Annotated in this window: 52 protein-coding genes (2 of these 52 only partly in view); 27 read left to right on the top strand and 25 right to left on the bottom strand. The window is 60.8% G+C overall.

The features are described 5' to 3' along the window. Positions 1–702 carry the 3' portion of an AraC family transcriptional regulator gene (locus NR126_RS06670; protein WP_027619780.1) on the top strand. 228 nt of this gene lie to the left of the window's left edge, so 702 of the gene's 930 nt are visible here — the last part of the coding sequence; its start codon lies beyond the left edge, outside the window; its stop codon occupies positions 700–702. Between the two features lie 146 nt (positions 703–848). Here NR126_RS06670 and NR126_RS06665 read toward each other — a convergent pair whose 3' ends face one another. The 6 genes from NR126_RS06665 to NR126_RS06640 form a co-directional block, all read right to left on the bottom strand. Continuing rightward, positions 849–1,904 (bottom strand): ABC transporter ATP-binding protein, encoded by a 1,056-nt coding sequence (locus NR126_RS06665; RefSeq protein ID WP_027619779.1) that lies wholly within the window; start codon positions 1,902–1,904, stop codon positions 849–851. Between the two features lie 17 nt (positions 1,905–1,921). Next, positions 1,922–2,770, bottom strand: a complete 849-nt coding sequence (locus NR126_RS06660) for an ABC transporter permease (protein WP_027619778.1) — start codon at positions 2,768–2,770, stop codon at positions 1,922–1,924. Then, the gene (locus NR126_RS06655) at positions 2,767–3,675 is read right to left on the bottom strand and encodes an ABC transporter permease (RefSeq protein ID WP_027619777.1); all 909 of its coding nucleotides are present in this window, start codon (positions 3,673–3,675) and stop codon (positions 2,767–2,769) included. The genes NR126_RS06660 and NR126_RS06655 overlap by 4 nt, the downstream gene beginning before the upstream one ends. Before the next feature lie 129 nt (positions 3,676–3,804). After that, a complete protein-coding gene (locus NR126_RS06650) occupies positions 3,805–4,908 on the bottom strand; it encodes an ABC transporter substrate-binding protein (RefSeq protein ID WP_256829924.1) in 1,104 nt (367 codons plus the stop codon). A 204-nt stretch (positions 4,909–5,112) separates the two neighbouring features. Beyond that, on the bottom strand, positions 5,113–6,561 hold the full coding sequence (locus NR126_RS06645) for an aldehyde dehydrogenase family protein (RefSeq protein ID WP_027619775.1): 1,449 nt from the start codon (positions 6,559–6,561) through the stop codon (positions 5,113–5,115). After that, positions 6,558–8,195, bottom strand: a complete 1,638-nt coding sequence (locus NR126_RS06640) for a 5-guanidino-2-oxopentanoate decarboxylase (RefSeq protein WP_256829923.1) — start codon at positions 8,193–8,195, stop codon at positions 6,558–6,560. Before NR126_RS06640 ends, NR126_RS06645 begins: the two co-directional genes overlap by 4 nt. Before the next feature lie 159 nt (positions 8,196–8,354). Here NR126_RS06640 and NR126_RS06635 point away from each other — a divergent pair, with 159 nt between their 5' ends. Next, the gene (locus NR126_RS06635) at positions 8,355–9,236 is read left to right on the top strand and encodes a LysR substrate-binding domain-containing protein (RefSeq protein WP_105753893.1); all 882 of its coding nucleotides are present in this window, start codon (positions 8,355–8,357) and stop codon (positions 9,234–9,236) included. Between the two features lie 6 nt (positions 9,237–9,242). Here NR126_RS06635 and NR126_RS06630 read toward each other — a convergent pair whose 3' ends face one another. Beyond that, positions 9,243–9,857, bottom strand: a complete 615-nt coding sequence (locus NR126_RS06630) for an NAD(P)-dependent oxidoreductase (RefSeq protein WP_256829922.1) — start codon at positions 9,855–9,857, stop codon at positions 9,243–9,245. A 37-nt stretch (positions 9,858–9,894) separates the two neighbouring features. Next, positions 9,895–10,776 (bottom strand): MBL fold metallo-hydrolase, encoded by an 882-nt coding sequence (locus tag NR126_RS06625; protein ID WP_256829921.1) that lies wholly within the window; start codon positions 10,774–10,776, stop codon positions 9,895–9,897. 115 nt (positions 10,777–10,891) lie between these two features. Here NR126_RS06625 and NR126_RS06620 point away from each other — a divergent pair, with 115 nt between their 5' ends. Further along, positions 10,892–11,797, top strand: a complete 906-nt coding sequence (locus NR126_RS06620) for a LysR family transcriptional regulator (protein ID WP_033866291.1) — start codon at positions 10,892–10,894, stop codon at positions 11,795–11,797. A 124-nt stretch (positions 11,798–11,921) separates the two neighbouring features. Beyond that, on the top strand, positions 11,922–12,098 hold the full coding sequence (locus NR126_RS06615; protein WP_177327260.1) for a hypothetical protein: 177 nt from the start codon (positions 11,922–11,924) through the stop codon (positions 12,096–12,098). A gap of 1 nt (position 12,099) precedes the next feature. Here NR126_RS06615 and NR126_RS06610 read toward each other — a convergent pair whose 3' ends face one another. Further along, complete coding sequence (locus NR126_RS06610; protein ID WP_027619769.1) at positions 12,100–12,996, bottom strand: helix-turn-helix domain-containing protein; 897 nt, start codon at positions 12,994–12,996, stop codon at positions 12,100–12,102. 177 nt (positions 12,997–13,173) lie between these two features. Here NR126_RS06610 and pobA point away from each other — a divergent pair, with 177 nt between their 5' ends. Both pobA and NR126_RS06600 read left to right on the top strand, forming a co-directional pair. After that, a complete protein-coding gene (gene pobA / locus NR126_RS06605) occupies positions 13,174–14,367 on the top strand; it encodes a 4-hydroxybenzoate 3-monooxygenase (RefSeq protein WP_027619768.1) in 1,194 nt (397 codons plus the stop codon). 78 nt (positions 14,368–14,445) lie between these two features. Continuing rightward, positions 14,446–15,963, top strand: a complete 1,518-nt coding sequence (locus NR126_RS06600) for an MDR family MFS transporter (protein ID WP_256829920.1) — start codon at positions 14,446–14,448, stop codon at positions 15,961–15,963. A gap of 13 nt (positions 15,964–15,976) precedes the next feature. Here NR126_RS06600 and NR126_RS06595 read toward each other — a convergent pair whose 3' ends face one another. The 4 genes from NR126_RS06595 to NR126_RS06580 all read right to left on the bottom strand — a co-directional run bounded on the left by NR126_RS06595 (position 15,977) and on the right by NR126_RS06580 (position 19,833). After that, complete coding sequence (locus NR126_RS06595; protein WP_256829919.1) at positions 15,977–16,828, bottom strand: cache domain-containing protein; 852 nt, start codon at positions 16,826–16,828, stop codon at positions 15,977–15,979. 68 nt (positions 16,829–16,896) lie between these two features. Then, the gene (locus NR126_RS06590) at positions 16,897–17,739 is read right to left on the bottom strand and encodes a hypothetical protein (protein ID WP_027619765.1); all 843 of its coding nucleotides are present in this window, start codon (positions 17,737–17,739) and stop codon (positions 16,897–16,899) included. 93 nt (positions 17,740–17,832) lie between these two features. Continuing rightward, positions 17,833–18,840: an NAD(P)-dependent oxidoreductase gene (locus tag NR126_RS06585; protein ID WP_027619764.1), complete on the bottom strand. Its 1,008-nt coding sequence runs from the start codon at positions 18,838–18,840 to the stop codon at positions 17,833–17,835. Between the two features lie 93 nt (positions 18,841–18,933). Beyond that, positions 18,934–19,833 (bottom strand): LysR family transcriptional regulator ArgP, encoded by a 900-nt coding sequence (locus NR126_RS06580; RefSeq protein WP_105753899.1) that lies wholly within the window; start codon positions 19,831–19,833, stop codon positions 18,934–18,936. A 95-nt stretch (positions 19,834–19,928) separates the two neighbouring features. Here NR126_RS06580 and NR126_RS06575 point away from each other — a divergent pair, with 95 nt between their 5' ends. From NR126_RS06575 to NR126_RS06555, 5 genes are all read left to right on the top strand, one after another. Then, a complete protein-coding gene (locus tag NR126_RS06575; RefSeq protein WP_256829918.1) occupies positions 19,929–20,330 on the top strand; it encodes an ACT domain-containing protein in 402 nt (133 codons plus the stop codon). Positions 20,331–20,335: 5 nt separating this feature from the next. Beyond that, positions 20,336–20,938, top strand: a complete 603-nt coding sequence (locus NR126_RS06570; RefSeq protein WP_105753901.1) for a LysE/ArgO family amino acid transporter — start codon at positions 20,336–20,338, stop codon at positions 20,936–20,938. Positions 20,939–21,124: 186 nt separating this feature from the next. Then, entirely contained in the window at positions 21,125–21,721 is a 597-nt protein-coding gene (locus tag NR126_RS06565; protein ID WP_027619760.1) for a superoxide dismutase, read from the top strand. A gap of 340 nt (positions 21,722–22,061) precedes the next feature. Beyond that, on the top strand, positions 22,062–24,113 hold the full coding sequence (locus NR126_RS06560; protein ID WP_027619759.1) for a bifunctional diguanylate cyclase/phosphodiesterase: 2,052 nt from the start codon (positions 22,062–22,064) through the stop codon (positions 24,111–24,113). Between the two features lie 151 nt (positions 24,114–24,264). Beyond that, entirely contained in the window at positions 24,265–25,608 is a 1,344-nt protein-coding gene (locus NR126_RS06555; protein ID WP_027619758.1) for an imelysin family protein, read from the top strand. Positions 25,609–25,677: 69 nt separating this feature from the next. On the opposite strand, the gene NR126_RS06550 is transcribed toward NR126_RS06555, so the two are convergent. Continuing rightward, positions 25,678–29,934 carry a dermonecrotic toxin domain-containing protein gene (locus tag NR126_RS06550; protein WP_256829917.1) on the bottom strand — a complete coding sequence of 1,419 codons (4,257 nt, stop codon included), beginning with the start codon at positions 29,932–29,934 and terminating at the stop codon, positions 25,678–25,680. Between the two features lie 198 nt (positions 29,935–30,132). On the opposite strand from NR126_RS06550, the gene NR126_RS06545 reads away from it, so the two are divergent. From NR126_RS06545 to NR126_RS06525, 5 genes are all read left to right on the top strand, one after another. Next, positions 30,133–31,560 (top strand): di-heme oxidoredictase family protein, encoded by a 1,428-nt coding sequence (locus NR126_RS06545; RefSeq protein ID WP_256829916.1) that lies wholly within the window; start codon positions 30,133–30,135, stop codon positions 31,558–31,560. A gap of 45 nt (positions 31,561–31,605) precedes the next feature. Continuing rightward, a complete protein-coding gene (locus NR126_RS06540; protein WP_027619755.1) occupies positions 31,606–32,670 on the top strand; it encodes an imelysin family protein in 1,065 nt (354 codons plus the stop codon). Between the two features lie 14 nt (positions 32,671–32,684). After that, the gene (locus NR126_RS06535) at positions 32,685–33,782 is read left to right on the top strand and encodes a DUF1513 domain-containing protein (protein WP_256829915.1); all 1,098 of its coding nucleotides are present in this window, start codon (positions 32,685–32,687) and stop codon (positions 33,780–33,782) included. Positions 33,783–33,883: 101 nt separating this feature from the next. Further along, complete coding sequence (locus tag NR126_RS06530; protein ID WP_027619753.1) at positions 33,884–35,035, top strand: efflux RND transporter periplasmic adaptor subunit; 1,152 nt, start codon at positions 33,884–33,886, stop codon at positions 35,033–35,035. A 13-nt stretch (positions 35,036–35,048) separates the two neighbouring features. Beyond that, a complete protein-coding gene (locus NR126_RS06525) occupies positions 35,049–38,075 on the top strand; it encodes a multidrug efflux RND transporter permease subunit (RefSeq protein WP_256829914.1) in 3,027 nt (1,008 codons plus the stop codon). Positions 38,076–38,151: 76 nt separating this feature from the next. Here NR126_RS06525 and NR126_RS06520 read toward each other — a convergent pair whose 3' ends face one another. The 5 genes from NR126_RS06520 to colR all read right to left on the bottom strand — a co-directional run bounded on the left by NR126_RS06520 (position 38,152) and on the right by colR (position 41,904). Continuing rightward, entirely contained in the window at positions 38,152–38,379 is a 228-nt protein-coding gene (locus NR126_RS06520) for a hypothetical protein (protein WP_033866290.1), read from the bottom strand. A gap of 2 nt (positions 38,380–38,381) precedes the next feature. Then, a complete protein-coding gene (locus tag NR126_RS06515) occupies positions 38,382–39,095 on the bottom strand; it encodes a lipopolysaccharide kinase InaA family protein (protein ID WP_027619751.1) in 714 nt (237 codons plus the stop codon). 4 nt (positions 39,096–39,099) lie between these two features. Further along, complete coding sequence (locus NR126_RS06510; protein WP_027619750.1) at positions 39,100–39,768, bottom strand: class I SAM-dependent methyltransferase; 669 nt, start codon at positions 39,766–39,768, stop codon at positions 39,100–39,102. A 182-nt stretch (positions 39,769–39,950) separates the two neighbouring features. Next, on the bottom strand, positions 39,951–41,231 hold the full coding sequence (locus tag NR126_RS06505) for a HAMP domain-containing sensor histidine kinase (RefSeq protein ID WP_027619749.1): 1,281 nt from the start codon (positions 41,229–41,231) through the stop codon (positions 39,951–39,953). Next, positions 41,221–41,904, bottom strand: a complete 684-nt coding sequence (gene colR, locus NR126_RS06500; protein WP_027619748.1) for a two-component system response regulator ColR — start codon at positions 41,902–41,904, stop codon at positions 41,221–41,223. The genes NR126_RS06505 and colR overlap by 11 nt, the downstream gene beginning before the upstream one ends. Before the next feature lie 220 nt (positions 41,905–42,124). Between colR and NR126_RS06495 the strand changes: the two genes are divergently transcribed. After that, positions 42,125–42,868 (top strand): phosphatase PAP2 family protein, encoded by a 744-nt coding sequence (locus NR126_RS06495; RefSeq protein ID WP_256829913.1) that lies wholly within the window; start codon positions 42,125–42,127, stop codon positions 42,866–42,868. A 73-nt stretch (positions 42,869–42,941) separates the two neighbouring features. Here NR126_RS06495 and groL read toward each other — a convergent pair whose 3' ends face one another. The 4 genes from groL to NR126_RS06475 form a co-directional block, all read right to left on the bottom strand. After that, positions 42,942–44,585, bottom strand: coding sequence for a chaperonin GroEL (groL, locus tag NR126_RS06490; RefSeq protein ID WP_027619746.1), 1,644 nt, complete (start codon positions 44,583–44,585; stop codon positions 42,942–42,944). Between the two features lie 51 nt (positions 44,586–44,636). Further along, the gene (locus NR126_RS06485; protein ID WP_027619745.1) at positions 44,637–44,930 is read right to left on the bottom strand and encodes a co-chaperone GroES; all 294 of its coding nucleotides are present in this window, start codon (positions 44,928–44,930) and stop codon (positions 44,637–44,639) included. A 247-nt stretch (positions 44,931–45,177) separates the two neighbouring features. Further along, positions 45,178–45,654 (bottom strand): FxsA family protein, encoded by a 477-nt coding sequence (locus tag NR126_RS06480; protein ID WP_027619744.1) that lies wholly within the window; start codon positions 45,652–45,654, stop codon positions 45,178–45,180. 66 nt (positions 45,655–45,720) lie between these two features. Beyond that, positions 45,721–46,452 carry a HugZ family protein gene (locus tag NR126_RS06475; RefSeq protein WP_105753905.1) on the bottom strand — a complete coding sequence of 244 codons (732 nt, stop codon included), beginning with the start codon at positions 46,450–46,452 and terminating at the stop codon, positions 45,721–45,723. A gap of 165 nt (positions 46,453–46,617) precedes the next feature. On the opposite strand from NR126_RS06475, the gene NR126_RS06470 reads away from it, so the two are divergent. Further along, a complete protein-coding gene (locus NR126_RS06470; protein ID WP_027619742.1) occupies positions 46,618–47,376 on the top strand; it encodes an SDR family oxidoreductase in 759 nt (252 codons plus the stop codon). A gap of 134 nt (positions 47,377–47,510) precedes the next feature. On the opposite strand, the gene apbC is transcribed toward NR126_RS06470, so the two are convergent. Continuing rightward, on the bottom strand, positions 47,511–48,605 hold the full coding sequence (gene apbC / locus NR126_RS06465) for an iron-sulfur cluster carrier protein ApbC (RefSeq protein WP_027619741.1): 1,095 nt from the start codon (positions 48,603–48,605) through the stop codon (positions 47,511–47,513). Between the two features lie 191 nt (positions 48,606–48,796). On the opposite strand from apbC, the gene metG reads away from it, so the two are divergent. From metG to NR126_RS06425, 8 genes are all read left to right on the top strand, one after another. After that, positions 48,797–50,848 carry a methionine--tRNA ligase gene (gene metG / locus NR126_RS06460; protein WP_256829912.1) on the top strand — a complete coding sequence of 684 codons (2,052 nt, stop codon included), beginning with the start codon at positions 48,797–48,799 and terminating at the stop codon, positions 50,846–50,848. Positions 50,849–50,966: 118 nt separating this feature from the next. Then, positions 50,967–51,554: an Rnf-Nqr domain containing protein gene (locus tag NR126_RS06455; protein WP_256829911.1), complete on the top strand. Its 588-nt coding sequence runs from the start codon at positions 50,967–50,969 to the stop codon at positions 51,552–51,554. Next, complete coding sequence (gene rsxB / locus NR126_RS06450) at positions 51,551–52,765, top strand: electron transport complex subunit RsxB (protein WP_256829910.1); 1,215 nt, start codon at positions 51,551–51,553, stop codon at positions 52,763–52,765. The genes NR126_RS06455 and rsxB overlap by 4 nt, the downstream gene beginning before the upstream one ends. Further along, a complete protein-coding gene (locus NR126_RS06445) occupies positions 52,752–53,750 on the top strand; it encodes an RnfABCDGE type electron transport complex subunit D (protein ID WP_256829909.1) in 999 nt (332 codons plus the stop codon). Before rsxB ends, NR126_RS06445 begins: the two co-directional genes overlap by 14 nt. Continuing rightward, on the top strand, positions 53,747–54,352 hold the full coding sequence (locus NR126_RS06440) for an RnfABCDGE type electron transport complex subunit G (RefSeq protein WP_256829908.1): 606 nt from the start codon (positions 53,747–53,749) through the stop codon (positions 54,350–54,352). Before NR126_RS06445 ends, NR126_RS06440 begins: the two co-directional genes overlap by 4 nt. Next, the gene (locus NR126_RS06435; protein WP_256829907.1) at positions 54,349–54,900 is read left to right on the top strand and encodes an Rnf-Nqr domain containing protein; all 552 of its coding nucleotides are present in this window, start codon (positions 54,349–54,351) and stop codon (positions 54,898–54,900) included. Before NR126_RS06440 ends, NR126_RS06435 begins: the two co-directional genes overlap by 4 nt. A 24-nt stretch (positions 54,901–54,924) precedes the next feature. Next, positions 54,925–55,563, top strand: coding sequence for an endonuclease III (gene nth / locus NR126_RS06430; RefSeq protein ID WP_027619734.1), 639 nt, complete (start codon positions 54,925–54,927; stop codon positions 55,561–55,563). A 107-nt stretch (positions 55,564–55,670) separates the two neighbouring features. Continuing rightward, on the top strand, positions 55,671–55,850 hold the full coding sequence (locus NR126_RS06425) for a PA3496 family putative envelope integrity protein (RefSeq protein WP_027619733.1): 180 nt from the start codon (positions 55,671–55,673) through the stop codon (positions 55,848–55,850). Positions 55,851–55,930: 80 nt separating this feature from the next. Here the strand turns inward: NR126_RS06425 and NR126_RS06420 are convergent, their stop codons facing one another. Then, a complete protein-coding gene (locus tag NR126_RS06420) occupies positions 55,931–56,557 on the bottom strand; it encodes a response regulator transcription factor (RefSeq protein ID WP_027619732.1) in 627 nt (208 codons plus the stop codon). A 414-nt stretch (positions 56,558–56,971) separates the two neighbouring features. Here NR126_RS06420 and NR126_RS06415 point away from each other — a divergent pair, with 414 nt between their 5' ends. Then, positions 56,972–57,671, top strand: the 5' portion of a protein-coding gene (locus NR126_RS06415; protein WP_256829906.1) for a hypothetical protein. Its footprint extends 65 nt past the window's final position; 700 of the gene's 765 nt are visible here — the first part of the coding sequence; it begins with the start codon at positions 56,972–56,974; the stop codon falls past the right edge of the window.

Genomic DNA, 57,671 nt, shown 5'->3' with positions numbered 1-57,671 from the left:
GACGAGGTGTTCGACTACGACCCGCTCAACTACCTGGTGGTCTCGGTGTCAATGCCCCTCAGCGGGCAGATTGTGGACGTTTCGCCCGAGGCGCCGATCCTCGCCGTACGCCTGGACATCGACCCGGCGGAAATCACCGCCTTGATCGCCGACGCGGGCCCCCTCGGCGTGCCCACCCGTCCCGCCGGGCGCGGCTTGTATGTCGAGCAGTTGGATCAGCCAATGCTCGACGCAGTGCTGCGCCTGGCGCGCCTGCTGGACACGCCGAAAGACATCGCCATGCTGGCGCCGCTGATACGCCGCGAAATTCTCTATCGTCTGCTGCGCAGTCCCCAGGGCCATCGGCTGTACGAAATCGCGATTGCCAATAGCCAGAGTCATCGCATCAGCCAGGCGATCAAATGGCTCAACGGCAACTACGAGCAGCCGCTGCGCATCGACGACCTGGCCAGGGAAGTGAACCTCAGCGTGTCGACCCTGCACCATCGTTTCAAGGCAATGACCGCCATGAGCCCGCTGCAGTATCAGAAGCAACTGCGCCTGCAAGAGGCACGGCGGTTGATGCTGGCCGAAGGTCTCGACGCCTCGGCCGCCGGTTACCGGGTCGGCTACGAAAGCCCCTCGCAGTTCAGCCGCGAATACAGCCGGCTGTTCGGCGCCCCGCCGTTGCGGGATCTGGCGCGGTTGCGGCTGTCGGTCTGATCTGGTTTCTTTGCAAGCAGTACCGGCCCCATCGCGAGCAGGCTCGCTCCTACAATAGTTAGTGGTGAACACAAAACCTGTAGGAGCAGCCCGGGCGGCGTTCCGCTGCTCGCGATGAGGCCAGCAATAACACCCTAAAATCCGGATCAGGCCCCGAGCACCCGACACGCCTCCACCGGCAAGGTCACCGACACCGGATTGCCAATACCCAAACCAATCCCCTGACACGGCGTACTCAGCGCCGTAAACGATACCCCGGAACACTCCACCGTGGTCTCGATGGTCGCGCCGATATCGCGCACAAACGTCACCTTGCCCAACAACCGATTGCCGGCCGTGGCCTGTGGCGCCGACAGTTGCAGGTCTTCCGGACGAATCAGCATCTTCACTTTTTCCCCGGCCACAATGCTGCTGCAGATCGGCACTTGCAGCGCATCACCACCCGGCAGACTGACCCTGCCGTTACCCAGCACCGTGGCCGGGAAGATGTTGCCGGAACCGATGAAATCCGCGACAAACTCGTTGGCCGGATGCCGGTAGATCTCGATCGGCGTGCCGATCTGCTGGATCCGATGCTCACCCAGGACGACCACGATATCGGCCATGGTCATGGCTTCACGCTGGTCGTGAGTGACCATGATGGTGGTGATGTTCAGCCGTTGCTGCAGTTGGCGGATTTCCACCTGCATCGACTCGCGCAGCTTGGCGTCGAGCGCCGACAGCGGCTCGTCGAGCAGCAGGATTTTTGGGTGTGAGGCGATCGCCCTGGCAATCGCCACACGCTGGCGCTGGCCGCCGGACAACTTGGCCACCGGGCGATTGATCATCGCTTGCAGCTGGATCAGCTCCAGCAACTCCACCACCCGCGCCTGCTGCTCGGCCTTGCTCACGCCGCGCAATTTCAACGGATAAGCGATGTTCTCGCCCACGCTCATGTGCGGGAACAGCGCCAGGGATTGAAACACCATGCCGAAATTGCGCTGATGTGCCGGGGTGTTGCCGATGTCTTCGCCGTCCAGGCGAATTTCCCCGCCACTCAGGGTTTCCAGGCCGGCGATCATCCGCAGCAAGGTGGTTTTGCCGCAGCCCGAAGGCCCGAGAAAACACACCAGCTTGCCCTCGGGCAGGTGCAGGTTGACGTCCTTGACCGCGCAGGCCGAGCCGTAGTGCTTTTCGACGTTTTCCAGAATCAGACCAGTCATGTACATCACCTCCAGCATCAAAACGAAACGCCGCCTTCACCCACCAGCTTCTCCAACGCCCAAATCAGGACGAAGTCGATCAGCACAATGAGCACGGCAAAGGAAAATACGGTGGGGTCCAGCGAGGACACGGTGCGGCTGTACATCCAGATCGGCACCGTCATCACATCGATGGTGTAGAGGAAGTAGGTCACGGTGAATTCGTTGAACGAGACGATGAACGCCAGCAGCATCCCGGCGAGGATCCCCGATTTCATCAGCGGTACCACCACATCGAACATCGCCCGGGTCGGCGAGGCGCCGAGCATCTGAGCGGCCTCTTCGACCTCGGTGCCGATCGACAGCATCGCCGCCGTGCAGTTTTTCACCACGAACGGCAACGCCAGGATTACGTGGGCGATCACCAGACGCGAGGTGGTCATCTGGAACGGCAGGCTGTCGAACACCAGCAGCAGGGCCAGGCCCAGCACCACCATCGGGAACACCAGTGGCAGCGACATCAGTTGCAGGGCCACGGCCTTGCCGCGGAACTCGCAGCGAGTCAGGGCATAGGCTGCAGGCACCGCAATCAGCGTGGCAAAGACCATGGTCAGGCACGACACCATGAGGCTGGTGGTCATCGCCTTGCCCAGGCTCAGCACATCGCTGGCGTCCGGTGAAACGAAGGTGTGCCAGGCCGCCTTGTACCATTGCAGGCTGTAGCTGCTTGGCGGGAAGTCGAGGTTGGAGGCGCCACTGAAGGACATGACGATCATGGTCAGGATCGGCAATACCGCCAGCAGCAGGATGAAGCCCGAGAGGATCCCGGCGAACTTGCCGCTGTCGCCGGGCAGCAGCGACTGACGCTTTTTGATCAGGGTGCTCATTGCGAAGTCTCCAGCAGGCGCCGACGACGGCCAGTGATGTATTCGGACAAGGTCATGATCGCCAACGTGGTGACGATCAGCACCACCCCGGCGGCGGAGGCGGCGGGCCAGTTCATCAGCGGCGCGATCTGGTCGTGCACCATCACCGCAAGCATCGGCACTCGGCGGCCACCGAGCAGCAAGGGCACGACGAAGCTGCTGGCGTTGTAGGCGAACACCAGGGTCGCGCCGGTGATGATCCCCGGCAGGCTCATCGGCAGCACCACCTGACGGAACACCTGCAGGCGGCTGGCACCGAGGGTTGCGGCGGCCTCTTCGTAACTGCGCGACACCCCGCGCATGGCGCTGGCAATCGGCAGCACGGCCAAGGGGAAGGCGGTCTGCACCAGGCCCATCAACACGCCGTTCTGGTTGTACAGCAGCATGATCGGTCGCTTGATCAACCCCAGGCCCATCAGCGCCTGGTTGAGCATCCCGCCCGGCCCGAGAATCACCAGCCAGCCGTAGCTTTGCAGCAACAGGTTGACCAGCAGCGGCAACAGCACCGCGGCGAGAAAGATCCGTCGCACGAAGGGCGAGGTCAGGCGCGACATGGTGTACGCCACCGGAATCGCCAGCAGCACGGCGATCACCGCACTGATCAGCGCCAGGCGCAGGGTCAACAGCAACGACTTGAGGTAATACGGTTCCAGCAGTTGGGCATAACTGGCGAGGCTGAATCCGCTCCACTCGGCGCCCTTGGTGCCCACGCTCATGCGCAGCACCAGCAGGCTGGCGGCGATCAATACGCCGAGAAACAGCATCGAGGGCGAAAGGAAAAACCAGGCGCGGGTGGTGGGCGAAAAGCCGGATGTCGCGCGCACGGGGGCAACACTCACCACGTGGGTCAGGGGTTGGTGTTCCATAGCAAAGGTCTCGTCAATGGAAAGCGGCTGATGAACAAAAGACCTCCAGACGCATGGGTCCCCTTGTGGGAGCAGCCCGGGCTGCTCCCACAGAGGATCTTCAGTGTTTGAAGATCCTGTGTTCGTCAATCAGGAAGAAAAGATTTCCGTGTAACGACGAATCCATTGGTCATGCACGCTCGCCAGGAAGGCGTTGTCGTGCATGATCGCCTTCTCGGCGATCTGCTCCGGCGTCAGGATGTAAGGGCTCTTGCGCGCTTCGGCGGAGATGATTGCCTTGGCGTTGACCGGGCCGTTGAAGATGTCTTCGGCCATTTTGCCCTGGACCAGCGGGTCCAGCGAATGGTCGATAAAGGCGTAGGCCAGGTCGGTATCGCCGGGACGATTCTTCGGCATCACCGAGAGCATCAGGTCGGTGTAGAAGCCTTCCTTCATACCGAAGGTGGCACCCAGACCATAGGCCGGATCGCGGATCTGTTTCGGGAAGAACGCCGGGGCGTACAGGCCGCCCATGTCCAGCGAGCCGGTGCGAAACAGTTCGGCGATCTGGTTGGGGTTTTCGCCCAGGGTCACCACCCGATCCTTGAGCTCGGCGAGCTTTTTGAAGCCCGGCTCGATGTTGTGTTCGTCACCACCTGCGAGTTTCGCGGCGATGATGATCAGGTCCATGGCCTCGGTCCAGTTCGGTGGCGGCAGGAAGATGTTTGGCGCCAGGTCGGCATCCCACAGCGCGGCGTAACTGCTCGGCGCCTCCTGCAGGGTACGGGTGCTGTAGACCAGGCTGTTGCACCACAGCAGGTAGCCGATGCCGTGGCCACCGGCGCCGGTGCGGTATTTCTCCGGCACGTCGAGCAGGTTGGGGATGCGATTGAGGTCGGGTTTTTCCAGCAGCCCGGCGGCGGCCAGACCTTCGGCGCCGACCCCGGCCAGGGTGATGATGTCGTATTGCGGACGATCGCCACCGGCCTTGAGTTTGGCGACCATTTCCGAGGTGCTGCCGGTGCGGTCGGCGATCACCTTGGCACCGGTCTTGGCTTCGAAAGTCGCAGCAATGTTGCGCAGCGCCGCCAGCCCGGTGTCGTCGGACCAGGTCAACAGCCGCAGGGTCTTGCCCTGGAAGCGTGTGTCGCTGGCACTGGCACGGATAAACGGCATGCTCATGGCCGCCGCAGCGACCGAAGCGACACCCACGGTCTTGATGAATTGCCTTCTGTTCAGGTCATGCTGGCCCATGGAGGACTCCCTTTATTGTTGTAGGTATAAGGTGGCTGCATCCCTTGCGACTGCATCTCCAATCCGCCGCCAGGCCCCGCACAGCAGGGGCTCTGGCGGCATCCGCAGGCACATCCTGAGGGCCTGCAAAACGCGCAACAATCGATAAAAAATCATTGGAGCCATGTCGCCGATGCATGCCTGGCGAGCAGGCATGCACGGCACTCAAATGGCGCGGACCACGTGCTTGATTTCCTGAAATGCCTGCAAGCCCCACGGACCCAATTCGCGACCGATGCTGCTCTGCTTGTAGCCGCCCCAGGCGGTCTGCGGGAAGATCACCTGCGGCGCGTTGATCCACACCAACCCTGCCTGCAGGGCATTGGCGATGCGCTCGGCGTTGTGCGGATCGCCACTGACCACACTGGCCACCAGACCGAAAGGGCTGTCGTTGGCCAAGGCGATAGCCTCCTGTTCACTGGCAAAACTGCGCACACAGAGCACCGGGCCGAAGATCTCTTCGCACCACAACGCACTGTCCAGAGGCACTTCACTGAAAATCGTCGGCTGCAAAAAGTAGCCACGTGGCAGGTCCGCCGGACGCCCGCCACCGCACACCAATCTGGCCCCGGCGCTCAGGCCGCGATCGATGTGGCCGAGCACCCGCTGGTACTGCGCCTGATTAACCAGCGCGCCCATTTCCACGTCAGCCGCGAACGGATCCGCGACCCGGATAGCCTCGGCGCGAGCCTTCAAGCGCTGGAGGAATTCGTCCGCCAACTCGTCGGCCACCAGCACCCGGCTGGTGGCGGAACACATCTGTCCGGCGTTGAAAAATCCGCCCCCGCTGGCCAGTTCCACGGCCAGGTCGAGGTCGGCATCGGCCATCACCAGCAGCGAGGATTTACCGCCCAGCTCCAGGCTCACGCCCTTGACGGTTTCCGCCGCGCGCTGCATGACCTGGACCCCGACCGCATTACTGCCGGTAAATGAAATCTTCGCCAGCCGGGGATCGCCGGACAGCGGCGCACCGACCGCCAGCCCCGTACCGCAGACCAGGTTGAACACGCCTTTGGGTAAGCCACTCTCGGCGATGATCGCCGCCAGTTCCAGCTCCGGCAGCGGCGTGACTTCCGACGGTTTGAGTACCACGCAGCATCCGGCAGCCAGCGCCGGCGCGAGCTTCCATGCGGTGGTGACCATGGGGAAATTCCACGGCACGATCAGCCCGACCACACCGCAGGGTTCACGACGCACCCGCGCGGCGAACTCGTCGCTGGGCAGTGGCACCTCGCGGTCCTGACTAGCGTCGAGGCTTTCAGCCAGGCCGGCGTAGTACTCGAAAGTGGCGATCACATCGTCGACGTCGATGCCGGCTTCGAACTGTGGTTTGCCGTTGTTGCTCGACTGCAAAAACATCAGCCGTTCGCGGCGTGCCTGAACACCGCTGGCAATCGCCCGCAGGATCGCCCCGCGCTCGGCGCCGGTGCTGTTCGACCAGTCGGCAAACGCAGCACTGGCGGCGCTCACAGCCTGGTCGACCGCGTGCTCATCACCGCCGTTGACCGTGGTCAGCAGGGCTTCGGTGGCCGGGTTGATCACCCGCAAGTGCTCGGCGCCCGCCGACCATTGGCCATCGATGTAGAGTCCGTCCAGATTGATCGGGAAGCTCATGCCGACACCGCCTGCATCCACTGGTTCTGGTCGATTTCAATCAGGCTTGGGCCCTGGCGATCGACAGCGGCACGCAAGGCCTGACGCAGTTCGTCCACGCCATCGACTGCCAACGCAGCGCAACCCAGGCCCTTGGCCACGGTGATGAAATCCGGGGTATAGATGTCGACGCCAACCGGTTCGATGGCACGGTTGACCATGTATTTCTTGATCTCTTCGTAGCCCTGGTTATTCCACAGCAGGACGATCACCGGCGTGCGCGCCTCGACGGCGCTGGCCAGTTCCGGCAAGGTGAACTGCAGGCCGCCGTCGCCGATCAGACACACCACCGGCGGGCGATTGTCACGGCTGCTGCCGCCACCGAGCCACGCGCCGATTGCGGCTGGCAGTGCGTAGCCAAGGGTGCCGTAGCCGGTGGACGAGTTGAACCAGCGTCGTGGGCGTTCCGGGTTGAAGGTCAGGTTGCCGGTGTACACCGGTTGGGTCGAATCGCCGACGAACACCGCCTCGGGCAGGGTGTCCTGCACGGTCTGCAAAAACAGGGTCTGGGCCTGGGTCGGCGCATCCCACAGGGTCGCCAGTTCGGTGCGCAGGCTGGCCGCTCGGGTCGGCCCCCAATTAGCAGTGCGTGGCGCCAACGGGTGCTTGGCAATACCGTCGAGCAAGGCCTGGGCAGCGCTTTGTGCATCAGCGACCAATGCCACTTGCGGTGTGTAGTTGCGCACCGTCTGGTCCGGATCGATGTCGACACGCAGCAACGTGCCGGGAATCTCGAAGCCGCCGGCGAAGGTCACGTCGTAGTCGGTTTCCGCCAGCTCGGTGCCGATCGCCAGGACCACGTCAGCGTCCGCCACCAGGGCACGGGTAGCCACCAGAGTCTGGGTCGAACCGATCAGCAGCGGGTGACTGGACGGCAACATGCCTTTGGCATTGATGGTCAAGGCCACCGGTGCTTCCAGCTGTTCGGCCAGACGCGTCAGTTCAGGCGCGGCATCGATTGCCCCGCCACCGGCGAGAATCAACGGACGCTTGGCATTGGCCAGCAGCTCGCTCATACGTGCCACGGCCGATGGTGCGGCACCGGCGCGGGCGATGCTGACGGGTTGGCTGGACAGCAGCGCATCGGCGTCTTCCACCAACACATCCAGCGGGATCTCGATGTGCACCGGGCGCGGACGACCGGCCTGGAACAGGGCAAAAGCGCGGGCCAGCACCGCCGGCAATTCGGCCGCCGACATCAGCGTGTGGGAGAACGCCGCCACGCCCGCCACCAGTGCGCCTTGGTTCGGCAGCTCATGCAGCTTGCCGCGACCGCCGCCCAACTGGCTACGCGACTGCACACTGGAGATCACCAGCATCGGGATCGAGTCAGCATAAGCCTGGCCCATGGCGGTGGTGATATTGGTCATACCCGGGCCGGTGATGATGAAGCACACACCCGGTTTGCCGCTGGTGCGCGCATAGCCGTCGGCCATGAAACCGGCGCCCTGTTCGTGGCGCGGGGTGACATGGTTGATGCTCGAACGGGCCAGCCCACGATACAGCTCGACGGTATGCACCCCGGGAATGCCGAACACCTGCTCGACCCCGTAGCCTTCGAGTAACTTGACCAATACTTCGCCGCACGTCGCCATGTCTTTTGCCTTCTTGTTCGTTGAGACGCTGACCCCGCGCGGCACTCACAACTGCGCGGCGGAGTTCAGTCATGGCGTTATTGGAACGGTCCGCGGGTAGCCGCAACAATCGATAAAAAGTCATACTCGCCATGTCCTCACCTCATGCCTTGGCGTCCCATGAAACGACTTCCACCCCTGCCCGCCCTGCACACCTTCCTGATCACTGCCCAGTGCTGCAATTTCACCCGGGCGGCTGAGCAGTTGCATATCACCCAGGGTGCGGTGAGCCGACAGATCGGTGGGCTGGAAGAGCACTTGGGCTACGCGCTGTTTCATCGCCAGGCCCGGGGCTTGAGCCTGACCGCTGAAGGTCTGGAATGGCTGCCGCGAATCCAGCAGGTGTTCGGCTTGATTGATGAGGCGGTGGAACAGGTCGGCGCGCACCGCGACACCCTGCAACTCAAGGCACCGACTTGCGTCATGCGTTGGCTGTTGCCGCGCTTGCTGCAATGGCAGAAAGAACGCCCGGATGTGCCAGTGGAGCTGACCACCACGGTGCAACACGGGATCGATTTCCATCGCGAAGAATTCGACGCCGCAGTGGTGTACGGCGCGCCACCGGATGGTGCGCTGGCGTCACTGCGGCTGTTCGACGAACAGCTGACACCGGTCTGCTCCCAGCCGCTGCTGGACGGTCCCGTACCGCTGCGCAGCCCGGCGGATCTCGAGCGCCATCTGCTGCTGCATCCAACCCGCGATCAGCGTGACTGGAAAGCCTGGCTCAAGGCGGCCGAGGTCAATCTCAGCACCGTGGGCAGGGGCCAGAACTTCGAAACCCTCGATCTGGCGATGTCGGTGGCATCACAGGGCACGGGGGTGGCGATTGGTGATTGGTCGTTGATCGGCGATGACCTGAGTGCCGGACGGCTGGTCATGCCTTTTGATTTGAAAGTGCGCACCGGGCTGGCGTACTACCTGGTGTTCCCGCACAAACCCGGGCCTTCGCCCAGGTTGCGCGAGTTGCTCGACTGGTTGGTGGTGCAGGCGCAGTCGCGCTGAGATCAGTCAGTAGCCGACGGTGAAACGCTGACGCGAATGCACCGGTTTTTCCACTTCATCGAGCAGAGCAATTGCGAAGTCGGCGAAGCTGATCTGGCTCTGGCCTTCGCCATCCACCAGCAAGTGCTCCTTGCCCAGACGGAAGGTGCCACGGCGCTCGCCTTCGACGAACAGTGCCGACGGAGAGAGGAAGCTCCAATCCAGCTCTTGCTCCTGACGCAAGGCCTCGAGGAACTGCGCGCCAGCACTGGCTTCAGCCTTGTACTCGGCAGGGAAATTTGGCGCGTCGATCACCCGGCTACCATCGGGCAGCAACAGCGACCCGGCACCGCCGACCACCAGCAGCCGCTTGACCCCGGCCTGCTTGACCGGCCCGATCACAGCGCTGGCAGGAATCGTCGCGAAATGCGCCGCGCTGATGACCACATCATGACCGGTCACGGCCGCTTGCAACGCCTGCGCATCGAGCACGTCGACGTTTTTGCTGACCACGCCCGCACGCTCGCCGAGTTTTGACGTGTCACGGGCAATGGCTGTAACGCTATGGCCGCGACGCAAGGCTTCTTCCAACAGTTGGCTACCGGCACGGCCCGTGGCACCAATGATTGCGATTTTGCTCATAAAGTTCTCCAGTGACTCAAGTGGGTAAAGAACGTTTTCACCACTGCATTTCGCCTTTGGCGACTTTGGCGCTCAGTTCCAGGGAGCTTTCCTCGCCCAGACCCGGATAACGTTTTTTCATCGCCGCAATCAGCTCGGCGGAATTCCTGGCCTTGGCGGTTTCTTCATCGAACGCGCGGATGTAGTCGGCGGTGAACTGCACCGCCTTCAACGAACGCGAGCTGTCGCCGAGGTAATGACCGGGAACCAGGGTGTTCGGTTGCAGCGCCTTGATGCTGTCCAGGGTGGTCAGCCAATCGGCATGAGACTGCACGCTTTGCGTGTCGGCCATCCACACGTGAATGTTTTCCGCGACCACCACGCCACCGACCACCGCCTTGATCGACGGGATCCAGACGAAGCTGCGATCCGGCTGCTTGCCGTCCAGGCCAATGACCTCCAGGGTCTTGCCTTCCAGGGTCAGGCTATGGCCCTGGAGTACCTCCGGCACGATGGTTTTGCCTGGCTTGTCGGCGCCCATTTTCGGGCCCCAGAACGCTACTTTGCCGTCGACGGTTTTCTTGATGTGCTCCACCGTTGGCTGCGAGGCCAGCACTTGGGCGTCGGGGAAAGCGGCGGTCAGGGTGTCCAGGCCAAAGTAGTAGTCCGGGTCACCGTGGCTGATGTAGATGGTGGTCAGGTGCTTGCCGCTGGCACGGATTTTCTCCACCACCTGTTGCGCCTGGGCCTTGCCGAATTGGGCGTCCACCAGGATCGCGTCTTTCTCGCCGCTGACCAGCACCGAACTGACCGGGAAGATCGCGTGGGTTCCCGGGTTATAGACGTCCAGGGTCAATTCGCTGCTGGCCAGTGCATGGGCCGCAAAACCAAAGAGGCTGGCAGCCAGCAGTAGGCGCTTGAGAGGGGGGAATCCGATCATGCTGTTGCTCCGTAAACGATGGGCCGTGATGGGCGATGGGGAACAGCTTAGTTGCCTGGCTCAGTACAAAAAATGCGATGCTTGAACATAGTTTGTTTCTGAAAGCGGGCAAATCATGGATCGTCTACAAGCTATGCGCGTCTTCGTCACCGTGGTCGACCTCGGCAGCCAGTCGGCTGCCGCCGATCATCTGGAGCTGTCGCGACCGGTGGTCTCGCGCTACCTGGCGGAGCTGGAAGACTGGACCGGCGCTCGTCTCATGCACCGCACCACGCGCAAATTGAGCCTGACCGCCGCTGGCAGCGAGGTGCTGCCGCGCTGTCGGCAAATGCTCGAACTGTCCAGTGACCTGCAAGCTGCCGTGCGCGAACCGGACGACGCCCCGCGCGGGCTGCTGCGCATCAGCGTCAGCACCTCGTTCGGCCAGGCGCAACTGGCCGACGCCATGGCCGATTACGTCAAGCTATACCCCGGGGTCAGCGTCGACCTGCAGATGCTCGACCGCACCGTCAATCTGGTGGACGAGCGCATAGACCTGGCGATTCGCACCAGCAACGACCTCGACCCGAACCTCATCGCCCGGCGCCTGACCGTTTGTCGCTCGGTGATCTGCGCCTCCCCCGCCTACCTGCGTGAGCATCCGGCGCCGCAGCGGGTGGAGGACCTGAGCCGGCACAACTGCCTGACACACTCCTACTTCGGCAAAAGCCTCTGGCATTTCCAGCAGGACGGCGAGCAGGTCTCGGTGCCGGTGCAGGGCAACATCAGCGCCAATGAAGCCAGCACCCTGCTGCGTGCCGCCATGGCCGGCGCCGGGGTGGCGATGCTGCCCAGTTACCAGGCCTTCGTTCATATTCACAACGGCGAGTTGGTGCGCCTGCTCTCGAATGCCGAACCACGACAGATGAACATGTACGCAGTCTATGCCTCACGCAAACACATGCCGGCGGCACTACGCAGCCTGTTGGACTTCCTGGTGCAGCGCTTTCCCGAAGAACCACTTTGGGACAAAGGCCTGTGAGGCGCCGCGCCTCATCAACCGGCTGAATACCTGGCTACAAACGCCGACGCGGTACATGGCAACCGGCCATGGCTGACCTATGCTGATAACAGTACCTGCGGGTATTCGTTCAGAGGTTCCTGCCATGAGCATTAAAACAAGACGCTATCTGGCAATTTTGATTACCTGTACCGCCACCCTGGCGCTGTATGGCACCGCGGCCTGGCGAGTCGAGCAGGCGCGGCAACTGCCCAGAGTCTCGGCCAGTTGCGGGGTCGACCAGTGCATCCCGCACAACGCGACCCTGAATGCCTTGAGATAGATCACTCCTGATGGCCATGCTCGGCTTTCAGCCGATCACGAAAAGCCTTGGGTGACATGCCGACCCGCCGGCGAAACAGCCGGGTGAAGTTGGTCGGGTCAGAAAAGCCCAGCACATCGGACATCTCGTAGATGGTCATGCTGGTGTAGGTCAGCATGCGCTTGGCTTCGAGCAACTGCCGTTCGTGCATGATCTGCAGCGCCGGCTGTCCTGCCAGTTCGCGGCATGTACCGTTGAGGTGGGACACGGAAATCCCCAGGCGGTGCGCCAGATCCTCGACCTTCACGTGCTGACGGTAAGTCTCTTCCACCAACTGAATAAAACCGTTGAGGTATTCGCGGGCACGTTGTGGCCGTTGACTGGCCGCCCGACGCTGGATCACCTGACGGCTGACCCAGACCATGATCACGCTGACCAGCGAGTGCATGAGCATTTCGCGCGCGGGTTGATGCCCGGTGTATTCGTTCTGCAGGGCGGAAAACAGGCTGTTCAGGTACTCCGCCTGATCGCCGGCCAGGTAGCTTTCGGCCTGGGCCAGGGCGTTTACCGAGCTGCCTAACTGCGCTTGCAGGTGTGCCACCAGCGGCGCCGCCAGGGTCACGATGAAGCCCTCGATGTCCTCGCTGAAACGAAAGCCGTGGACCGACAACGCTGGCAAAATCTGGATCGCAGCCTGGTCGAGCCGGGTCACCTGGCCTTCGATTTCCAGCTCGGCCTGGCCCTTGAAGACAAACAGCAACTGGCATAAATCAGCGTGACGATGGGGTTTGATTTTCCATTGATGCTCGCGACTGCGCTGGGAAATGGTTTCGCAATGCAGCAGATCCGGGGTGGGCCAGTCGAGACTCTCTCCATAGAGCTTGAACACCGGAATCGAAGGAAGGGCAGGCTTGTTCATAACGTCAGTCCAGGCCTCAACGTAGCGGGCGATAATCGCCCCGATTGGCGAAATGTACAGGTATTGGCTCAGTTTTCACCTTCAATTGACAGACTCACAAGCGAAAAATGCAAGCACTCGATTTATAAAAACCACGCACCGGCTTTGTCCGCGTGCCGCTTGCGAGTCATAAGAACAATGAAAACATTGAAAACCCAGGTTGCCATTATTGGCGCCGGCCCCTCTGGCCTGCTGCTCGGCCAACTTCTGCACAACGCTGGCATCAGCAACGTGATCGTTGAACGCCAGACTCCGGAATACGTCCAGCAACGCATTCGTGCCGGTGTTCTGGAACAGGGCATGGTCGACTTGTTGCGCCAGGCCGGTGTCAGCCAGCGCATGGACGCCGAAGGTCTGCTGCATGGCGGCTTCCAGTTGGCACTCGGAGACCGTCAGGTGCATATCGACCTGCAGTCACTGACAGACGGCAAGCAGGTCATGATTTACGGTCAGACCGAAGTCACCCGCGATCTGATGACCGCTCGTCAGCAAGCCGGAGCAGTGACCCTCTACGAAGCCAGCAACGTCGTGCCTCACGGAATGAAATCCGCCGAGCCTTATCTGACATTTGATCAGGGTGGCGAACAATGGCGTCTGGACTGCGACTACATTGCCGGCTGTGACGGTTTCCATGGCGTGGCCCGGCAATCGATTCCCGCCGACAGCCTGAAAGTCTTCGAGCGCGTGTACCCCTTCGGCTGGCTGGGGATCCTCGCCGATACCCCGCCAGTTCACGAAGAGCTGGTCTATGCCCGCCACGAGCGCGGCTTTGCCCTGTGCAGCATGCGTTCACCGACCCGCACCCGCTATTACCTGCAAGTACCCACCGGGGAGCAGGTCGAGGACTGGTCCGACCAGCGCTTCTGGGACGAACTGAAACGCCGCCTGCCCGCTCAACTGGCCGAGACGCTCGTAACCGGGCCGTCGATCGAGAAAAGTATCGCGCCGCTGCGCAGTTTTGTCGTCGAGCCGATGCAATACGGACGGCTGTTCCTGGTGGGCGACGCCGCACACATTGTCCCGCCGACCGGGGCCAAGGGCCTGAACCTGGCGGCCAGCGATGTCAGCACGCTGTTTAACATCCTGCTCAAGGTCTACCGCGAAGAGCGCACTGACCTGCTCGAGCGCTACTCCGAAATCTGCCTGCGCCGGGTGTGGAAGGCCGAGCGTTTCTCCTGGTGGCTGACGTCGATGCTGCATACCTTCGAAGATCGCGACGCCTTCAGCCAGCGCATCAGCGATTCGGAACTGGAGTACTTCGTCGACTCCGAGGCCGGACGCAAGACCATCGCGGAAAATTACGTCGGCCTTCCTTACGAGGCTATCGAATAGCCTGCTATCGACTTACACTGGCGAGCATCCCCGCTCGCCTTTCACTTGCGGGTCAATCAGCGCCCGCAAGGTTTCCCCGTGACCCACCTGAATCCTCCCACCCCAGCCAAACCCGCCGTTCGTAGCGTGCTGATCGCCCTGATGCTGGCGATCTTTCTGGGTGCGCTGGACCAGACCATCGTTGCCGTGTCGATGCCGGCCATTTCCGCTCAGTTCAAGGATGTCAGCCTGCTGGCCTGGGTGATCTCCGGCTACATGGTGGCGATGACCGTTGCCGTACCGATCTACGGCAAACTCGGTGATCTGTATGGCCGACGTAGATTGATGCTGTTCGGCATGGGCCTGTTCACCCTGGCCTCGCTGCTGTGTGGCCTGGCGCAGAGCATGGAGCAACTGGTGCTGGCACGGATCATCCAGGGCATCGGTGCCGGTGGGATGATTTCGGTCAGCCAGGCGATCATCGGTGACATCGTGCCACCGCGCGAACGCGGGCGTTACCAGGGCTATTTCAGCAGCATGTACGCGGTGGCGAGCGTGGCCGGGCCGGTGCTTGGCGGCTACATGACCGAATACCTGTCGTGGCGCTGGGTGTTCTTGATCAACCTGCCGCTGGGCCTCGGCGCCTGGCTGGTGGCCAATCGGACGCTGGTTGGCCTGCCAGTACCGCAACGCAAACCGGTGATCGACTATCTCGGGACCGTGCTGATGATCATCGGCCTGAGTGCCTTGTTGCTGGGCATCACCGAGTTCGGTCAGGGGTACGCCTGGAACAGCGCCGAAGTGCTCGGGCTGCTGGCCTGTGCGCTGCTGGGCCTGGCCCTGTTCGTCTGGCACGAACGGCGGTTCCGCGAGCCGCTGTTGCCTTTGCACCTGTTTGCCAATCGCAATGCGTTGCTGTGCTGGTGCACGATCTTCTTCACCAGTTTCCAGGCGATTTCGCTGATCGTGCTGATGCCGCTGCGCTTTCAAAGCGTGACCGGCGCAGGTGCCGACAGCGCCGCGCTGCACCTGTTGCCGCTGGCGATGGGCTTGCCGATGGGCGCCTATTACGCCGGGCGCCGAACGTCAGTGACCGGACGCTACAAACCAATGATCCTCACCGGCGCCCTGCTGATGCCGATCGCCATCCTCGGCATGGCCTTCAGTGCGCCACAAGCCACGTTGCTCAGCAGCCTGTGCATGCTGCTCTGCGGTATCGCCTCCGGCATGCAGTTCCCGACCTCGCTGGTAGGCACGCAAAACGCCGTCGAGCAACGGGACATAGGAGTGGCCACCAGTACCACCAACCTGTTTCGCGCCCTTGGCGGCGCGGTCGGCGTGGCCTTGATGTCGGCGCTGCTGCTGGCGCTGTTGCAGGATTCCAGCTTTGCCCACTTGGCGGGATCGGCGCTGGTGGCGGAAGGCAGCTCGGGCAATGTCCTGCTCGATGGCTTGAACGCGGCGCCGGGCGCGGAGCAACAGGCCTTGCGTGGCGAGTTGCTGCTGACCTTCCGCCATTTGCTGATGGTCAGCGCCGCGGTTTCGTTATTGGGGCTGGCGGCGGCGATTGCGATGCCCAACCAGTTGCTGCGCGGGCGTGAGCACAACGTGCGCTGAGGCGGTAACGCCATCACAACGGACTGTAATACCCCACCGCAACCAATAGATGTCCGACTTTTTTCAGGTACGCGTGCTTGTCCTCGACCTTGCCGGTCACCGGATTTTTCCAGCGGTACTCGTAATCCCCCTGATCCTGCTTGGCCATCATCGACAGGATCGGCTCCCCCACCGGCTTGCCTTCCGGGTCCTTGATCCTGGAGAAGTCGGTGTTGACCAACCTTAGGTTGGTACCATGGGCGACATAGCGCTTGGTGTCGAGATCAACCGCGAACACGTAGAGATCGTCCTGCAAGAAGCCGCCTTGCAGCGAGTTGATCGCTTTGAGCGTGCCTTTCTCGTCCTTGGACAGGTTGGCCGCGGCCTTGTCCAGCAACGCCCTGGCCTGTTCGGCTGAGGCTCGTGGCAGGTAGTAGCCGACCGCGAGAATGCGCTGACCAATACGCTGGTAGTACACGCGCTTACGCTCGACCTTGCCATCGGCCCAGTTCTGCCAACGGTATTCGGCGACCTGAATGCCGTTACCTTCCGGCACCTTCAGTGCGTCCTTGAACGCCTTGCGCAGGTCATCGCCGAGCACATCGGAGACGTCCCGGCCGATCAGTGCCGCAGAAGGCCCGCCGCTGGCGAGCATGGTGCCCTTGGTGTCGACCACGAACACGTATTTATCCTTCTCGACGAATTCGCCCTGGCGGCTGAAGGCGGCAAAGGCCTTATCGCCGTGGTCGTGGTAATAGGCCAGGGCCTTTTCCAGCAAGGCCAGCGCCGCCTTGTCGTCATCCGCAGGCTTGGCAGCGGCCTGCGCCTGCCCCAGGCACAGCAACAGCAAGCAGCCCAGCCAGACCGTTTTTTGCAAAAACCTCATTGTCCGTCCCTCGCTCTTTTAGGTGTTTCAAGAGCGTAGACGGCTGCGCAAATAATTCCGCAAACAACTCAGGGCCGGGCGCTGAGTTGCTGCTGCAGGTTGCGGATCTGGGTCTGCAGGGTGGTGATGTTGCGCGTGACCTGGCCACGGAAAGCATCGAACTCAGCGACACTCGCGCCGCCTGACGACGGCGCTGGGCGGTTGTCCTGCTCGCTCTTGATCACTATCAGGTCCTGTTCCAGGCGCTCGATGGCGGCCGCTGGATTGCCCTGTTTTTTCAATGCGGCAACGTCAGCGCTCAGGCCCTTGAGCTCGGCCTCGACCTTGCTGGTATCGGCCGGCGTGCTCTTGAGGGTGGCCACTTCGGCGGCCAGCGTCTTGAGTTCGGCCTGCAGTTGGCTATTGAGGGCCCGTTGTTCGGTACTTTGCGCGCCGATCTGCGCCAGGCGCTTATCGAGATCAGTGGCTTGGCCGACAACACCCTGCTGTTGCTGGCTCTGCTCCAGCAACTGGCCCTCAAGGCGCTTGATCTGCAACTTCAGCGCTTCACTGTCGCTGCTCACGTTGGACTGACTGGCGACAACCTTGCCGGAAATATCCTGCAGGCGCCCGGCCGCTTCCTCACTGATGCGGGCGAAACTTTCCTGAGTCGCGACCAATTGCTGCTCCATCAGCGAGATCTGCTGGAAGCTCCACCAGGCCAAGCCGATGAACGCAAAGAACAGCGCACCGACCAGCGCCCACAACGGGCCGGTACTCGGACCCTTGACGTTGACCACTGGCACACTGCGCGCATGCACACTGGTGCGGTCACGCCCGGCGGTGCTGGGGAAATCGTCGTGATCGAAGCTGTCCGCGCGCAGGCTCGGAACATTGTCAAAATCGTCGTTGGTATCGTTACGCATGGACATGAGTCAACCTTTCCAAACCACAGTGATGGCTAAATGCGACGAGTATAAACCCTGAATTCGCCGCACTGATCGACCCCGAACCGACGACTCGGTTCAGTGTCCAGTCTGTCCACCGATGTCCTGCGCTTTCCACCAGCCGCAGAATTCATCCAGTGCCGTCCACAAACTGACTTTCGGATCGTAGTCCAGATAATGCCGCGCGCGACTGATGTCCAGGGTGAAGTTTTTGTTCATGACCTGCATGCCCAGGCGCGACAAGGTCGGCTCGGGACGCCCCGGCCACAGCTTGCAGAAGCCCTCGTTCAACGCCGCCACACTGTAGGCCAGGCCATAACCGCGATACCGGGTAACCTGCGGCACCTGCATCTGGCGCATCACATAGTTGACCACGTCCCACAGCGGCACCGGCGCACCATTGCTGATGTTATAGACCTTGCCAAGGGCCGAGCCGGTGGCCAGCAGGCAACTGAGCATGGCTTCGTTAAGGTTCTGCACGCTGGTGAAATCGACCTTGTTCAGGCCATTGCCGACAATCGCCAGGCGGCCCTTGCGCTGCATTTTCAGCAGCCGCGGGAAGATGCTCATATCGCCAGCACCGGTGACGAAGCGCGGGCGCAAGGCCAGTACCTCCAGACCGAACTCCTGAGCGCCGAAGACTTTTTGCTCGGCCAGGTACTTGGTGGCGGCATAGGGATGCTTGAAGCGCTTGGGTACCTGTTCTTCAGTCAGCCCGAGGTGATCGCGGCCGTCGAAGTACACCGACGGCGACGACAGGTGCACCAGGCGCCGGACATTCTGCTTGAGACAGGCCTCGACCACGTTTTCGGTGACCAGCACGTTGCCCAGGTGAAAGTCCTGATAACGCCCCCAGACACCCACCGCGCCGGCGCAATGGACCACGGCATCGACATCGACACACAAATCGCGCACCAGTTGGCCATCGGTCAGGTCGCCGGGCACGAATTGCGCGCCACGGCGCACCAGGTGCTCGACGCTCTCGGCCCGGCGCCCGTTGACCCGCACGTCCAGGCCTTGCTCCAGGGCAAACCGGGCAAAGCGTCCACCAATAAAGCCGCTCGCGCCGGTGACCAGAATTTTCATGTATTGCTCCTAGGAAATCAGCGGCGAGCCTTTAGCTTCAAGCTGCAAGAAAAAAACGACGCAAGCGCTACCTTGCCGCTTGCAGCTTGACGCTCAAGGCTGCCCCAAAGGCACCAACCATTGGCGCGATGAGCGCACCAACTGATCGGTGAGCTGGCCAAGCAACTGGCCACCATTGCGCCAATGATGCCAGTACAGCGGCACATCGATGGGTTTATCTGGCAATAACTCGCGCAATTCGCCGCGCTGCACTTGTTGGCGAACCTGCAATTCAGGCACCAGGCCCCAGCCGAGGCCGGCCTCCGTCAGGCGGATAAAGCCTTCGGAGGACGGGCACAAATGGTGCTCGAAACCACCCTCGACACCCAGGGACGCCAGGTAACGGTGCTGCAAGAAGTCATCAGGCCCGAATACCAGCGCCGGTGTGCGAGCCAGTTGGTCGGCCTTGACCCCATCGGGAAAATGCCGGGCGATAAAGGCCGGGCTGGCCAGGGCGCGGTAGCGCATGGCCCCCAGCAACACGCTGCGGGCGCCGGCCACCGGGCGCTCACTGGCGCACAGACAGGCCGCCACTTCGCCGGCGCGCATGCGCTTGAGGCCGACGGTCTGGTCCTCCACCACGAGGTCCAGCAGCAGGTGTTGTTCGGCGCAGAAATCCCCCACCGCCTCGGCCCACCAGGTGGCCAGGCTGTCGGCGTTCAAGGCAATGCGCAGGCGCTCCGGCAAGCCCTCTTCATCCAGGGCCGGCACCAGGCTTTGCAGGTCGCGCTCCAGCAGGCGCACCTGCTGGACATGGTTGAGCAGGCGTCGGCCGATTTCGGTCGGGGCCGGTGGCGTCGCGCGCACCAGTACCGGGTGCCCGACCCGCGCTTCGAGCAATTTGATCCGCTGGGATATCGCCGACTGCGACAAGCCCAACACCTGGGCGGCCCGTTCGAAACCGGCCTGCTCGATCACCGCCGCCAGGGCCGAGAGCAATTTATAGTCGAACATCAGTTTTCCTAATGAGCAATCAGCACTATTGGTTTTTCTTATACAGCCTGAGATCGGAGAATAGCCAGCATCAACTCTTTATAAGGATCAGCGTCATGGCTGGTGAAACCTCTCTGACCATCCTGCTGCGCAGCATGAGTCCGCAACTCAATGACGGCGAGTACGTGTTCTGCACCGTCAAGGACGGGCAGGTGCCCCAGGGCTGCGAGATCATTGGCAGCTTTCGTGAGCGCGAAGGCCTGACTCTGATCCTCGAACGCCGCCAGGCCGAGCAGGCCGGCCTGAGCTTCGATTACCTGGCGGCGTGGATCACCCTCAACGTGCATTCGGCATTACAGGCGGTTGGCCTGACCGCCGCCTTCGCCACGGCGCTGGGTCAGGCCGGGATCAGTTGCAACGTGATTGCCGGCTACTACCACGACCACTTGTTTGTCGGCCTGGCCGACGCCGAGCGGGCTCTGTCGGTCCTGCGGCAATTGGCAGCGAACGCGGAGTAATCACTATGTGGCAAAGCTATGTAAATGGCCTATTGGTCGCGGCGGGGCTAATCATGGCGATCGGCACACAAAACGCCTTCGTCCTCGCCCAGAGCCTGCGCCGCGAGCACCATCTACCGGTCGCCGCGTTGTGCGTACTGTGTGACGCGCTGCTGGTGGCCGCAGGGGTTTTCGGCCTGGCCACGGTACTGGCGCAGAACCCGACCTTGCTCGCTATCGCCCGTTGGGGCGGCGCGGCTTTCCTGCTCTGGTATGGCAGCCAGGCGCTACGCCGGGCTTGCTCGAAACAGAGCTTGCAACAGGGCGCGCAACAGACCGCTCGCTCATTGCGCGCGGTACTGCTAAGCGCCCTCGCGGTGACCCTGCTCAATCCGCACGTGTATCTGGACACGGTGCTGCTGATCGGCTCCCTCGGTGCGCAACAGACCGAGCCAGGCGCCTATGTGGTCGGCGCGGCCAGTGCATCGCTGCTGTGGTTCTTCACCCTGGCCCTCGGTGCGGCATGGCTGGCACCGTGGTTGGCGCGGCCGAGCACCTGGCGGATTCTCGATCTGCTGGTGGCGGTCATGATGTTTGCCGTGGCCTTTGGCCTGATCACCTCGCAATAAGCCCCGTCGGATAATCGCAAAAGGCTCTGGAACCTCTATCCCACACAGTTGTTGCGTGGTTATGCCGCACCCCCGGTGCTATGATCCGAGACTTGCGCCGCAAAGAGTACAAACTCCCCGGCGCTTGTCTGGCCGCCCGTGATCGGCCTTGCGCCCACCGCAACTGACCTGATTAGGAGAATCACCATGGCTTTCGAATTGCCGCCACTGCCTTACGCACACGATGCACTGCAGCCGCACATTTCCAAGGAAACTCTGGAATTTCACCACGACAAGCACCACAACACCTACGTCGTGAACCTGAACAACCTGGTGCCAGGCACCGAGTTCGAAGGCAAGACTCTGGAAGAAATCGTCAAGACTTCCTCGGGTGGCATCTTCAACAACGCCGCTCAAGTATGGAACCACACCTTCTACTGGAACTGCCTGGCGCCTAACGCCGGCGGCCAACCAACCGGCGCGCTGGCTGAAGCCATCAACGCAGCGTTCGGTTCGTTCGACAAGTTCAAGGAAGAATTCAGCAAGACTTCGATCGGCACCTTCGGTTCCGGCTGGGGCTGGCTGGTGAAAAAGGCTGACGGTTCCCTGGCCCTGGCCAGCACCATCGGCGCCGGCAACCCGCTGACCAACGGCGACACCCCGCTGCTGACCTGCGACGTCTGGGAACACGCCTACTACATCGACTACCGCAACGTGCGTCCAAAGTATGTGGAAGCGTTCTGGAACCTGGTCAACTGGAAGTTCGTGGCAGAGCAGTTCGAAGGCAAAACCTTCACCGCGTAAGCCTGGCTTGCAGTGAAAGAACCCGGCATTGCCGGGTTTTTTTATGCCTGTGGCGGTCCCGCCAATCCCTGTGTCGAAACAACCTGAAATCAGCTCTGCGCTTGCTCCGGCGCCACAGCCGTCTACCATCAACTTCACACAAATATTCTCCCCTCCCCCTCAAGTTGCAGGAGGTGCCGACCGACACACTACTAATAGGCTTCAATGACCGGTCAGCGCGACAATACGACCAGGCCCGGGCTAAAACCTGCATGGCTTGATTGCCCCTTTGACTGCCATCACGGGATTGCCAATACTCATGGCAACTTGACGTTACCCGCATGGAACAAGGAATTACCCTTTGAAGCTGGAACTCAAAAACAGCTTGTCGGTGAAGTTGCTACGGGTAGTGCTTCTGTCGGCATTGATCGTCGGTGTGGTCCTGAGCTGCGCACAGATCGTTTTCGATGCCTATAAAACCCGCCAGGCGGTAGCCAATGATGCCGAGCGCATCCTCGACATGTTCCGCGACCCCTCGACCCAGGCCGTCTACAGCCTCGATCGGGAAATGGGCATGCAAGTCATCGAGGGCCTGTTCCAGGACGACGCTGTACGAATGGCCTCCATCGGCCACCCCAATGAAACCATGCTCGCGGAGAAATCCCGCGAACTGCAGCATTCCGACAGCCGCTGGCTGACTGACCTGATACTGGGCAAGGAGCGCACCTTCACCACCCAGCTGGTGGGTCGCGGGCCTTACAGCGAATACTACGGCGACCTGAGTATCACCCTCGACACCGCCACCTACGGTCAGGGATTCATCGTCAGCTCGGTCATCATCTTCATTTCCGGCGTGCTGCGGGCGATGGCCATGGGCTTGGTGCTGTACCTGGTCTATCACTGGCTGCTGACCAAACCCCTGTCGCGGATCATCGAGCACCTGACCAACATCAACCCGGACCGTCCCAGCGAACACAAGATTCCTCAGCTCAAGGGTCACGAGAAAAACGAACTGGGGCTGTGGATCAATACCGCCAACCAGTTGCTGGAGTCCATCGAGCGCAACACCCATTTGCGCCACGAGGCGGAAAACAGCCTGCTGCGCATGGCCCAGTACGACTTTCTCACCGGCCTTCCCAATCGCCAGCAATTGCAGCAGCAACTGGACAAGATCCTGGTGGATGCCGGGCGCCTGCAACGCCGGGTGGCGATCATTTGCGTCGGTCTGGATGACTTCAAGGGCATCAACGAACAATTCAACTACCAGACCGGCGACCAACTGTTGCTGGCCCTGGCCGATCGCCTGCGTGCCCACAGCGGCCGCCTCGGCGCCCTGGCACGCCTGGGCGGCGATCAGTTTCTGCTGGTCCAGGCCGATATCGAGCAACCCTACGAAGCTGCCGAACTGGCACAGGGTATTCTCGACGACCTGGAAACCCCCTTCGCCCTTGACCACCAGGAAATTCGCCTGCGCGCGACCATTGGCATCACCCTGTTCCCGGAGGATGGCGACAGCACCGAGAAGCTGTTGCAGAAAGCCGAACAGACCATGACCCTGGCGAAGATCCGCTCACGCAACCGCTATCAGTTCTATATCGCCAGCGTCGACAGTGAAATGCGCCGCCGTCGTGAGCTGGAAAAAGACCTGCGCGATGCGCTCAGACGCGAGCAGCTGTATCTGGTCTATCAACCACAGATCAGCTATCGCGACCACCGTGTGGTCGGCGTCGAGGCCCTGATCCGCTGGCAGCACCCCGAACACGGCATGGTGCCACCCGACCTGTTCATTCCGCTGGCGGAGCAGAACGGCACCATCATTGCCATTGGCGAGTGGGTCCTGGACCAGGCATGCCGACAGTTGCGTGACTGGCACGACCAGGGTTTCAGCGACCTGCGCATGGCCGTCAACCTGTCCACGGTGCAACTGCACCACGCCGAACTGCCGCGAGTGGTCAACAACCTGATGCAGATGTACCGCCTGCCGCCGCGCAGCCTGGAGCTGGAGGTCACTGAAACCGGCCTGATGGAGGATATCAGCACCGCCGCCCAGCACCTGCTCAGCCTGCGCCGCTCCGGCGCCCTGATCGCCATCGACGACTTCGGCACCGGCTACTCGTCCCTCAGTTACCTGAAAAGCCTGCCACTGGACAAGATCAAGATCGACAAGAGCTTCGTCCAGGACCTGCTGGATGACGATGACGACGCCACCATCGTTCGAGCCATCATCCAGTTGGGCAAGAGCCTGGGCATGCAAGTGATTGCCGAGGGCGTGGAAACCGCCGAGCAAGAGGCCTACATCATTGCCGAAGGCTGTCATGAAGGTCAGGGCTATCACTACAGCAAGCCGCTGCCAGCACGAGAATTGAGCGTCTACCTGAAACAGGCGCAACGCAGCAACGCCGCCATCCTGTGAAACGACGAGCTCGGTCGCCGGTTCATCCTCACGCTGAATAGGAAATATTTACAGGTACAACCCTTTACACATAATGCGAAAGATTTGCATTATGTCGCAGTTTTGCGCGCCCTCGCGCCTGTCCATCATCTCCCGAAGCAGGATGTTCGCCATGATTCGTATGCCTCTGGCTACCGCCAGTTTGCTGGCCATCGCTATTTCCCTCGCCGGTTGCGGCGAAGGCAAAGACAAGGCTGCTGCTCCACAAGCGCCGACTCCGGCCGCCACTACCACTGCCCCGGCGGCCCCGGCTGCGGCTGGTAAAGTCGACGAAGCCGCTGGCAAAGCCGTTGTCGCGCATTACGCCGACATGGTCTTCGCCGTCTACAGCGATGCCGAATCCACCGCGAAAACCCTGCAAACCGCAATCGACGCTTTCCTCGCCAAGCCGAACGACGAAACCCTGAAAGCCGCCAAGGCCGCCTGGGTTGCCGCACGCGTTCCGTACCTGCAGAGCGAAGTGTTCCGCTTCGGCAACACCATCATCGACGATTGGGAAGGTCAGGTTAACGCCTGGCCACTGGACGAAGGCCTGATCGACTACGTCGACAAGACCTACGAGCACGCCCTGGGCAACCCGGCTGCCAGCGCCAACATCATCGCCAACACCGAAGTGCAGGTTGGCGAAGACAAGGTCGACGTCAAGGACATTACCCCTGAGAAACTCGCCAGCCTGAACGAGCTGGGCGGTTCCGAGGCGAACGTTGCCACTGGCTACCACGCCATCGAATTCCTGTTGTGGGGCCAGGACCTCAACGGCACCGGCCCGGGTGCTGGCGCCCGTCCGGCTTCGGACTACCTGGAAGGTGCCGGTGCCACCGGCGGCCACAACGAGCGCCGTCGCGCCTACCTGAAAGCGGTGACCCAACTGCTGGTCAACGACCTGGAAGAAATGGTCGGCAACTGGAAGCCAGACGTAGCCGACAACTACCGCGCCACCCTGGAAGCCGAGCCAGCCGAAACCGGCCTGCGCAAAATGCTCTTCGGCATGGGCAGCCTGTCGCTTGGCGAACTGGCTGGCGAGCGCATGAAGGTTTCCCTGGAAGCCAATTCGCCTGAAGACGAGCAGGACTGCTTCAGCGACAACACCCACAACTCGCACTTCTACGACGCCAAGGGCGTGCGTAACGTCTACCTGGGCGAATACACCCGCGTCGACGGCACCAAGATGACCGGCGCCAGCCTGTCGTCGCTGGTGGCCAAGGCCGATCCGGCTGCCGACACTGCCCTCAAGGCAGACCTGGCCGCTACCGAAGCCAAGCTGCAGGTCATGGTCGACCACGCCAACAAAGGCGAGCACTACGACCAACTGATCGCCGCGGGCAACACCGCCGGCAACCAGATCGTACGTGACGCCATCGCCTCCCTGGTCAAGCAGACGGCTTCGATCGAACAGGCGGCCGGCAAACTGGGGATCAGCGACCTGAACCCGGACAACGCCGATCACGAGTTCTGATCACACCGGTTTCACCCGCTGAATAAAAATGCCCCGACTGGTTCGGGGCATTTTTTTGTGCGCAATACGTTAGATCCGGAACATGAAGATGCTCGCTCGCGCATCTGGCGCGGGAAGATGAGCGCCGCCGACAAGCTGCACAAAATTGTCGCTGGCTTGCGCCCGCGTGATCAGTGTTTGCGTCCAGGCATCCATCAACTCGAGCCTGGGTGCTACCTGATAGGGCCCTTCAACCCATCCGTTGTATGCCTTGCGCAGAGACAACCAGAACAACTTGTCGCTACCCGGACGCCTGAACAGCAATTCACCGGGCTGACTGAAACCCGCGACCATTTGGTAGTGGTTGACCACCAGTCGCTCGACCATCAGCGCCTTCAGCCCGTTATCGATTGGCGACGCCATGACGCCATGCAGCAACGCCTGCACGCCATCGGTACGAAAACTCAGGCAGTGGTAAAGAGAGGGCACACTCTCCAGTTGCCAGATCCCGGCGGCATTCGTACGTGTCAGCGGCAGCAGGGACAGGGGGTCGCCGAGCACGGGGATCGTTGGCACAGACAACGAACGCCAACTCTGCAGGGTGCGCTGGATCGCGGCGATGCCCCAGACCGTCAAGCCCGAAGGGTTACCCAGGTTGAACAGCACGTTGGCAATCTGCACCTGCGTGCTATGGCTAAAGGTCGGAAATGCGTCTGCCACATAGCTGGCCAGGGTCTTCTCGAAGGACAGCTCCATTGCGTGCACCCAGCGCGACAGCGGCGTGTTGAACGTTGCCAGTCTTGGCTGGCGGAAGAGATCGGCACCGAGCATCTGCTCGAACGCCACGAAGCTATCGAGGGGCATGCCCGGCTCATGCATCAGTATTACCCCGCTATTGATGTCTGCCCCCGCGGGCAGGATCGGGAAATAGCGCTGATCGATTTTGACGTATTCGCGGCCGATCAGTTGCTGATCCCCGACAATACGCCGATAAATCCCTTGCTCAGGATTGAGCAAACGCAGTTGGGCTGGATCCATCGCCTGTCCCCAATCGACAAATTGCTCGTTGGCAGGACGGGCTGGACGCGTAGGCACCGGGGCTGGCCGGCTGGGGCCGGGGACCGGCTCGAGGGGCGTGGCGGGAAGATTTTCGCGAACCACACCCCCGCCACTGAAGTCTGGCGCCAGGTCCAGGCCCCTGAGGCGCAATTGCAGGCGCTCGGGGCTGACCATCAGATAGCTGTCGAACATCTCCAGGGTCCGACGGGCGCGCAAATAATGGACCAGGCTCAGGCCGAACTCCATTTCGCGTCCCCGGGGAAACATAAAGGACTCAAACACGCGTCGGGCCTGAAACTCGTCCAGCGAAGGGTAAAGATCCCTGAGGGCGCGCTCAGGAGAAAGACCACCCCGTGCCGGCGCATCCGGGTGCGTGCCGATCTCCCAGCGACCGGCCGCGTTTCGACGGATCGGTGAATAGTGATACTGGACAGGCTTGCGCGCGTCACGCACACGCCAGGCTTCTTCAAAGCCTTCATCAAGGATCGAGTACCAATGATCGGCGTCCTTGAGAAAGTACTGCCGGCCCCCCTCCACTTTCGCCGTTCGATAATGGATACCTTTGTCCTCCCAGCCTGGCAAGGGAGTCACTCCCTGGGGTCGTTTGCCCAGGGCCATTTCCGGGTTCAGCCGGCGTGCCGCTGACGCCACCTTCACCGCTGCGAGGGGTTTCGCCCCAACAATGCCCTTGCCGACCGCACCATCGACCAGCGCCCCGGTAAATTCACCCAATGCACGCACGACGTAGTGGGCGGTAGCGGAGCGATCGCCGACTTTCCCGGCTTCGATGGCGTTGAATACGGCAAACAGACTGCGGGCCAGACCGATGGGCAAGGTCACGCGAATCGGCAGGACCAGGGTCACCACGTCCAGGACGATATCGCCGATGGTCAGGCCGGTTTCGATATCGGTCTGACCGGTCGTGGTGGTTTGGGCTGCCGCGTCATTGATCGCAAAATTGGCCTCGGTCTCGTAGCCCTCTTCGAAAAGGTTTTGTTCGATCCTGACAAGATTGACCACCGAGACGTCCCCCCGCCCCTGCATCGAAGCCCGGACCTGAGGTTGAAACGCCAGCGCCACCCGAGCGACCAGATAGTCGCGCCAGCGACTGTTGTGCACGAGCGCCTGCATCAAGTCCTCCCTGGCGTACTCGTGGAACACCCGGCCATCGGGCGCCTGCGGGGTGTACACCACGACGCTGCCACCACCCTGGGTCGCGGTGGAAAACAGCAATACGCCACGGACCCGCTGTCCGCGTATGTGCAGGCACTGCACGATGATCCGGTGACCTTCGACCGCTACCCGCTGATGATTGTCGACGGGATGGTCCAGCACGGCCTTGACCCAGTGGTAGCCGCGCGCTAATCGATCCGGTGCAAAGTCACCGGCGATCTTCGCTTCGATGAGATCAAGGCGTAGTTGCAAGGCCATGAGTCGGGCAAACGTATGCTTGCGCAGGGTCGCCGCTTCTGAGGTGGTCAAGTGTTCGGACAAAAAATCCCGATAGGTTTGACCGACATTGACTCGACGCACGAGGTCCTTGACCTGCTCCACGCTCAGGTCCTGGTAAACAGGCCTGCCTGCAACCGGATTGAGGTTCGGCGACAGTGGGATACCGGCGGGCCTTGAGCGGCTTTCGGCTTTCAGGGTCAACGTGGAGAAGTTGCTGAAATTGAAATCCAGCCCAGCGACATTTTCCAGGGCCAGTTCAGTCAATGTCCGTGAACGATACTTGCGCGGCGCCCCCCGAGGCTCGGTGATAGTTGAGCCGTGGGCTCCGGGCGCATAGGTCACCGCAGCAATATCGGGTTCCGACGTGGTGACCAGAATGTTATCCGGGTCCACCGTCACCCCATACTCGGACTCGAGCACGGCGCGCAGCTGGCGATTGCTGTAGATCAACAAGGAGCGCCGATCACTGAACTGGCTGAGCGACGGAAGGCCTTCGGGATCAGGCAGATGAGCCAATGCCTCAGCATAGTCGGTGAATGCACTGACCCAGGCTGTTTTGTCGCCATCAGAGGCGCTGCCAAGGAACGTCTGCAGGGCCGCCAACGTGCGCTTTTGCTGCCGCGCCTGAAGAACACTGCCGACGTTGAATACGCGCTGCAGGTCGCTGACCCGATCCAGCGCGCGTGGCAAGTCCGTCATGTCGGCGTGAACGCCCCGCGCCTGGTAGCGGGCAATAGCCGATGCCGCGTTATCGCGAATCAACAGGCACTGTGATTCGATCGTGAAGGAGAAAGGCGAATCGAGGCGCTCCAGATAGCGCACCTTGCCGCTCGACGACGCGCTGCGAGCCAGGGTCGATACAGCGTTCTGGTCCTTGTCGGCCACCCATTGCAGCAAACCCAGGCACTCTAGGGGATCGCCGAGCCGTCGATGCAACTCGCGATCAAGACTGGCCAGCGAGTCAAATGCTTCCAGGCCCCGATCAGGAATAAACAGCAGTACCCGCCCTGCGTTGGCGTTCGGTTCAATGGGGCGAACCATGGGGGCAACCGGGCCGGTCTCCCAGCCCTCCTGGGCGTCCTGCGGATCACGGGCGGTGAGCACAACAGCGCCCTGCAAGGGGATCACAGAGGCGTCGTCCGCCCCAAGCCCCAGGCCATAGACGCAGGGCCGCAAGCGTCTGAGCCGCTGTCGGGCCACGGCATCCGGGTATTGCAGCACAGTCTCGAGCAGTGTTTGTGCATCGCTGTCGAGCAGGCCATCGAGCTTGAGTAGCGCACACTCGGTCTTCATCTGCTCACGCCGGAGCTCCTCCAGCCATTGCTGGCGGGGTCGGGTGTCGCTCGAACTGAGTGGATTGCTCCAATAGCGCTGCAGGTACAAGCCGTAGTGCAGCGAAAAGTCGTGGGCCAGCCGATCGAGAAAAGCGTCGAATTGCGCCGCATCAAGGTCGGTATAACGCTCGAGTGCGGAGCCGCCGGCAGGCACCCTGTAAAACACCGTCACGCGCTCGGCATAGTTGGCGGGCTCGGAGCTGACGATCCGCCGCACGGCGGCATCCATCAGACTCGGCAGCAGGGACGAGACGGATATGGCCTGGGGTTGCTCGCCGGATTGGACAAAGCAATGCAGCAGCTGCAAACCCGGCGCCAGGTCGGCAAACGCCTCGTCGCAACGCTGTTGCACGAAGGCGTGGAACGTCGGCTGTAGCGCTAACTGCTCAGTCACCTCAGTGTCCAATGCCGAGAGTGTTTTGCGCAGGGCTGCCTGCGCCGGATTGTCCCGCTTATCGATCTGCTCGCGCAGGTGTGAAGGCGGTAGGAACTCAGTAAACATGGCGATACTCGATAATGATGGCTCGAGCCGCATCCTCACGTCAGGGCGAGCGCCATGTGGGGTAGATATGTAGGGACGAATGCAACGCACCTCCCCCCAAACCCGCTAACGGTCAAGCAAACGCTAATTCCTCTTATTCAAAGTCCCACGCCCTGTTAGACTTTGCGCCCTTGTTTTGCTCGTTTCTCAGGATCTCTGATGCCCTCGTTGCTTCTTCGCTTGTCCGCACCGCTGCTGGCGCTGGGCCTGAGTGCCTGCGATGACGCCTCACGCTTCACCAAGGCTGAAATTGGCGAGGCCCGCTCTGCGGGGGCGGCGACGGTGTACAAGTTCGATCAGAACGCGTTTTCCCTGCCGTCGGCCAACCTGTCGCCAATCCGCCGCCTGGATTTCAGCGTCGGCAACAGCTTTTTCCACAATCCCTGGGTGATCGCCCCGGCGACGACCACGGCGCGCGACGGCCTGGGCCCGCTGTTCAATACCAACGCGTGCCAGAACTGCCACATCAGGGATGGCCGCGGTCACCCGCCGGCACCCGATGCCTATAGTGCCGTGTCGATGCTGGTGCGCCTGTCGATCCCCAATGACCCGGCCTACGCCAAGGTCATCGAGCAGCAGGGTGTGGTCCCGGAACCGGTCTACGGCGGACAGCTGCAGGACATGGCCGTGCCCGGCGTCACCCCGGAGGGCAAGGTACGCGTCGACTATGAGCCGCAGATCGTGCGCTTCAAGGACGGCACCGAAGTCGAGTTGCGCAAACCCACCCTGGTGTTGACCCAACTGGGTTATGGCCCGATGCACCCGGACACGCGCTTCTCCGCGCGTATCGCCCCACCGATGATCGGCCTCGGCCTGCTGGAGTCCATCAGCGAGGCGGACATCCTCGCTAACGCCGACCCGCAGGACAAGGACCGGAATGGCATCAAGGGCCGGCCCAACATGGTCTGGGATGACGCGCAACAAAAGACTGTGCTCGGACGCTTTGGCTGGAAAGCCGGGCAACCGAACCTCAATCAGCAAAACGTCCACGCGTTTTCCGGCGACATGGGCCTGACCACCAGCCTGCGGCCTTTCGATGACTGCACCGAGGCCCAGGTCGACTGCCGCCAGGCGCCTAACGGCAATGGCCCGAAAGGCGAACCGGAAGTCAGCGACAACATCCTGCGCCTGATGCTGATCTACGCTCGCAACCTGGCCGTACCGGCCCGCCGCGATGTCGACGCGCCCCAGGTCCTGGCTGGCAAGACCCTGTTTTTCCAGGCCGGTTGCCAGTCCTGCCACACCCCGAAATTCACCACCTCTGCCGAGGCCGTCGAACCTGAACTGGCCGATCAGGAAATTCGCCCCTACACCGATTTGCTGCTGCACGACATGGGTGAAGGCCTGGCGGACAACCGCAGCGAGTACCTGGCTACCGGACGTGACTGGCGCACGCCACCGCTGTGGGGCATTGGCCTGACACAAACGGTCAGCGGCCACACCCAGTTCTTGCATGATGGCCGCGCCCGCAATTTGCTCGAAGCCGTGCTCTGGCATGGCGGCGAAGCCCAGGCGGCGCAGCAACAGGTTTTGGCTTTCAATGCCGAGCAGCGCGCTGCGTTGTTGGCATTTCTGAATTCGCTCTAGACATCTTTCCCATACGCTTGACCCCATTTTCATAGGGAGCCCGACATGTTTCGTCCCAAGTTGTTATTCACCAGCCTCGCCGCCCTCGCCCTCGGCGCCTGCGCGCCGCAAGACCCGCAAGCCGTGACCTCGGCGGCGATCGCCAAACAAGTGATCCTGCCGACCTACAGCCGCTGGGTCGACGCCGACCGGCAATTGGCTGTGAGTGCCCTGGCCTATTGCGAAGGCAAGTCTGACCTGGCGACCGCCCGCGCCGACTTCCTCCACGCGCAAAAAGCCTGGGCGGAGCTGCAACCGCTGCTGGTCGGCCCGCTGGCCGAGGGCAATCGTTCCTGGCAGGTGCAGTTCTGGCCGGACAAGAAAAACCTGGTGGGCCGTCAGGTCGAGCAACTGCTCACCGCACAACCGCAGATCGATGCCGCCGCGCTGGCCAAATCCAGCGTCGTGGTTCAAGGCCTGTCGGCCTACGAGTACATTCTGTTCGATGAAAAGAGCAACGTGGCCGATGCCGCGCAGAAAGCCCGTTACTGCCCACTGCTGACCGCCATTGGCGAGCGTCAGAAGCTGCTGGCCGAAGAAATCCTCGCCAGTTGGAACAGCACCGACGGCATGCTGGCGCAGATGACCAAGTTCCCTAACCAGCGTTACGCCGACTCCCACGAAGCCATCGCCGATCTGCTGCGGGCCCAGGTCACCGCCCTGGACACCCTGAAGAAAAAGCTCGGTACGCCGATGGGCCGCCAAAGCAAGGGCATCCCGCAACCGTTCCAGGCTGACGCATGGCGCAGCCAGTCGTCGCTGCAAAGCCTGCAGGCCAGTCTGGCGGCGGCACAAACGGTTTGGGTCGGGGTCGACAACAAAGGCCTGCGCGGCCTGTTGCCGGCTGAGCAGAAGCCCTTGGCGGACAAGATCGATGCCGCGTACGCTGCCTCGCTGAAACTGTTCGACAGCAGCCAGCGCTCGTTGACCGAAATGCTCAACGATGATGCCGGCCGCCAGCAGCTCAACGATATCTATGACAGCCTCAACGTCGTCCACCGCCTGCACGAAGGCGAGTTGGCCAAGGCGCTGGGCATTCAACTGGGCTTCAATGCCAACGACGGTGACTGATGAGGGTTAGCGCGATGTTGCGACGCCAGGCTCTGACTTTCGGCAGTGTGTTGCTCGGTGCGGTGACGCTGGGTGGCTGGAAGCTGCTCAATCACAAGGACCAGGGTCCGTTGCTGTTGTCGGCGCGGGACGACAGCGACGGCAAGCATTACGCCGCGGGCTACCGCCTGGACGGCACCCGGGTGTTTGCCACCGAAGTCGGTCAGCGCTGTCACGACATCATTAATCACCCTGAACTGCCCATCGCCCTGTTCGTCGCCCGGCGCCCGGGGACCGAAAGCTATCTGGTGGACCTGCGCGATGGCACGCTACTGCAGACGTTGGTCTCGCGCCCCAACCGGCATTTCTATGGCCATGCGGTGATTCACAAGGACGGTGAGTTTCTGTACGCCACGGAAAACGACACCACCGACCCCGGTCGCGGCCTGCTGGGCGTGTACCGCTTCGAAGGTGAGCGCCTGGTTCACAGCGGCGAAATCTCCACCCACGGCATTGGTCCGCATCAGGTGTCATGGATGCCCGACGGCGAAACCCTGGTGGTGGCCAACGGTGGCATTCGTACCGAAGCCGAAAGCCGGATCGAGATGAACCTTGACGCCATGGAACCGAGCCTGGTGCTGATGCAGCGCGATGGCACCCTGCTGAGCAAGGAAACCCTCGGCCAACAGATGAACAGTGTGCGGCATATGGGCATTGCCAGCGACGGCACCATCGTCACCGGCCAGCAGTTCATGGGCCCGTCCCACGAATCCTCCGAGTTACTGGCGATCAAGCGCCCGGGCCAACCCTTCGTCGCGTTCCCGGTCGACGAGCATCAGTTGCAGGCCATGGGGCACTACACCGCCAGCGTCGCGGTCCATAGTGAACTGCGCCTGGTGGCGTTGACGGCGCCCCGGGGCAACCGGTTTTTCATCTGGGACCTGGACAGTGGCGAGGTCAAGCTCGATGCACCGTTGCCCGATTGCGCCGGGGTCGGCGCGGTGACCGACGGTTTTGTCGTGACATCCGGTCAAGGCCGCTGCCGTTTCTACGATTGCCGCCAGGCACCGCTCATGGCCAAGCCGTTGGATTTGCCCGCAGGGCTCTGGGACAACCATCTGCATCTGATTTGAATGGGCATGGCCCGGATCGCCCGGGCCAGTCACTGGAATCGCTGGCACACTGGTAGTAATGTGCCGCCTGTCTCGCCTGATTTTTTCCAAGGAAGTGGAATATGCTGCGTCGCCGCATGCTGATCATGTTGGGGGTTGTGCTGCTGATCGTGCTGATCCTGGGGGGCTATAAAGCCTTTTCCATCTATCAGATGATCCAGACCTTCTCGGTCCCGAAACCGCCGGAGAGTGTGGCGGTGGTCACGGCCAGCGAACGCCCGTGGCAAGTGCGCCTGCCCTCGGTGGGCACCCTCAAGGCGCTGCAAGGGGTCGACCTGAGCCTGGAAGCCACCGGCACCGTGACCGACGTGCAATTCAAATCCGGGCAGCAGGTCAGGCAAGGCCAGTCGCTGGTGCAACTCGACAACGCCGTGGAAAGCGCTCTATTGGAAACCGCCAAGGCCGACCTCGGCCTGGCGCAGCTGGACTTCGGTCGCGGCAGCCAACTGGTGGGCAGCAGCGCCATCTCCAAGGGCGAGTACGACCGGCTCAATGCGCAACTGGCGCGCAACAAGGCCATCGTCAATCAACTCAAGGCTTCGCTGGCGAAAAAACACATCACCGCACCCTTCAGCGGCACCATCGGTATTCGCCAGGTCGATGTCGGCGACTACCTGGCCAGCGGCACGGTGATCGCCACTTTGCAAGATCTCAGCAGCCTGTACGTCGACTTCTTCATCCCGGAACAGTCGGTGCCGAAGATTGCCCTGGGCCAGCCGGTCAACATCAGCATTGCCGCCTACCCCGAGCAGAATTTCCCGGGCACCATCAGCGCCATCAACCCGAAAGTCGAGGAAACCACGCGCAACGTGCTGGTGCGCGCGACCCTGAGCAACCCCGACGGCAAACTACTGCCCGGTATGTTCGCCAGCCTGCAAGTGCTGCTGCCCGATCCGCAGAACAAGATCGTGATTCCGGAAAGTGCCGTGACCTACACCCTGTACGGCAACTCGCTGTACGTGGTCGCACAGAAAAAAGACGCCGAGGGCAAGCCCGAGAAAGACGACAAGGGTCAGCCAATCCTGATCGCCGAGCGCCGCTTCATCGAAACCGGCGAACGCCGCGAGGGCCTGGTGCTGATCAACAAGGGTGTGCAGAGCGGCGAGCAGGTTATCAGCGCCGGCCAGATCAAAATCGACAACGGCATGCACATCGTCGTCAGCCCGGACAAAAATCTGCCGGCCGATCAGAACAGTCAGCCAAGCGCGGACTGATCAAGGAATTACCATGGCATTTACCGACCCGTTCATTCGTCGCCCGGTGCTCGCCACCGTGGTCAGCCTGCTGATCGTATTGCTGGGATTCCAGGCCTGGAGCAAGCTGCCGCTGCGCCAGTACCCGCAGATGGAAAACGCCCTGATCACCGTGACCACGGCGTATCCCGGGGCCAACGCCGAAACCATTCAGGGCTACATCACCCAACCCCTGCAGCAAAGCCTGGCCAGTGCCGAAGGCATCGACTACATGACTTCGGTCAGTCGACAGAACTTCTCGGTGATTTCGATCTATGCGCGGATCGGCGCCAACAGCGACCGGCTGTTCACCGAATTGCTGGCCAAGGCCAACGAGGTCAAGAACAAGCTGCCTCAGGATGCCGAAGACCCGGTGCTGAGTAAGGAGGCGGCGGACGCCTCGGCGCTGATGTACATCAGCTTCTTCAGCAAGGACTTGAGCAACCCGCAGATCACCGACTATCTGTCGCGGGTCATCCAGCCCAAGCTGGCGACCTTGCCGGGCATGGCCGAAGCCGAAATCCTCGGCAACCAGGTGTTCGCCATGCGCCTGTGGCTAGACCCGGTGAAACTGGCAGGCTTTGGCCTGAGCGCCAGCGACGTGAGCAACGCGGTGCGCCGCTACAACTTTCTCTCGGCCGCCGGTGAGGTCAAGGGCGAGTATGTGGTCACCAGCGTCAACGCCAATACCGAGCTGAAAACCGCCGAAGCCTTCGCCGCCATCCCGCTGAAAGTCGACGGCGACAGCCGGGTGCTGCTCAGCGACGTGGCGCGAGTGGAAATGGGCGCGGAAAACTACGACACCATCAGCTCCTTCGGCGGCACCCCGTCGGTGTACATCGGGATCAAGGCCACGCCGGCGGCCAACCCGTTGGACGTGATCAAGGAAGTGCGCAAGCTGATGCCGGAACTGGAGTCCCAGCTGCCGCCCAACCTCAAGGCAAAAATTGCCTACGACGCGACCCTGTTCATCCAGGCCTCCATCAACGAGGTAGTGAAAACCCTGTTCGAAGCCGTGCTGATCGTGATCGTCGTGGTGTTCCTGTTTCTCGGCGCGCTGCGTTCGGTGGTGATCCCGGTGGTGACCATTCCACTGTCGATGATCGGCGTGATGTTCTTCATGCAACTGATGGGCTACTCGATCAACCTCCTGACCCTGCTGGCCATGGTGCTGGCGATCGGCCTAGTGGTGGACGATGCCATCGTGGTGGTGGAGAACATCCACCGGCATATCGAGGAAGGCAAGACGCCGTTTGACGCGGCGCTGGAGGGCGCGCGGGAAATCGCCCTGCCGGTGGTCTCGATGACCATCACCCTGGCGGCGGTGTATGCCCCTATCGGCTTCCTCACCGGCCTGACCGGGGCCTTGTTCAAGGAGTTCGCCCTGACCCTGGCCGGCGCCGTAGTGATTTCCGGGATCGTCGCCCTGACCTTGTCGCCGATGATGTGTGCCTACCTGCTGCGTCATGATCAGAACCCGTCGGGCCTGGCCCATCGTCTGGACCTGATCTTCGAAGGACTCAAGCGCCGCTACCAGCGCATGCTCCACGGCACCTTGAATACCCGGCCGGTGGTGCTGGTGTTCGCAGTGATCGTGCTGTGCCTGATTCCAGTGCTGCTCAAGTTCACCAAGTCGGAGCTGGCGCCAGATGAGGACCAGGGCATTATTTTCATGATCGCCAACGCCCCACAGCCGACCAACCTCGATTACCTGAACACCTACACCGACGAATTCATCGCGATCTTCAAGGAGTTCCCCGAGTATTACTCCTCCTTCCAGATCAACGGTTTCAACGGCGTGCAATCGGGTATCGGCGGCTTCCTGCTCAAGCCTTGGAACGAGCGCAGCCGTACCCAGATGGCAATCCTGCCGGAGGTGCAAAGCAAGCTGTCGCAAATCGCCGGCCTGCAAATCTTCGGCTTCAACCTGCCCTCGCTGCCGGGCACGGGCGAAGGCCTGCCGTTCCAGTTCGTGGTCAATACCGCCAACGACTACGAGGCGTTGCTGGCGGTGGTTGACCGGATCAAGAAGCGTGCAATGGAGTCGGGGAAATTTGCTTTTGTCGACATCGACCTGGCCTTCGACAAACCGGAAGTAGTGGTCGATATCGACCGGGCCAAGGCGGCGCAGATGGGCGTCTCGATGCTCGACCTCGGCACCACCCTGGCGACCTTGCTGGCTGAAGCCGAGATCAACCGATTCACTATTGAAGGCCGCAGCTACAAGGTCATCGCCCAAGTCGAGCGCACCTACCGGGACAATCCGGATTGGCTGAACAACTACTACGTGAAAAACGCCAAGGACGAGTTACTGCCGCTGTCGACCCTGATCACCGTCACCGACCGCGCACGACCGCGCCAACTCAACCAGTTCCAGCAGCTCAATTCGGCGATCCTCTCGGGTTTCCCAGTGGTGAGCATGGGGGAGGCGATTGAAACCGTGCGCCAGATAGCCCAGGAAGAAGCCCCGCCCGGCTTCGCCTTCGACTACGCCGGTGCCTCACGCCAGTTCGTTCAGGAAGGCGCTGCGCTGTGGGTGACCTTCGCCCTGGCTTTGGCGATCATTTTCCTGGTACTGGCGGCGCAGTTCGAGAGTTTCCGCGATCCGCTGGTGATCCTGGTGACGGTCCCGCTGTCGATTTGCGGCGCCTTGATCCCGCTGTTCCTCGGCTGGTCGAGCATGAACATCTACACCCAGGTGGGCCTGGTGACGCTGATCGGCCTGATCAGCAAACACGGGATCCTGATCGTCGAGTTCGCCAACCAGTTGCGCAAGGACAAGGGCCTGACGCCCCGCGAGGCGGTGGAAGAAGCGGCGGCGATCCGCCTGCGCCCGGTACTGATGACTACCGCCGCCATGGTGTTCGGCATGGTGCCGCTGATCCTCGCCACGGGCGCTGGTGCAGTCAGTCGCTTCGACATCGGCATGGTGATCGCGACAGGGATGTCCATCGGCACCCTGTTCACCCTGTTCGTGCTGCCCTGCGTCTACACCTTCCTGGCTAAACCCGACAAAGCCTGAAGGCACCCTCTGGAAAAGCTGCACCAACGAAAAGGCCTCGCAACTGCGAGGCCTTTTCAGGTGGGCTTCATTGCTTTCAACTTTGCGGCCTCATTCCCTGGGCCATGCCAAAAATGAACAGCAGCAAGTCATTGTCAGGCCGAACATTTTCCGAGGCCTTCACTACCCGGGGCAAGGGACAATGCGCCTCACCATGCACAGCGCTGAGAACTTGCGTGCGGGGCTCCTCCCAGGCAGCCACCGCCAATGAAGCAACTGCCAAGGCTCCCACTAAAAACAAACCTCGAGCAATTTCTAGTTTCATCGCTATAAACCTTTGATAGCGCTGCCAAACGCCGTCTTATAAAAATAGACGAGTCGGTCCCAATCTGCCGCTTTGAACGACGAATGGCGACGCAGTTGTTTCATGTCATGTGCTGCCGCCTGAGTGCTCAAAAGGCGTTGCCGGCACTTCTCCAAGTCAAGCAGTGCCACCTCTGCCTTGGCATTTTCGCCTTCGCCAGTCACCCGGACAAAAACATGCTTGATGTACAGGCAGCTGTGTTGCCAGCGGCCTTTGTGCATCCGCGCAAGATTGTCCGCCAGGTCCTTGAGGAGGCGATCATGCACAGCCTCGCCGTGACGCTCGCGACCACCACTGGCGTACCAGTCCTCGATTTCGACGAAGCCATCAAGGGACTTGGTAACCAACAGCGCGCGCCATTGATGAACAGGATCGCGCTGGGCGCCACAGAAGACGATTTCCGGCACGCGCACATTGAGCTTGTGCAGCCCGGTCAATGCGTCCAGTTCACGCAGCACGGTGGGACGGCCGAACGGGTGCAACCAGCTACGGTAGATATGGCCGGTTTGCCGCTTGGCATAAAGCAGTTGGCCACCAGGTGCGTGAATACGCTGTACGCCACTTTCTCCACCGCGACGAACATTCGGCTCTTCCACCCATTCGCCACGCTGGCTCCAGAAGTAATCAAAACGATCTTCAGGCGCGATCTGCGCGAGCGATACCTGTTCAACTGCCATGCCCTTACCTCTTTCGCAAAATATAAACGCGCCACATGGCGTAGAGCGGAATGAAGTCCAAATGTTCCTGTACCCGGAAGCCAGCCTGCTCAAATTCGGCTTCAACCGTAGCAGCCGGTAACACAAAGCGATTCTGGTAACCTTCCTGCGCCCGGGATTTTTCGGCGCGCTTGCGTTTCCAGGCCTTGAAATTGCCATCGACCCACAGTGAAAGAATCACGCTGTCGCGGGTGACACGCTGGAATTCCCGAAGGATGGCCAGCCGATGCTCGGCCTCGCCGATGTGGTGAAGCAGGCGCATGCAGAAAATGCTGTCCACGGAGTTGTCGGGAAGCGCGATGTCGAATGCAGATGTCTGCAAAGGTCGTACCCGTTCGACCACATGGGCGGGTTGCGACTGAGTGGCGATCTTGACCATTGAGGCCGAGTTATCCGCACCGATAATCACCCGATTGGATTTTTCCGCCAGCATTGGCCAGAAACGGCCGGCGCCACAGGGCAAATCCAGTACCAGGCCTGGTTCTCCCACCCGCTTCAGCGCGGTCCGTCCCAGCTGCAAATCACGCTTGTGCGACAACTGGCGGCCCAGACCGTCCTTGTGCTTGCGTAGGTAACGCTGGGCGTGCGCGTCGTCATATTTCTCGGAAAATTCGAGTTTGATCGGGTCGTCCATCATCAATGTCTCCTCAATTGATGACGGTAACCTTAGGGAGCGCGGCGTGAGTTTCAGGTGAGTCAAATGTGAAAATTTCGTTGGAAAAAGCCCTGAAGTATTACAGAGTTTTACACCTTAACGGCACGGTTACTTACCCAATACCGTAGGAACCAACCTACAAGTCTCACAAAAACAAGACGTTAGGGATGAGACAGGGTCAATTCCACATGAAATCTGCAGCCATTCGGTTCCATATGACTGAGACTGACCGTCCAGCCCTGGTTTTCACAAATCCGTTGCACCAACGACAGACCGAGCCCCAGGCCTTCACCCCGTTGTTCGTTGCCCCGCACAAAGGGTTCGAACATGGCCTCGCGTTTCTCTTCGGGAATGCCCACACCGCTGTCTTCCACCAGGAAGCCGGTCGGCAACAGGGTCAGGCGGATAAAGCCGCGATCGGTGTAGTGCAAGGCATTGCGCAACAGATTGCCCATGACCGCATGCAGCAAAGTCGCGTTGTACGGGGTATCGAGTGGATTGCCAGGTTCATGGACCAACTCCAGTCCCTTGGCCTCGATGGGCTCGCGCCATGACCCGAGCAGATCCTCCGCCACTTGACGCAGCGTCATCTGCGGCGCCATCCCTGCCGCTTCGCGCTGGGCCCGCGCCAACATGAGGAAAGTCTGCACCAGCTCGCGCATTTCCTCACAGGCCCGGGCGATGCGTTCAACCTGGGCGCGGCCACGGTGGTCGAGCGCCGGATTTTCCAGCAATAACTCACAGGACGTCGCGAGCACCATCAAGGGCGTGCGCAACTCGTGACTGACATCGCTGGTAAATAGCCGCTCGCGGTTCAATGCCTGACGCAAGCGACCCAGGGTGGCATCAAAGGCCACCGCCAACTCCCCGACTTCATCGGCGGCATAGTCCGGCGCCAAAGGCGGGGCCAGCCCCAGCAATTGGTCGCGATGACGGACCTGCCGGGCCAGACGCACCACCGGGGCCATGACCTTGCGTGCCAACACCCAACCGAGGAATACCGCCAATGCCAGGCTCAGGACGAAGCCGACCAGGACCACGGCAAACAGGATTCGCTCGCGCTCCTCGAAATCACTCTGATCCTGCAACAGGACGTAATGCCGACCATCGACGATCTCGACCATCGCGTGGTACGACAATTGTTCGCGGAATACTTCGTGAAACCCCGCATCCAGATGACGCAAATCCTTGGGCAGGTCAAAATCGCCAGGGCCGCCGGTGAAGTAGAACAACTGATCGGGTTCCGGCCGATGGCTCCAGTCAGACATGTTGTCCATCAGCAGCAGGCGTTGCAGGTCACCGCCAAGGCCCGCGGAAATCAGTTTTTCTTCCACCAGGTGAACGGTCGCCACGATGCCCATGGCGAACGCCCCCGCAACCAGCGCACTCATCAGTGCAAAGGCAATGATGATCCGCTGGGCAAGGCTCTGCTTAAACTCCATCACGCCCCTCGGCCAAGCGATAACCGACGCCGTGCACGGTTTGCAGCAAGGGCTTGGCAAACGGCTTGTCGATAACCTGGCGCAACTGGTGGACATGACTGCGCAGGCTGTCGCTGTCCGGGCAATCATCGCCCCACAAGGCTTCCTCGAGGATTTCCCGGCGCAACACGTGGGGACTTTTCTGCATCAATACCGCCAGCAGCTTCAGACCGACCGGGTTGAGCTTCAGCAGGCGCCCTTCGCGGGTCACCTCCAGGGTATCGAGGTCGTAGCTCAGGTCGCCGACCTGCAGCGCTCGCCGGCCACCGCCCTGGGTTCGGCGCATCACCGCCTCGATACGCGCGGCCAGTTCGGACAAGGCGAACGGCTTGATCAGGTAGTCGTCCGCGCCGGACTTGAAGCCCTGCAATCGGTCATCCAGTTGGTCACGGGCGGTGAGCATGATCACCGGAGTGTCGCGCCGAGCGTCTTCACGCAGGCGTTTGCACAGGGTGTAGCCATCGATGCCGGGCAGCATGATGTCGAGCACGATCAGGTCGTAATGCTCGGTGGCCGCCAGGTGCAAACCCGACAAGCCGTCCTGTGCGCAATCCACGGTATAGCCTTTGAGCCCCAGGTAATCCGCCAGATTGGCGAGGATATCGCGGTTGTCTTCAACCAATAGAATTCGCATGGGATCTTGCTCCGTACACAGAAACGGCCGTCTTGGCTCGCGCAGCTTAAGGCCAAGTGCGGCGAAGGGCCAGAGTTGTCTGCCCCGCCCACGTGCAGTCAATTTCACGGCAAAACGGCTCACAAATTTTTCACCCGCTGTTCACACCGAGCCTACGCGACAGGGTTCAGACTGGCGCGCTGGTTCCCGCTGCACCTTTATCCATGCTCAGGATCGCCCGATGCCCACAACCCTTTCGCGTCCCGCCTCTCGCCCGTTGAATCTGTGGATTTGCCTGGGCATTCCCGCCGTGACCGCAATCACCCTGCTGTTGCTTGAACTGACCTCACTGGACATGAGCCTGGCGCAGTTGTTCTACGATCCGCAGGCTGGCGGCTTCATCGGCCGGCACAGCTACTTCCTGGAAAACATCCTGCATGACCGGGCCAAGCAGGTAGTGATTGTGTTCTCGGTGCTGGCGGTGCTGGGTTTTATCGCTTCGTTCTTCGTAGCGCGGCTAACGCCATTCAAACGCGAACTGGGCTGCCTGGTGCTGTCCCTCGGCTTGGCCACGGCCTTTGTCACCCCGGTCAAGGCGGTCACGGCAGTGCAGTGTCCCTGGAGCCTGAAAGAATTCGGCGGCAAGGAAACCTACAGCGAACTGCTCAGCCCGCGGCCAGCGACCGATAAACCGGGCCGCTGCTGGCCTGGCGGTCATGCCGCCACCGGTTTCGCCTTGTTCGGCCTGTTCTTCGTCCTGCGTGACCGTCGGCCGAAACTGGCACGCATGGCCTTCGTCTTCGCGTTTGGCCTGGGCACGGTGTTTTCCATCAGCCGCATGATGCAAGGTGCGCACTTCTTTTCGCACAATGTGTGGACCGCCGTGTTCTGCTGGCTAATCTGCCTGGGCTCTTATTACTACGTCCTGTATCGACCGGCTGTCGCGACCGAGCTTGCTGCCAAGGCCAAGCCCGCCGCCTCATAAAGCAAACCAGGCGCAATAAAAAACCCCGCCTGCCTTCGCAGCGCGGGGTTTTTTCGTACGGGGTAAGGCTGGCTTACATCATGCCGCCCATGCCGCCCATACCGCCCATGTCTGGCATGCCGCCGCCAGCTGGAGCGTCTTCCTTGATCTCGGCGATCATGGCTTCGGTGGTGATCATCAGGCTGGCAATCGACGAAGCCGCTTGCAGAGCCGAACGAGTCACTTTGGCCGGGTCCAGGATACCCATTTCGATCATGTCGCCGTATTCGCCGGTCGCTGCGTTGTAACCGAAGTTACCTTCGCCTTGCTTGACCTTGTCGACGACAACGCTTGGCTCGTCACCGGAGTTGGCAACGATCTGGCGCAGTGGCGCTTCAACAGCGCGACGCAGCAGGGCGATACCGACGTTCTGATCAGCGTTGTCGCCGGTCAGTTCGCTGATGGCCTGCAGAGCGCGAACCAGTGCCACGCCACCGCCAGGTACCACGCCTTCTTCAACGGCTGCACGAGTAGCGTGCAGGGCGTCTTCAACGCGGGCTTTCTTCTCTTTCATTTCAACTTCGGAGCCAGCGCCAACCTTGATCACTGCAACGCCGCCGGACAGCTTGGCCAGACGCTCTTGCAGTTTTTCACGGTCGTAGTCGGAGGAAGTCTCGGCAACCTGGGCACGGATCTGGTTGATGCGTGCTTCGATGTCGCCTTGAACGCCAGCACCGTCAACGATGATGGTGTTTTCCTTGGACAGGGTCACGCGCTTGGCGTTGCCCAGGTGCTCCAGGGTAGTGCTTTCCAGGCTCAGGCCGATCTCTTCGGAGATAACGGTACCGCCAGTCAGGACGGCGATGTCCTGCAGCATGGCCTTGCGACGGTCGCCGAAGCCTGGAGCCTTGACGGCTGCGACTTTGACGATGCCACGCATGTTGTTCACAACCAGCGTCGCCAGGGCTTCGCCTTCAACGTCTTCAGCCACGATCAGCAGTGGACGGCCGGCTTTGGCAACGGCTTCCAGTACTGGCAGCATTTCGCGGATGTTGGAGATTTTCTTGTCGACCAGCAGGATCAGCGGACCGTCCAGCTCGGCAGTCATGGTCTCTGGCTTGTTGACGAAGTACGGCGACAGGTAGCCACGGTCGAACTGCATGCCTTCTACAACCGACAGTTCGTTTTCCAGGCCCGAGCCTTCTTCAACGGTGATCACGCCTTCTTTACCGACTTTGCCCATGGCTTCGGCAATGATGTCGCCGATGGAGTTGTCGGAGTTGGCCGAGATGGTGCCGACCTGAGCGATCGCCTTGGTGTCAGCGCATGGCTTGGACAGGGACTTCAGCTCTTTGACGATAGCAATGGTCGCTTTGTCGATACCGCGCTTCAGGTCCATCGGGTTCATGCCGGCAGCGACGGCTTTCAGGCCTTCGTTGACGATCGATTGAGCCAGAACGGTAGCGGTGGTGGTGCCGTCGCCTGCGTCATCGTTGGCACGGGAAGCAACGTCTTTTACCAGTTGCGCGCCCATGTTTTCGAAACGATCTTTCAGTTCGATTTCTTTGGCAACGGAAACGCCGTCCTTGGTGATGGTCGGAGCGCCGAAGCTCTTCTCGATGATCACGTTACGGCCTTTCGGGCCCAGGGTCGCTTTTACTGCGTCAGCCAGGACGTTGACACCGGCGAGCATCTTCTTGCGGGCGGAATCGCCGAATTTAACTTCTTTAGCAGCCATGATCGATATTCCTTAAATACTTGAGTAGTCGCGGGAAATTGAACTGAGGTATTAGCCTTCGATAACAGCGAGAATCTCGTTCTCAGCCATTACCAGCAGGTCTTCGCCGTCGACTTTGACGGTGTTGCTACCCGAGTACGGGCCGAACACGACCTTGTCACCCACTTTCACGGCCAGAGCACGCACTTCACCGTTTTCCAGCACACGGCCGGCGCCTACAGCGAGAACTTCGCCGTGGTTGGCTTTTTCAGCAGCCGAACCTGGCAGAACGATACCGCCAGCGGTTTTCTTTTCTTCTTCGCTGCGACGGATGACGACGCGGTCATGCAGAGGACGAAGCTTCATTGTCGATCTCTCCTACTTGTAGTTTCAGCGGCCGGTGTGGTCCCGGCGGTGGTTGATTTCCGGCGGTGCCGGTTGCGGCTCGTCGAGCGAGACGCGGAAGTCTGTCTGGCGATTTGCACCAGAAACCTTGCGGTGACCGATACATAAGGGCGCATAAGCTTATTACAAGGGCAGCACGGTGAAATTTTTTACTTCGCAGGGCGCTGGAACGAACACGGCACCCGAAGGTGCCGTGTGAATGCTGCAGTTATTTGGAGTCGCGGTGTTCGAATTCGCCTTCGATCACGTTCGGCTCTCGGCCCAACGGCTCGCGCGGGGCTGGACCGCCGCGAGGTTGCAGGTCGTCGGCAAAGGCGCGCTGGCGAATCGCCTGTTCCTCGGCCCGCTGGCGCATCTTGTTGGCCAGCAGGCGACGGGTCAGTGGCAGCATCATGATCAGGCCCAGCACGCTGCTGACAAAACCCGGGACGATCAACAGACCGCCACCCAGGGCCAGCATCAGGCCTTCGATCATGGTCTGGGCCGGCAACTCGCCGCGGTTCAGGCTTTCACGGGCACGCAGGGCGGTAGCCAGCCCGGCGATACGCAGCACGAACACACCGAGCATCGAGCCGAGAATGATCAGCAGCAGCGCCGGGAAAAACCCGATCGCCGCGCTGACCTTGACGAATACGAACAGCTCCAGCACCGGAAACAGCAGAAAGAGCAACAAAAAAGGGCGCATCAAATGGTTCCTCAACGCAAGAATGCCTTGCCAGTTAGTCTTAGATGATGTCGCCGTTTCGTGATTTCAAGCTTCGCTGGTCGCTTTTGTCGGCCAAACCTCGGCGCGCGCCAGTAAAACCAAGGCTTCGCGCACCTGTGTCGGCGTGTTGCAGACTTGTGGAAACGGCAACCAGTGCAGCGCCTGGCCAATGCGCAGGTGCATGCCTTCGCTGTCCAGACCGACCATTTCGGCGGGCGCATGTTTGGGCAAACCGCTGAGGTCGACGTAATGGGCGATGGCCTTGGCGTGATCGGCATTCATGTGCTCGACCATGCTCACCTCGGCCTTACCGGCGAATGGGTTGGCCAGGGTCAATTGATCGACCCAGTGAATCGCGCCAAACCCGCCGATGTAGCGATGACGCACCGGGTTGAGTACCCAGAAGTCGAAATCGTGGGCCTTGTGGTAGTTCGCCGACTCCGGGAAGTACCGATAGTAGCGCCCCGCTGCGGCTTCAATCGCTGCTTCGTCGTCGATCCTTTGCGCCTCAGCCAGATAGGTCAGGCGCCCGACGGCCTGGACATCTTCGGCTTCGCGCTCGCCCACCAGCAGCGAGCATTTGGGATCTTTTTGCAGATTGTGGGTGTGCTGGGCGATTCGGCTGATCAAAATCAGCGGTCGGCCCTGCTCGTCCAGGCAATATGGCACCACGGAGCCGAAGGGAAAGCCGGGCATCGCCTTGGAGAGCGTCGAGAGCACTCCACGGTATTCCTTGAGCAGTAATTCTCGTGCATGCTTGGCAGCTTCAACGCTCAATTTGTGACTCCTCAAATAGAATCCGTCGAAAAAACGGACGGGCAGCGGGATCAACGTCCCGGCGATGCCCTCAGGGCAATTCTCATGTGCAGCCAGGCCACGTCAGGCGCAGATCGAGAGGCCTACAACAAGAAAACCACTTCGACCTGCAATTGGGGCATGCGAATGCAACTCACTGACAAAGTAATCATTATCACCGGCGGTTGCCAGGGTTTGGGCCGTTCCATGGCGGAGTATTTCGCCAGCAAGGGCGCCAAGCTGGCACTGGTCGACCTCAACCAGGAGAAACTCGACCAGGCCGTTGCCGCCTGCCAGGCCGCCGGCGTCGAGGCTCGCGCTTACCTGTGCAACGTCGCCGATGAAGAACAGGTGACGCATATGGTCGCCCAGGTTGGCGACGACTTCGGCGCGATCCATGGCCTGATCAACAACGCCGGGATCCTGCGCGACGGCTTGCTGGTCAAGGTCAAGGACGGCGAGATGACCAAGATGAGCCTGGCCCAGTGGCAGGCCGTCATCGACGTCAACCTGACCGGCGTATTCCTGTGCACCCGTGAAGTGGCAGCGAAGATGATCGAGCTGAAATCGACCGGCGCGATCATCAATATCTCCTCGATCTCCCGTGCCGGCAACGTTGGCCAGACCAACTACTCCGCCGCCAAGGCCGGCGTGGCGGCGGCAACCGTGACCTGGGCCAAGGAGTTGGCGCGTTACGGAATCCGCGTGGCGGGCATTGCGCCGGGCTTCATCGAGACCGAAATGACCCTGGGCATGAAGCCCGAAGCACTGGAAAAAATGACCTCAGGCATTCCGCTCAAGCGCATGGGCAAGCCGGAAGAAATCGCCCATTCGGCGGCGTATATCTTCGAGAACGACTACTACACCGGGCGGATTCTGGAGATGGATGGCGGGTTGCGGATTTAAGACACGAAGAAGATCAACTGTAGGAGCAGCTCCGGCGGCACTCCGCTGCTCGCAAAGGTGGGTCAGGCACCGCGGTGTCAACTGATGCACCTTCGCGAGCAAGCTCGCTCCTACAAGAGCAGCATTTCAGATTTTCAATCGTCGCTGACACTGATATTCGGCATCGCCGGCGACAGCGCTTCCTGCAATACGATCCGCGCGCCGACGTGGCGCGCCAGTTCCTGGTAAACCATGGCAATCTGGCTGTCCGGTTCGGCGATCACCGTTGGCTTGCCGCCATCGGCCTGTTCACGAATCACCATCGACAGCGGCAACGACGCCAGCAGTTCGACACCGTACTGACTGGCCAACTTCTCGCCGCCGCCTTCACCGAACAAGTGCTCGGCGTGACCGCAGTTGGAGCAAATGTGCACCGCCATGTTTTCCACCACGCCCAACACCGGGATGTTGACCTTGCGGAACATCTCCACGCCCTTGCGTGCATCGAGCAGGGCCAGGTCCTGAGGCGTGGTGACGATCACGGCACCGGCCACCGGGACTTTCTGCGCCAGGGTCAACTGGATATCACCGGTGCCTGGCGGCATGTCGATCACCAGGTAGTCCAAATCGCCCCAAGCGGTCTGGGTTACCAATTGCAGCAACGCACCGGAGACCATCGGGCCGCGCCAGACCATCGGCGTGTTGTCATCGGTGAGGAAAGCCATCGACATCACTTCCACGCCATGGGACTCGACCGGCACGAACCATTTCTGATCCTTGACCTTGGGCCGGGTACCTTCGGCGATGCCAAACATGATGCCCTGGCTCGGACCATAGATATCAGCGTCGAGAATCCCCACCCTGGCGCCTTCACGGGCCAGCGCCAACGCGAGGTTGGCGGCGGTGGTGGACTTGCCCACACCGCCCTTGCCCGAGGCCACGGCCACCACGTTCTTGACGTTGGCCAGGCCGGGAATCTGCGCTTGTGCCTTGTGCGCAGCGATCACCGTGGTGATCTCGACCCTGGCCGACGCAACGCCGTCGAGGCCTTCGATGGCCATCTGCAGCATCTGCGCCCAGCCACTCTTGAACAGTCCGGCGGCATAGCCCAGCTCCAGCTGCACGCTGACGCGATCACCCTGGATATCGATGCCACGCAGGCAGCCGGCGCTGACCGGGTCCTGGTTCAGGTAAGGATCGGTGTACTGGCGCAGGACGGCTTCCACCGCTGCACGATTGACGGCGCTCATGGGCAACTCCGATAACAAGACTGGAAAATCAGGCGGCTATCCTACGCCGGACGCTCTTTCGTGGCGACCCGATTACGCCGGCCTTGGGCAGGCCAGCCTTGCCACAAATCCGGAAACAGGCCCCGAGGGTGAAAAATAATCGCCAGCGCTTTATAGTGGCCGACCTCCGTTTCATCAAGTAGCCGAGCCCCATGTCCGAGCCACGCAAGATCCTCGTCACCAGCGCCCTGCCCTATGCCAATGGTTCAATCCACCTGGGCCATATGCTTGAGTACATCCAGACCGACATGTGGGTGCGCTTCCAGAAGCATCGCGGTCACCAATGCACCTATGTCTGCGCGGACGACGCCCACGGTTCGGCCATCATGCTGCGCGCGGAAAAGGAAGGCATCTCCCCGGAACAACTGATCGCCAACGTCCAGGCTGAACACAGCGCCGACTTTGCCGAGTTCCTGGTGGACTTCGACAACTTCCACTCCACTCACGCCGAAGAAAACCGTGAGCTGTCGAGTCAGATCTACCTGAAGCTGCGTGACGCCGGGCACATTGCCACGCGCTCGATCACCCAGTACTTCGACCCGGAAAAGCAGATGTTCCTGGCCGACCGCTTCATCAAGGGCACCTGCCCGAAGTGCGGCACTGAAGACCAGTATGGCGACAACTGTGAGAAATGCGGTGCAACCTACGCACCGACCGACCTGAAGGATCCGAAGTCGGCGATCTCCGGCGCCACCCCGGTGCTCAAGGATTCCCAGCACTTCTTCTTCAAGCTGCCGGACTTCCAGGCCATGCTCCAGCAGTGGACCCGCAGCGGCACCCTGCAAGACGCGGTCGCGAACAAAATCGCCGAATGGCTGGATGTCGGCCTGCAACAGTGGGACATCTCCCGCGATGCGCCGTATTTCGGTTTCGAGATCCCGGACGAGCCAGGCAAATACTTCTATGTCTGGCTGGATGCACCGATCGGCTACATGGCGAGCTTCAAGAACCTCTGCGCACGCCGTCCGGATCTGGACTTCGACGCCTACTGGGCCAAGGATTCCAGCGCCGAGCTGTATCACTTCATCGGCAAGGACATCGTCAACTTCCACGCCCTGTTCTGGCCAGCCATGCTCGAGGGCGCGGGCTACCGCAAGCCGACCGGCATCAACGTGCACGGCTACCTGACCGTCAATGGCCAGAAAATGTCCAAGTCGCGCGGCACTTTCATCAAGGCCCGCACCTACCTGGACCACCTGTCGCCGGAGTACCTGCGCTACTACTACGCCTCCAAGCTGGGCCGTGGCGTCGACGACCTCGACCTCAACCTGGAAGACTTTGTACAGAAGGTCAACTCCGACCTGGTGGGCAAAGTCGTCAACATCGCCAGCCGTTGCGCCGGGTTTATCCACAAAGGTAACGCCGGGGTGCTGGTCGCTGAAAATGCTGCACCCGAACTGACCGAAGCCTTCCTGGCCGCCGCGCCAAGCATCGCCGATGCCTATGAGGCCCGCGACTTTGCCCGCGCCATGCGCGAAATCATGGCCCTGGCCGACCGTGCCAATGCCTGGATCGCCGACAAGGCGCCGTGGTCGCTGAACAAGCAGGAAGGCAAGCAGGAGGAAGTCCAGGCCATCTGCGCCACCGGCGTCAACCTGTTCCGCCAGTTGGTGATTTTCCTCAAGCCGGTGCTGCCGTTGCTGGCCGCCGACGCCGAAGCGTTCCTCAATGTGCCGCCGCTGACTTGGAACGATCACGCCAGCCTGTTGGCCAACCATCAGCTGAACGAGTTCAAGCCGCTGATGACCCGTATCGACCCGGTGAAGGTCCAGGCCATGACCGATGCATCGAAGGAAGACCTCGTCGCCAGCCAGACCGACACCGGTTCCGCCGCCCCACAAGGCAATGGCGAACTGGCCAAGGACCCGCTGTCGCCGGAGATCGAGTTCGACACCTTTGCCGCAGTCGACCTGCGCGTCGCGCTGATCGTCAAGGCCGAAGCCGTTGAGGGCGCGGACAAGCTGCTGCGCCTGACCCTGGACATTGGCGACGAGCAACGCAACGTGTTCTCGGGCATCAAGAGCGCCTACCCGGATCCGTCCAAGCTCGACGGTCGCCTGACCATGATGATCGCCAACCTCAAGCCGCGGAAAATGAAGTTCGGCATCTCCGAAGGCATGGTGATGGCGGCCGGCCCTGGCGGCGAAGAAATCTACCTGCTGAGCCCGGACAGCGGCGCCAAGCCAGGCCAGCGCATCAAGTAATCGCCTGGCTGGACCGATCCCACCGTCGCGCTCGATCGCGACGGTGGGATTTTCATATCTGCCCCGCCGGATCCTGCCTAATCTTCAATTACAGGCCTTTCGCACACACCGGCACGCCATGACCGATACCCTGCTTACGCTCATCAGCACGGCCCTGATCAACAATTTCCTGTTGCACTGGCCGCTGGGCGTCGACCCACTGCTGCAAGGCAGCCACGACCCGCTGGCGGACCGACGTCAGGTGCATGCCCTGGGCATTGCCACCACCAGCCTGATGCTGCTCAACGGGTTGCTGGGTTACGTGGCGTATCATTGGCTGCTGGTGCCCCTGAGCCTGACCGCCCTCCATCTGTTTGTGTTTCTGCCCTTGAGCGTGTTGCTGATAACACCTCTGCTAAGCGGGCTGACACGAGCCTTGCCCGAGCTGCCTTTCAGCGGACTCTGGCCATTGCTGCTGGGCAATGCCGGTGTACTCGGCGTTAGCTTGCTGGGCATGCAGGACGCCAGCGGCCTGGGCGGACATATGGCGCTGAGTCTTGGCGCCGGACTCGGCTTCTGGTTGGTACTGAGCCTGTTCAGCGACTTACGCCAGCGTACTCTCGACAACGATGTGCCCTTGGCCTTTCGTGGCTTGCCAATCGACCTGATCGGCGCCGGATTGATTGCCGTGGCCTTTCTCGGATTCAGTGGACTGATCAAAACATGAGTCTGATTCAATGCATCGACGCACTCCTGCCCCAGACCCAATGCGGCAAGTGTGGTCATCCCGGATGCAAGCCCTACGCCGAAGGCATCGCCAGCGGCGAGGCGATCAATAAGTGCCCGCCCGGCGGTAACGAGACAATTGCGGCGTTGGCCGAACTGCTCGAGGTACCGGTCATCGAACTGGACCTCAGTCGAGGCAGCGCGCCGCCACAAATCGCCTATATCCGCGAGGCCGAATGCATTGGCTGTACCAAATGCATCCAGGCCTGCCCGATCGATGCGATCGTCGGCGCGGCCAAACTGATGCATACCGTGCTCATCGACGAGTGCACCGGCTGCGACCTGTGCGTGGCGCCCTGCCCGGTCGACTGCATCGAGATGCGTCCACTGCCTTCTGACGCTGTAGTTCCCATCGTCGGTGGCCTGGCATCGAACCCCGAGGTATTTCAGGCGCGCAAGGACAAACGCGATCACGCCCGCCAACGTTTCGAACAGCGCAATGCCCGCCTGCGCCGCGAAGACGAGCAACGGGCTGCCGAACGCGCCGCCCGTGCACTCAAGGCCACTCGTCCGAGCGAAAGCGCCGGCAACCCGTTGCAGGACGCCATTGCCCGGGTGCAAGCGCAAAAAGCTGCAGCGGCGGATGCCGCCCTGAAAAAAGCCAAGATCGATGTGGCGATGAGCCGGGCGCAACTGCACAAGTCACTGAAAGCCTTTGGCCACCCGCCGACCTTCGAGCAACAGTCGCAACTGATTGTCCTTCAGCGGCAGTTCGAAGCCGCTGAGCAGGCACTGGCGCAGCTCGAAAAAAATGCCCCGGCGAACCCGGTACAAGTGCCCTTGCCTGCCAACGATGCTGAACTCAAACGGGCGAAAATCCAGTTGGCAATGCGCCGCGCCGAATTGAAGAAAGCCCAGGCCGATGATGCACCAGCACAGCAGCTGGATTTGCTCGCCGCAGCCTTGAGTCAGGCCGAACACGCCTTGCATGCGGCGGAACACGCCAGTGACAAGCCCGCACCGGTGCTGGTACGCACGGAAAAGCGCCCGATCGATAGCCAACTGCGACAACTCAAGACAGCACTGGCCTACGCCCGCGCCGAGGTAAGCAAACTGGAGCGCCAGGCGCAGACGCCAGCCGAACTGTTGAGGGCAGCCCGTGCCAGGCTGAGTGAAGCAGAGCGCCAGGTGAACGATCATGCCAACCCTTGAGTCGGTGGATGATCGCCTGCAACAGGCGATGAAACGGGTTCTACTGGCGACGCTACCGGGGATGCTGGCGCTGGTCTGGTGGTCGGGTTGGGGGGTGCTGGTCAATCTGCTGCTGGCCTGCGGCAGTGCCCTGGCAATTGAAGCCGCCGTGTTGCGTTTACGTCGACATCCACTCAGGCCCGCCCTTAGCGATGGCAGCGCACTGGTCAGCGCCACCTTGCTGGCACTGGCGCTGCCTGCTTATTGCCCCTGGTGGTTAACGGTCAGCGCCGCAGCCGGCGCCATGCTCTTTGGCAAACACCTGTACGGTGGCGTGGGCAGTAATCCGTTCAATCCGGCGATGCTGGGCTTCGCCCTGGTGCTGGTGTGTTTTCCGCAACAACTTATTCACTGGCCCAGTGCTCACACAGTCAGCCTGGCCGATGGTCTGCAACAAATCTTCGGCCTCAGCTTCAACAGGATCGAACAACCTGACGCCTGGGCCGGAGCGACCGCCCTGGATAGCCTGCGCATCAACAAAAGCCTGACCATGGGCGAGCTGTTCGCCAGCGACCCGGCATTTGGCCATTTCGGCGGCAAAGGCGTTGAATGGGTGAACCTGGCCTTTCTTGCTGGTGGCGCTTTTCTCCTGCAACAACGGATATTCAGCTGGCACGCCCCCGTGGGCATGCTCGGCAGCTTGTTCATGATCAGCCTGTTGTGCTGGAGCGGCTCGGGTTCAGACTCCAACGGTTCGCCGCTGTTTCATTTGCTCAGCGGCGCCAGCATGCTCGCTGCGTTCTTTATCGTCACTGAGCCGGTCTCCGGAGCCAAAAGCCCCAGAGCACGCTTGTTGTTCGGCGCAGGCGTTGGGCTGCTGACCTACGTGATTCGAACCTGGGGCGGCTATCCCGACGGCGTGGCCTTTGCAGTGCTGCTGATGAATCTCTGCGTACCGGCCCTGGAACGCCTCGTCGCCCGACAACCCGAGCTGCCTACACCATGACGCGCAATCTCGGCCTCGTGCTCCTGATGGTCGTAATCGGGCTGGGGGCTGGTGCCACTTATCTGTTGCAGCACGCGCTGGCGCCACGGTTCGCGACGGAACAGCGCGCGAGCGAAAGCCAAAGATTGCTGGATATGCTGCCGGTAGGCAGCTATGACAATCTGCCTCTGGAACAACCATTGGCTGTCACTGATGTTGAGCTGGAAAGCAGCACCTTGCTGGCGGGTTACCTGGCAACCCTCAAAGGGATTCCCCGCGCGGTTGTGCTGCGCAGTCGGGTAACCGGATACGAAGCCGCGATCGAGTTGCTGGTCGCGATCGACAGCCACGGCAGACTGATCGGCGTCAAAACCCTCAAGCAAGCGGAAACACCGGGGCTGGGCGCAGTGATCGCCGCACACCCCAATCCCTGGCTGGCCGGATTCAGCGGAAAATCATTGAATGAGCCAAACGCCAGCGGCTGGGCATTGAAAAAGGATCACGGTCAATTCGATCAACTGGCCGGGGCGACTATTACTTCGCGCGCGGTGATTAACGCCGTTCACCAGGCCCTGCGCTATTTTGATCAACACCAATCCGAATGGATCGGGAGCGCCCCGTGAAAAAGCCTGCATCACTGCAAAACTCATTGATGCTCGCGTCGCTGGCAGGGGCCAGCGACAGCGTGCTGACGGCCGCGATACTTGCGCTGGTTGCGCTGCTGGTTATTGGACTCTACAGCGTGAAGATGCGTGTGCTGCGCCACAGGATTCCCTCTGCATTGCAATTGCCATTCTCAGTGGTAATCGCGGCCACTCTCACCAGCCTGGCGTCGCTGGCCGTTCAGGCCTGGGTACTTGAGTTGCACCAGCATTTGGCCCTCTGGATTGGCCTGATTGCCCTGCAATGTGTGATTTTGGAGTGCAACGGTTTTTTCACTGACAGCACACTGCCTGAGCGGTTGCGCCTGTGCGGGCTGTTTGCGAGCCTGATGATGATCCTCGGTTTGTTACGCGAAGGTCTGGGTCATGGCTCCGTCGCAGAGTGGCTCGTCTGGTTGGACAGCCCTGGCACATTCAGATTCGCCATCATTGCCCCAGGTGGGTTTATCCTGCTGGGATTGCTCCTGGCCACCAGACAAGCGTGGCTTGGCCGCTCCACTCCCCATTGATCGCCCCAAGGAAACGCTGCGCCCATGAATGCCGCAAAACGCCTGGAAATTTTCCGCAGGCTGCACGAAGACAATCCGGAACCGAAAACCGAGCTGGCTTATACATCGCCTTTCGAACTGTTGATCGCGGTGATTCTTTCAGCCCAGTCCACCGATGTCGGCGTCAATAAAGCAACCGCCAAACTGTTTCCGGTGGCCAATACACCCGCTGCGATTTACGCGCTCGGGGTGGAGGGATTGTCCGATTACATCAAGACCATTGGCCTGTTCAACAGCAAGGCGAAGAATGTCATCCAGACATGCAAAATGCTGGTCGAGTTACATGGTGGGGAAGTTCCGCAAACCAGAGAGGCACTGGAAGCCTTGCCAGGCGTCGGCCGAAAGACCGCCAACGTAGTGCTCAATACGGCTTTTCGCCAGCTGACAATGGCCGTTGATACACACATTTTTCGAGTCAGTAATCGTACGGGCCTGGCGCCGGGCAAGAACGTCGTGGAAGTGGAGCAAAAACTGCTGAAGTTTGTTCCCAAAGCCTTTTTGCTTGATTCTCACCACTGGCTCATCCTGCATGGACGCTACGTGTGCCTTGCCCGAAAGCCCCGGTGCGGCAGCTGCAGGATCGAGGACCTGTGCGAGTACAAGCAAAAAACCTCTGACGATTGAGCCGCTATTTACTTTATTGATTTGTCGATTGAAAAAATCTTTTTTACCCGCCAGGAGATTATCGATATAAGAAGCGCCAATGGCACTCTTAGCCTGGAGTCAAACGTATGAGCGATGGCAAAGTACAACTGGACGTAGAAGACGACTTCCCCCCGGTTGAAACCGATGATGTCGAGCCTCAGGTGGAGGTGGCAAAGACCAACCTGAGCAAGCGTCGCACCATCGATAATATGCTGGAGGAACGACGTCTGCAAAAGCAGTTGGCCGATTATGATTATGACCTTTAGACCCTGAAAGCCTCTCAATGCAGAGGCTTTTTTTTGCGATCAAGGATCGCCAGAAGCCCCGCTCCCAAAGAGGCCGCGAATCAAACCAGACCGTTGCGCTGGGCCAGTTCGATCAAGTCGACAAGCGAGCGCGCATTCAGCTTGAGCAGAAGCCGGGTCTTGTAGGTACTGACGGTCTTGTTACTGAGAAACATCCCATCGGCGATTTCCTTGTTGGTCTTGCCCCTCGCCAATTGCTGCAGCACCATCATCTCTCTGCCCGACAAGCGTTCTACCATGTCCGCTTCACTGGCACTGCTCATCGTCGAGCGCACAGAGTGCAACGCCTGATTGGGAAAGTAACTGTACCCGGACAAGACCGCCTTGATTGCACTGAGTAACTCGGTCAATTCCTGTTGCTTGCAGACGTAACCAAACGCACCCGCCTGCATGCAACGCATTGAAAAATGTCCAGGCGTTTGGGAAGTCAGCACTAGAACTTTCATGGTAAAACTCATCGAATTCAACCGTGCGATAACCTCAAGACCATCAAGCTTGGGTATGCCTATATCCAGTATCACAATGTCCGGCATATGTTCCCGGGCAAGTTGTAAAGCATCTACACCATTATCCGTTTCAGCAATAACTTCATAGCCATGACGCTCCATTAGCATGCGTACAGCCAGTCGAATGACGGGATGATCATCCACGATCAGCACTTTATTCATGGGCAAGTCCAATTTTCGCTGTTCGAATTTTTAGAACCTGCACAATAGCGTATGCGGTTTGCCCTTGGGGTGCTGAGCGGGCCGGTCGAGCATACCGAGAGACGATCCCTACAAATATATAAGATCTTTCCTACAGGTTTTCAGAAAAAACAATGTCTCTTAAAGTTTACGAAACCCTGATCGGCAGGCTCCACCAGCGCTTGCGCTTATTAAACAACCAAGCTTAATCAAACTAATTCACAACCGCACTTAACAGACGCTGAACACTGCCCTATTCTAAAAGCACGACCGACGATGATTAAAACATCGTTTTTAGCGCGCTCTCCAATCAGCATTAATTACGCTAGCGACGCGCAACACACAATCACTCGAGTACCCACTATGCAAAAAAAACCAACAAAGATAGTAAACCCCATGACCATCATTGCGATATTTGCAGCACTGTCTGAAACTTCCGCTGCGGTGTCGTTGCCGTTTCTCGATGACGATGATCGGGAACTCTATATCTGGTTCTTGATCAGCTTTCCTTTTTATCTAATGTTTCTGTTCTTCATCACCCTTAACTTCAACTATAAATCCTTGTACGCGCCCTCCGATTTTCAGAAAGGCAAACACTTCATCAAGGTATTTGACGAGGGGTCTCGTCCGGAAAAAAAACCTGTCAGTCCCCCACCCCCGGTTGAGTGCGATGATTTACCCCGCCCATCGATCCCTCGGGAAATCGCCGCGCAACCGCAGAAACGCAAGAGCCGCGGGGAGATCAAGGGGCATCCCGACTACCTGCTGCAGAGCGCTCAGGATCCGCCAGCCCACGTCGAGTTGATCAGCCGCCTGCGCACACCTCAGCAAATCTGCCTGCCCGCCTCAGTGCACTGTATCCGCATTGTCGATGCTCGCTGGGTTCGCAAGAAGAAGGACACTGGCAGGCTGACCAAAACCATCAATCAGGCCCCGCTGACGCAACAAACGTTCACGATGCTACTGACCTGCGCGGAGTCAGAACAGTTGATTGGCGAGACGCTGAAGAAGTCGGCAATCAAGGCAATGCACGCCAACGACTCCTGTTGCATTTTCTACAACCTGAACACCCAGGTGATCAACGCCGTCGCTTCGC

The sequence above is a fragment of the Pseudomonas sp. Pse1 genome (assembly GCF_024519635.1).
In the GTDB taxonomy this organism is placed as follows: domain Bacteria; phylum Pseudomonadota; class Gammaproteobacteria; order Pseudomonadales; family Pseudomonadaceae; genus Aquipseudomonas.
The sequence above is the reverse complement of the archived record's forward strand: the minus strand, read 5'-3'. Positions and strand labels throughout refer to the sequence as shown.

Excerpts from the sequence above, each read along its gene's own strand:
- NR126_RS06665 (WP_027619779.1), bottom strand. The coding sequence starts at position 1,904 with ATGACTGGTCTGATTCTGGAAAACGTCGAAAAGCACTACGGCTCGGCC.
- NR126_RS06660 (WP_027619778.1), bottom strand. The coding sequence starts at position 2,770 with ATGAGCACCCTGATCAAAAAGCGTCAGTCGCTGCTGCCCGGCGACAGC.
- NR126_RS06655 (WP_027619777.1), bottom strand. The coding sequence starts at position 3,675 with ATGGAACACCAACCCCTGACCCACGTGGTGAGTGTTGCCCCCGTGCGC.
- NR126_RS06650 (WP_256829924.1), bottom strand. The coding sequence starts at position 4,908 with ATGGGCCAGCATGACCTGAACAGAAGGCAATTCATCAAGACCGTGGGT.
- NR126_RS06645 (WP_027619775.1), bottom strand. The coding sequence starts at position 6,561 with ATGAGCTTCCCGATCAATCTGGACGGACTCTACATCGATGGCCAATGG.
- NR126_RS06640 (WP_256829923.1), bottom strand. The coding sequence starts at position 8,195 with ATGGCGACGTGCGGCGAAGTATTGGTCAAGTTACTCGAAGGCTACGGG.
- NR126_RS06635 (WP_105753893.1), top strand. The coding sequence starts at position 8,355 with ATGAAACGACTTCCACCCCTGCCCGCCCTGCACACCTTCCTGATCACT.
- NR126_RS06630 (WP_256829922.1), bottom strand. The coding sequence starts at position 9,857 with ATGAGCAAAATCGCAATCATTGGTGCCACGGGCCGTGCCGGTAGCCAA.
- NR126_RS06625 (WP_256829921.1), bottom strand. The coding sequence starts at position 10,776 with ATGATCGGATTCCCCCCTCTCAAGCGCCTACTGCTGGCTGCCAGCCTC.
- NR126_RS06620 (WP_033866291.1), top strand. The coding sequence starts at position 10,892 with ATGGATCGTCTACAAGCTATGCGCGTCTTCGTCACCGTGGTCGACCTC.
- NR126_RS06615 (WP_177327260.1), top strand. The coding sequence starts at position 11,922 with ATGAGCATTAAAACAAGACGCTATCTGGCAATTTTGATTACCTGTACC.
- NR126_RS06610 (WP_027619769.1), bottom strand. The coding sequence starts at position 12,996 with ATGAACAAGCCTGCCCTTCCTTCGATTCCGGTGTTCAAGCTCTATGGA.
- pobA (WP_027619768.1), top strand. The coding sequence starts at position 13,174 with ATGAAAACATTGAAAACCCAGGTTGCCATTATTGGCGCCGGCCCCTCT.
- NR126_RS06595 (WP_256829919.1), bottom strand. The coding sequence starts at position 16,828 with ATGAGGTTTTTGCAAAAAACGGTCTGGCTGGGCTGCTTGCTGTTGCTG.
- NR126_RS06590 (WP_027619765.1), bottom strand. The coding sequence starts at position 17,739 with ATGTCCATGCGTAACGATACCAACGACGATTTTGACAATGTTCCGAGC.
- NR126_RS06585 (WP_027619764.1), bottom strand. The coding sequence starts at position 18,840 with ATGAAAATTCTGGTCACCGGCGCGAGCGGCTTTATTGGTGGACGCTTT.
- NR126_RS06580 (WP_105753899.1), bottom strand. The coding sequence starts at position 19,833 with ATGTTCGACTATAAATTGCTCTCGGCCCTGGCGGCGGTGATCGAGCAG.
- NR126_RS06575 (WP_256829918.1), top strand. The coding sequence starts at position 19,929 with ATGGCTGGTGAAACCTCTCTGACCATCCTGCTGCGCAGCATGAGTCCG.
- NR126_RS06570 (WP_105753901.1), top strand. The coding sequence starts at position 20,336 with ATGTGGCAAAGCTATGTAAATGGCCTATTGGTCGCGGCGGGGCTAATC.
- NR126_RS06565 (WP_027619760.1), top strand. The coding sequence starts at position 21,125 with ATGGCTTTCGAATTGCCGCCACTGCCTTACGCACACGATGCACTGCAG.
- NR126_RS06555 (WP_027619758.1), top strand. The coding sequence starts at position 24,265 with ATGATTCGTATGCCTCTGGCTACCGCCAGTTTGCTGGCCATCGCTATT.
- NR126_RS06550 (WP_256829917.1), bottom strand. The coding sequence starts at position 29,934 with ATGTTTACTGAGTTCCTACCGCCTTCACACCTGCGCGAGCAGATCGAT.
- NR126_RS06545 (WP_256829916.1), top strand. The coding sequence starts at position 30,133 with ATGCCCTCGTTGCTTCTTCGCTTGTCCGCACCGCTGCTGGCGCTGGGC.
- NR126_RS06540 (WP_027619755.1), top strand. The coding sequence starts at position 31,606 with ATGTTTCGTCCCAAGTTGTTATTCACCAGCCTCGCCGCCCTCGCCCTC.
- NR126_RS06535 (WP_256829915.1), top strand. The coding sequence starts at position 32,685 with ATGTTGCGACGCCAGGCTCTGACTTTCGGCAGTGTGTTGCTCGGTGCG.
- NR126_RS06530 (WP_027619753.1), top strand. The coding sequence starts at position 33,884 with ATGCTGCGTCGCCGCATGCTGATCATGTTGGGGGTTGTGCTGCTGATC.
- NR126_RS06525 (WP_256829914.1), top strand. The coding sequence starts at position 35,049 with ATGGCATTTACCGACCCGTTCATTCGTCGCCCGGTGCTCGCCACCGTG.
- NR126_RS06520 (WP_033866290.1), bottom strand. The coding sequence starts at position 38,379 with ATGAAACTAGAAATTGCTCGAGGTTTGTTTTTAGTGGGAGCCTTGGCA.
- NR126_RS06515 (WP_027619751.1), bottom strand. The coding sequence starts at position 39,095 with ATGGCAGTTGAACAGGTATCGCTCGCGCAGATCGCGCCTGAAGATCGT.
- NR126_RS06510 (WP_027619750.1), bottom strand. The coding sequence starts at position 39,768 with ATGGACGACCCGATCAAACTCGAATTTTCCGAGAAATATGACGACGCG.
- NR126_RS06505 (WP_027619749.1), bottom strand. The coding sequence starts at position 41,231 with ATGGAGTTTAAGCAGAGCCTTGCCCAGCGGATCATCATTGCCTTTGCA.
- colR (WP_027619748.1), bottom strand. The coding sequence starts at position 41,904 with ATGCGAATTCTATTGGTTGAAGACAACCGCGATATCCTCGCCAATCTG.
- NR126_RS06495 (WP_256829913.1), top strand. The coding sequence starts at position 42,125 with ATGCCCACAACCCTTTCGCGTCCCGCCTCTCGCCCGTTGAATCTGTGG.
- groL (WP_027619746.1), bottom strand. The coding sequence starts at position 44,585 with ATGGCTGCTAAAGAAGTTAAATTCGGCGATTCCGCCCGCAAGAAGATG.
- NR126_RS06485 (WP_027619745.1), bottom strand. The coding sequence starts at position 44,930 with ATGAAGCTTCGTCCTCTGCATGACCGCGTCGTCATCCGTCGCAGCGAA.
- NR126_RS06480 (WP_027619744.1), bottom strand. The coding sequence starts at position 45,654 with ATGCGCCCTTTTTTGTTGCTCTTTCTGCTGTTTCCGGTGCTGGAGCTG.
- NR126_RS06470 (WP_027619742.1), top strand. The coding sequence starts at position 46,618 with ATGCAACTCACTGACAAAGTAATCATTATCACCGGCGGTTGCCAGGGT.
- apbC (WP_027619741.1), bottom strand. The coding sequence starts at position 48,605 with ATGAGCGCCGTCAATCGTGCAGCGGTGGAAGCCGTCCTGCGCCAGTAC.
- metG (WP_256829912.1), top strand. The coding sequence starts at position 48,797 with ATGTCCGAGCCACGCAAGATCCTCGTCACCAGCGCCCTGCCCTATGCC.
- NR126_RS06455 (WP_256829911.1), top strand. The coding sequence starts at position 50,967 with ATGACCGATACCCTGCTTACGCTCATCAGCACGGCCCTGATCAACAAT.
- rsxB (WP_256829910.1), top strand. The coding sequence starts at position 51,551 with ATGAGTCTGATTCAATGCATCGACGCACTCCTGCCCCAGACCCAATGC.
- NR126_RS06445 (WP_256829909.1), top strand. The coding sequence starts at position 52,752 with ATGCCAACCCTTGAGTCGGTGGATGATCGCCTGCAACAGGCGATGAAA.
- NR126_RS06440 (WP_256829908.1), top strand. The coding sequence starts at position 53,747 with ATGACGCGCAATCTCGGCCTCGTGCTCCTGATGGTCGTAATCGGGCTG.
- nth (WP_027619734.1), top strand. The coding sequence starts at position 54,925 with ATGAATGCCGCAAAACGCCTGGAAATTTTCCGCAGGCTGCACGAAGAC.
- NR126_RS06425 (WP_027619733.1), top strand. The coding sequence starts at position 55,671 with ATGAGCGATGGCAAAGTACAACTGGACGTAGAAGACGACTTCCCCCCG.
- NR126_RS06420 (WP_027619732.1), bottom strand. The coding sequence starts at position 56,557 with ATGAATAAAGTGCTGATCGTGGATGATCATCCCGTCATTCGACTGGCT.